Annotated in this window: 57 protein-coding genes (2 of these 57 only partly in view); 21 read left to right on the top strand and 36 right to left on the bottom strand. The window is 56.6% G+C overall.

The genetic code is table 11. The features are described from left to right. From CPJ18_RS15225 to CPJ18_RS15205, 5 genes are all read right to left on the bottom strand, one after another. Positions 1-442, bottom strand: partial view of an RNA polymerase sigma factor gene (locus CPJ18_RS15225; RefSeq protein ID WP_103659242.1) — the 5' portion only. The gene continues 806 nt to the left of window position 1, outside the view; only the first 442 of its 1,248 coding nucleotides appear in the window; its start codon is at positions 440-442; its stop codon lies off the left edge, out of view. Beyond that, complete coding sequence (locus CPJ18_RS15220; protein WP_103659241.1) at positions 439-813, bottom strand: YciI family protein; 375 nt, start codon at positions 811-813, stop codon at positions 439-441. Before CPJ18_RS15220 ends, CPJ18_RS15225 begins: the two co-directional genes overlap by 4 nt. A gap of 161 nt (positions 814-974) precedes the next feature. Continuing rightward, a complete protein-coding gene (locus tag CPJ18_RS15215; protein WP_077100603.1) occupies positions 975-2,285 on the bottom strand; it encodes a homoserine dehydrogenase in 1,311 nt (436 codons plus the stop codon). Positions 2,286-2,348: 63 nt separating this feature from the next. Beyond that, positions 2,349-3,569, bottom strand: a complete 1,221-nt coding sequence (locus CPJ18_RS15210; protein ID WP_077100601.1) for an LL-diaminopimelate aminotransferase — start codon at positions 3,567-3,569, stop codon at positions 2,349-2,351. Positions 3,570-3,815: 246 nt separating this feature from the next. Next, the gene (locus CPJ18_RS15205; RefSeq protein ID WP_103659240.1) at positions 3,816-4,775 is read right to left on the bottom strand and encodes a nucleoside hydrolase; all 960 of its coding nucleotides are present in this window, start codon (positions 4,773-4,775) and stop codon (positions 3,816-3,818) included. Between the two features lie 176 nt (positions 4,776-4,951). Here CPJ18_RS15205 and CPJ18_RS15200 point away from each other — a divergent pair, with 176 nt between their 5' ends. Beyond that, a complete protein-coding gene (locus CPJ18_RS15200) occupies positions 4,952-5,755 on the top strand; it encodes a TSUP family transporter (protein ID WP_103659333.1) in 804 nt (267 codons plus the stop codon). Positions 5,756-5,759: 4 nt separating this feature from the next. On the opposite strand, the gene CPJ18_RS15195 is transcribed toward CPJ18_RS15200, so the two are convergent. The 9 genes from CPJ18_RS15195 to CPJ18_RS15145 form a co-directional block, all read right to left on the bottom strand. After that, a complete protein-coding gene (locus CPJ18_RS15195; RefSeq protein ID WP_167397912.1) occupies positions 5,760-6,473 on the bottom strand; it encodes a PAS domain-containing protein in 714 nt (237 codons plus the stop codon). A 608-nt stretch (positions 6,474-7,081) separates the two neighbouring features. Then, the gene (locus CPJ18_RS15190; protein WP_077120898.1) at positions 7,082-7,774 is read right to left on the bottom strand and encodes a hypothetical protein; all 693 of its coding nucleotides are present in this window, start codon (positions 7,772-7,774) and stop codon (positions 7,082-7,084) included. 242 nt (positions 7,775-8,016) lie between these two features. Continuing rightward, positions 8,017-8,946 carry a lipid A biosynthesis lauroyl acyltransferase gene (locus CPJ18_RS15185; protein WP_077101392.1) on the bottom strand — a complete coding sequence of 310 codons (930 nt, stop codon included), beginning with the start codon at positions 8,944-8,946 and terminating at the stop codon, positions 8,017-8,019. An 11-nt stretch (positions 8,947-8,957) separates the two neighbouring features. Then, complete coding sequence (locus tag CPJ18_RS15180) at positions 8,958-9,986, bottom strand: zinc-binding dehydrogenase (protein ID WP_067642690.1); 1,029 nt, start codon at positions 9,984-9,986, stop codon at positions 8,958-8,960. Positions 9,987-10,040: 54 nt separating this feature from the next. Beyond that, positions 10,041-11,327 carry a beta-ketoacyl-ACP synthase gene (locus CPJ18_RS15175; RefSeq protein ID WP_103659237.1) on the bottom strand — a complete coding sequence of 429 codons (1,287 nt, stop codon included), beginning with the start codon at positions 11,325-11,327 and terminating at the stop codon, positions 10,041-10,043. Between the two features lie 12 nt (positions 11,328-11,339). After that, a complete protein-coding gene (locus CPJ18_RS15170) occupies positions 11,340-12,536 on the bottom strand; it encodes a beta-ketoacyl-ACP synthase (RefSeq protein ID WP_167397918.1) in 1,197 nt (398 codons plus the stop codon). A 396-nt stretch (positions 12,537-12,932) separates the two neighbouring features. Further along, complete coding sequence (locus CPJ18_RS15155; protein ID WP_103659332.1) at positions 12,933-13,412, bottom strand: 3-hydroxyacyl-ACP dehydratase FabZ family protein; 480 nt, start codon at positions 13,410-13,412, stop codon at positions 12,933-12,935. Positions 13,413-13,623: 211 nt separating this feature from the next. Beyond that, complete coding sequence (locus tag CPJ18_RS15150; protein ID WP_103088466.1) at positions 13,624-13,908, bottom strand: acyl carrier protein; 285 nt, start codon at positions 13,906-13,908, stop codon at positions 13,624-13,626. 463 nt (positions 13,909-14,371) lie between these two features. Further along, entirely contained in the window at positions 14,372-14,761 is a 390-nt protein-coding gene (locus CPJ18_RS15145; RefSeq protein WP_245445415.1) for a hypothetical protein, read from the bottom strand. Positions 14,762-14,898: 137 nt separating this feature from the next. On the opposite strand from CPJ18_RS15145, the gene CPJ18_RS15140 reads away from it, so the two are divergent. The 6 genes from CPJ18_RS15140 to CPJ18_RS15115 all read left to right on the top strand — a co-directional run bounded on the left by CPJ18_RS15140 (position 14,899) and on the right by CPJ18_RS15115 (position 21,514). After that, the gene (locus CPJ18_RS15140) at positions 14,899-16,746 is read left to right on the top strand and encodes a PHA/PHB synthase family protein (RefSeq protein ID WP_103659234.1); all 1,848 of its coding nucleotides are present in this window, start codon (positions 14,899-14,901) and stop codon (positions 16,744-16,746) included. 26 nt (positions 16,747-16,772) lie between these two features. Next, a complete protein-coding gene (gene sfsA, locus CPJ18_RS15135; protein WP_103659233.1) occupies positions 16,773-17,492 on the top strand; it encodes a DNA/RNA nuclease SfsA in 720 nt (239 codons plus the stop codon). Positions 17,493-17,523: 31 nt separating this feature from the next. After that, entirely contained in the window at positions 17,524-18,354 is an 831-nt protein-coding gene (gene map / locus CPJ18_RS15130) for a type I methionyl aminopeptidase (protein WP_103659232.1), read from the top strand. Between the two features lie 17 nt (positions 18,355-18,371). Further along, positions 18,372-19,211: a RadC family protein gene (radC, locus tag CPJ18_RS15125; RefSeq protein WP_103659231.1), complete on the top strand. Its 840-nt coding sequence runs from the start codon at positions 18,372-18,374 to the stop codon at positions 19,209-19,211. Positions 19,212-19,359: 148 nt separating this feature from the next. Then, complete coding sequence (locus CPJ18_RS15120) at positions 19,360-19,782, top strand: TadE family protein (protein WP_103659230.1); 423 nt, start codon at positions 19,360-19,362, stop codon at positions 19,780-19,782. 1 nt (position 19,783) lies between these two features. Beyond that, a complete protein-coding gene (locus tag CPJ18_RS15115; RefSeq protein ID WP_103659229.1) occupies positions 19,784-21,514 on the top strand; it encodes a pilus assembly protein TadG-related protein in 1,731 nt (576 codons plus the stop codon). Positions 21,515-21,577: 63 nt separating this feature from the next. On the opposite strand, the gene CPJ18_RS15110 is transcribed toward CPJ18_RS15115, so the two are convergent. After that, on the bottom strand, positions 21,578-22,954 hold the full coding sequence (locus CPJ18_RS15110) for a class II 3-deoxy-7-phosphoheptulonate synthase (protein ID WP_077106741.1): 1,377 nt from the start codon (positions 22,952-22,954) through the stop codon (positions 21,578-21,580). Between the two features lie 75 nt (positions 22,955-23,029). Next, positions 23,030-23,254 (bottom strand): hypothetical protein, encoded by a 225-nt coding sequence (locus CPJ18_RS15105; protein ID WP_146258691.1) that lies wholly within the window; start codon positions 23,252-23,254, stop codon positions 23,030-23,032. A 146-nt stretch (positions 23,255-23,400) separates the two neighbouring features. Here CPJ18_RS15105 and CPJ18_RS15100 point away from each other — a divergent pair, with 146 nt between their 5' ends. Further along, on the top strand, positions 23,401-24,312 hold the full coding sequence (locus tag CPJ18_RS15100; RefSeq protein WP_103659331.1) for a LysR family transcriptional regulator: 912 nt from the start codon (positions 23,401-23,403) through the stop codon (positions 24,310-24,312). On the opposite strand, the gene gor is transcribed toward CPJ18_RS15100, so the two are convergent. The 3 genes from gor to rpiA form a co-directional block, all read right to left on the bottom strand. Then, entirely contained in the window at positions 24,290-25,678 is a 1,389-nt protein-coding gene (gene gor, locus CPJ18_RS15095; protein ID WP_103659227.1) for a glutathione-disulfide reductase, read from the bottom strand. The genes CPJ18_RS15100 and gor overlap by 23 nt on opposite strands. A 106-nt stretch (positions 25,679-25,784) precedes the next feature. After that, positions 25,785-26,387, bottom strand: a complete 603-nt coding sequence (locus CPJ18_RS15090; protein WP_103659226.1) for a DUF2059 domain-containing protein — start codon at positions 26,385-26,387, stop codon at positions 25,785-25,787. 17 nt (positions 26,388-26,404) lie between these two features. Then, the gene (rpiA, locus tag CPJ18_RS15085) at positions 26,405-27,103 is read right to left on the bottom strand and encodes a ribose-5-phosphate isomerase RpiA (RefSeq protein ID WP_103659225.1); all 699 of its coding nucleotides are present in this window, start codon (positions 27,101-27,103) and stop codon (positions 26,405-26,407) included. Positions 27,104-27,294: 191 nt separating this feature from the next. Between rpiA and gph the strand changes: the two genes are divergently transcribed. Continuing rightward, positions 27,295-27,996, top strand: coding sequence for a phosphoglycolate phosphatase (gene gph / locus CPJ18_RS15080; RefSeq protein WP_103659224.1), 702 nt, complete (start codon positions 27,295-27,297; stop codon positions 27,994-27,996). Positions 27,997-28,174: 178 nt separating this feature from the next. Here the strand turns inward: gph and rpsD are convergent, their stop codons facing one another. Next, complete coding sequence (gene rpsD / locus CPJ18_RS15075; RefSeq protein ID WP_067643402.1) at positions 28,175-28,792, bottom strand: 30S ribosomal protein S4; 618 nt, start codon at positions 28,790-28,792, stop codon at positions 28,175-28,177. Positions 28,793-29,242: 450 nt separating this feature from the next. On the opposite strand from rpsD, the gene CPJ18_RS15070 reads away from it, so the two are divergent. Continuing rightward, positions 29,243-30,226, top strand: coding sequence for a TerC family protein (locus CPJ18_RS15070; protein ID WP_103659223.1), 984 nt, complete (start codon positions 29,243-29,245; stop codon positions 30,224-30,226). A gap of 37 nt (positions 30,227-30,263) precedes the next feature. On the opposite strand, the gene CPJ18_RS15065 is transcribed toward CPJ18_RS15070, so the two are convergent. From CPJ18_RS15065 to CPJ18_RS15030, 8 genes are all read right to left on the bottom strand, one after another. Then, entirely contained in the window at positions 30,264-31,784 is a 1,521-nt protein-coding gene (locus CPJ18_RS15065; protein WP_167397917.1) for a helicase HerA domain-containing protein, read from the bottom strand. A 125-nt stretch (positions 31,785-31,909) separates the two neighbouring features. Beyond that, entirely contained in the window at positions 31,910-32,797 is an 888-nt protein-coding gene (locus CPJ18_RS15060; RefSeq protein ID WP_103659222.1) for an EamA family transporter, read from the bottom strand. 43 nt (positions 32,798-32,840) lie between these two features. Continuing rightward, positions 32,841-33,473, bottom strand: coding sequence for a LysE family translocator (locus CPJ18_RS15055; RefSeq protein WP_077106731.1), 633 nt, complete (start codon positions 33,471-33,473; stop codon positions 32,841-32,843). Positions 33,474-33,554: 81 nt separating this feature from the next. Then, the gene (locus CPJ18_RS15050; protein ID WP_103659221.1) at positions 33,555-34,070 is read right to left on the bottom strand and encodes a GNAT family N-acetyltransferase; all 516 of its coding nucleotides are present in this window, start codon (positions 34,068-34,070) and stop codon (positions 33,555-33,557) included. Positions 34,071-34,143: 73 nt separating this feature from the next. Beyond that, positions 34,144-34,380 carry a DUF1127 domain-containing protein gene (locus tag CPJ18_RS15045; protein ID WP_103583959.1) on the bottom strand — a complete coding sequence of 79 codons (237 nt, stop codon included), beginning with the start codon at positions 34,378-34,380 and terminating at the stop codon, positions 34,144-34,146. Positions 34,381-34,748: 368 nt separating this feature from the next. Continuing rightward, on the bottom strand, positions 34,749-35,576 hold the full coding sequence (murI, locus tag CPJ18_RS15040) for a glutamate racemase (protein ID WP_103659220.1): 828 nt from the start codon (positions 35,574-35,576) through the stop codon (positions 34,749-34,751). After that, positions 35,557-36,387 carry an RNA methyltransferase gene (locus CPJ18_RS15035; RefSeq protein WP_103659329.1) on the bottom strand — a complete coding sequence of 277 codons (831 nt, stop codon included), beginning with the start codon at positions 36,385-36,387 and terminating at the stop codon, positions 35,557-35,559. Before CPJ18_RS15035 ends, murI begins: the two co-directional genes overlap by 20 nt. A gap of 76 nt (positions 36,388-36,463) precedes the next feature. Further along, complete coding sequence (locus CPJ18_RS15030; protein WP_167397911.1) at positions 36,464-36,997, bottom strand: hypothetical protein; 534 nt, start codon at positions 36,995-36,997, stop codon at positions 36,464-36,466. A 212-nt stretch (positions 36,998-37,209) separates the two neighbouring features. Here CPJ18_RS15030 and CPJ18_RS15025 point away from each other — a divergent pair, with 212 nt between their 5' ends. After that, a complete protein-coding gene (locus CPJ18_RS15025; protein ID WP_077121094.1) occupies positions 37,210-38,424 on the top strand; it encodes an NADP-dependent isocitrate dehydrogenase in 1,215 nt (404 codons plus the stop codon). A gap of 134 nt (positions 38,425-38,558) precedes the next feature. Then, positions 38,559-39,188: a glutathione S-transferase family protein gene (locus CPJ18_RS15020; RefSeq protein ID WP_103659327.1), complete on the top strand. Its 630-nt coding sequence runs from the start codon at positions 38,559-38,561 to the stop codon at positions 39,186-39,188. Between the two features lie 307 nt (positions 39,189-39,495). On the opposite strand, the gene alaS is transcribed toward CPJ18_RS15020, so the two are convergent. Together alaS and recA are read right to left on the bottom strand one after the other, a co-directional pair. Then, positions 39,496-42,159 (bottom strand): alanine--tRNA ligase, encoded by a 2,664-nt coding sequence (alaS, locus tag CPJ18_RS15015; RefSeq protein ID WP_103659219.1) that lies wholly within the window; start codon positions 42,157-42,159, stop codon positions 39,496-39,498. Between the two features lie 192 nt (positions 42,160-42,351). Beyond that, positions 42,352-43,440: a recombinase RecA gene (recA, locus tag CPJ18_RS15010; RefSeq protein WP_045230325.1), complete on the bottom strand. Its 1,089-nt coding sequence runs from the start codon at positions 43,438-43,440 to the stop codon at positions 42,352-42,354. 246 nt (positions 43,441-43,686) lie between these two features. Between recA and CPJ18_RS15005 the strand changes: the two genes are divergently transcribed. Together CPJ18_RS15005 and CPJ18_RS15000 are read left to right on the top strand one after the other, a co-directional pair. Continuing rightward, positions 43,687-44,625: a carbohydrate kinase family protein gene (locus CPJ18_RS15005; protein ID WP_103659218.1), complete on the top strand. Its 939-nt coding sequence runs from the start codon at positions 43,687-43,689 to the stop codon at positions 44,623-44,625. Between the two features lie 31 nt (positions 44,626-44,656). Continuing rightward, positions 44,657-45,580, top strand: a complete 924-nt coding sequence (locus CPJ18_RS15000) for a pseudouridine-5'-phosphate glycosidase (RefSeq protein WP_103659217.1) — start codon at positions 44,657-44,659, stop codon at positions 45,578-45,580. A gap of 99 nt (positions 45,581-45,679) precedes the next feature. On the opposite strand, the gene CPJ18_RS14995 is transcribed toward CPJ18_RS15000, so the two are convergent. After that, positions 45,680-47,917 (bottom strand): OmpA family protein, encoded by a 2,238-nt coding sequence (locus tag CPJ18_RS14995; protein WP_103659216.1) that lies wholly within the window; start codon positions 47,915-47,917, stop codon positions 45,680-45,682. A gap of 336 nt (positions 47,918-48,253) precedes the next feature. Between CPJ18_RS14995 and CPJ18_RS14990 the strand changes: the two genes are divergently transcribed. From CPJ18_RS14990 to CPJ18_RS14970, 5 genes are all read left to right on the top strand, one after another. After that, entirely contained in the window at positions 48,254-49,027 is a 774-nt protein-coding gene (locus tag CPJ18_RS14990; RefSeq protein ID WP_077120846.1) for an ABC transporter substrate-binding protein, read from the top strand. 114 nt (positions 49,028-49,141) lie between these two features. After that, entirely contained in the window at positions 49,142-49,945 is an 804-nt protein-coding gene (locus CPJ18_RS14985) for an ABC transporter permease (protein ID WP_103583951.1), read from the top strand. Next, positions 49,942-50,772, top strand: a complete 831-nt coding sequence (locus CPJ18_RS14980) for an ABC transporter permease (RefSeq protein ID WP_077120845.1) — start codon at positions 49,942-49,944, stop codon at positions 50,770-50,772. Before CPJ18_RS14985 ends, CPJ18_RS14980 begins: the two co-directional genes overlap by 4 nt. Positions 50,773-50,934: 162 nt before the next feature. Continuing rightward, positions 50,935-51,201: an usg protein gene (locus tag CPJ18_RS14975; protein WP_067643449.1), complete on the top strand. Its 267-nt coding sequence runs from the start codon at positions 50,935-50,937 to the stop codon at positions 51,199-51,201. A 75-nt stretch (positions 51,202-51,276) separates the two neighbouring features. Further along, on the top strand, positions 51,277-52,098 hold the full coding sequence (locus CPJ18_RS14970; protein ID WP_103659215.1) for a class I SAM-dependent methyltransferase: 822 nt from the start codon (positions 51,277-51,279) through the stop codon (positions 52,096-52,098). A gap of 79 nt (positions 52,099-52,177) precedes the next feature. On the opposite strand, the gene CPJ18_RS14965 is transcribed toward CPJ18_RS14970, so the two are convergent. From CPJ18_RS14965 to CPJ18_RS14955, 3 genes are all read right to left on the bottom strand, one after another. Beyond that, positions 52,178-52,669, bottom strand: a complete 492-nt coding sequence (locus tag CPJ18_RS14965; protein WP_067643452.1) for an Lrp/AsnC family transcriptional regulator — start codon at positions 52,667-52,669, stop codon at positions 52,178-52,180. Positions 52,670-52,735: 66 nt separating this feature from the next. After that, the gene (locus tag CPJ18_RS14960; protein ID WP_103659214.1) at positions 52,736-53,377 is read right to left on the bottom strand and encodes a uracil-DNA glycosylase family protein; all 642 of its coding nucleotides are present in this window, start codon (positions 53,375-53,377) and stop codon (positions 52,736-52,738) included. 9 nt (positions 53,378-53,386) lie between these two features. Next, positions 53,387-53,965, bottom strand: a complete 579-nt coding sequence (locus CPJ18_RS14955; RefSeq protein ID WP_103659213.1) for a thermonuclease family protein — start codon at positions 53,963-53,965, stop codon at positions 53,387-53,389. A gap of 107 nt (positions 53,966-54,072) precedes the next feature. On the opposite strand from CPJ18_RS14955, the gene CPJ18_RS14950 reads away from it, so the two are divergent. Then, complete coding sequence (locus tag CPJ18_RS14950; RefSeq protein WP_103659212.1) at positions 54,073-55,608, top strand: sensor histidine kinase; 1,536 nt, start codon at positions 54,073-54,075, stop codon at positions 55,606-55,608. Here the strand turns inward: CPJ18_RS14950 and CPJ18_RS14945 are convergent. Beyond that, positions 55,605-56,024: a diacylglycerol kinase gene (locus CPJ18_RS14945; RefSeq protein ID WP_077120837.1), complete on the bottom strand. Its 420-nt coding sequence runs from the start codon at positions 56,022-56,024 to the stop codon at positions 55,605-55,607. The genes CPJ18_RS14950 and CPJ18_RS14945 overlap by 4 nt on opposite strands. Before the next feature lie 7 nt (positions 56,025-56,031). Next, positions 56,032-57,054 (bottom strand): nicotinate-nucleotide--dimethylbenzimidazole phosphoribosyltransferase, encoded by a 1,023-nt coding sequence (cobT, locus tag CPJ18_RS14940; protein WP_103659326.1) that lies wholly within the window; start codon positions 57,052-57,054, stop codon positions 56,032-56,034. Between the two features lie 136 nt (positions 57,055-57,190). On the opposite strand from cobT, the gene CPJ18_RS14935 reads away from it, so the two are divergent. Then, positions 57,191-57,346: the 5' end (the start) of an adenosylcobinamide-GDP ribazoletransferase gene (locus CPJ18_RS14935; RefSeq protein ID WP_103659211.1), read on the top strand. It continues 627 nt past the right edge of the window; only the first 156 of its 783 coding nucleotides appear in the window; its start codon is at positions 57,191-57,193; the stop codon falls past the right edge of the window.

Raw genomic sequence — 57,346 nt, 5'->3', positions numbered from 1 at the left:
GAAACGCGCGGGCGATCTGCGTGACACTAAGGCCAGCGACGATGCGCAGTGCAAGCGCGATCTGCTGCGTTGCCGGCAAATCCGGATGGCAGCAGACAAACATCAGGCGCAGAATGTCATCGCGGTAATGGGAGTTGTCCAGCCGCTCTGCAATATCGGCTTCCGCATCGGAGAGATCGGATAGGACGTCCTCTTCCGGCAAAGGCACGGATTTCGAATGTTTGCGAATGGCATCCACGCCGCTGTTGCGCCCGACAAAGATCAACCATGCTGCAGGATCACGGGGCGGGCCTTTCTCGGGCCAAGTCCGCACCGCGCGTAGGCAGGCCTCTTGAAAGGCTTCTTCCGCTGTGTCCAGATCGCGGAAATAACGCAGCAATGCGCCCAGCGCCTGTGGTCGCGCGGCCGTCAACGCAAGGTCGATCCATGCGATATCTGTCATGTGGGCGCACCTGTGGGATGGAAGACGTAAAACGGCCGGATTTCGTAGGAGGTAGAGCCCGGATTGGCAGCGGACAGTTGCTTGGCGAAATCGACTGCCTCATCCAGATTTTCCACATCCACGGTGTAAAAACCCAATAGCACTTCCTTCGTTTCGGCAAAGGGGCCATCCAGCACCAACGGTTCCTGCTTGCCCTTGCGAACGGTCGTGGCTGTCGTGGTCGGCATCAGCCGCCCTGTGGGTCCCAGCTTGCCAGCCTTGGCCAGCGGTTCCTGCACCGCATAGAGCTTGCCCATGACAGCCTCCTCTTCTTCCTTTGACCAGGCGAAGACGGCTTCCTCATCGGCGTAACACAGAATCGCGTAATGCATCTCACTCTCCTTCTCCGTTCTAAGACGAAGACGTAACGCGCCTGCCGACAAGGTGCAGCAGTTTTTTTACAGGGTGCTGATGGCAGATACGGAGCAAAAATACAAAAAAGCCACCGACGCTACCGCCGATGGCTTCCATGTCATATCGTGAAATCAGACGATCAGGTCCGTTCGATGCGAATGACCTGCGGTTCGTTCACCAGGTATTTTTCGCTCTTTATGCCTTTGACGGCTTTGCGGATAGCGTCTTCCATCGTTGCGTGGGTAACGAGGATGATCGTCTGCGCACCGCCCTCGACGGGAACGCGAGAATGCTGGACGATGGATTCCAGCGAGATATTGTTTTCCGCCATGCGCGTTGCGATGCTGGCAAAAACGCCGGCCTTGTCCTTCACCGTCAGGCGAATGAAGTAACCGCCTTCGTGGCTCTTCATCTTGGCGCGACGGTATTCGGTCAGCGACTTTGCCGGACGGCCAAGCACCGGTACCTGCTGCACGCCCGGGCGGCTCTTAGCGATGTCTGCGATGTCACCCAGAACAGCGGACGCCGTGGCATTGCCACCTGCGCCGGGTCCAACCATCAGCAGTTCACCGAGAATGTCCGATTCGACAGCAACAGCGTTGGTCACGCCATCCACCTGCGCAATGACTGAATCCAGCGGTACCATGGTCGGGTGTACACGCTGTTCGATGCCTGATTCCGTTACCTGCGCAACGCCCAGCAGCTTGATGCGATAACCGAGATCAGCAGCCGCCTGAATATCCTCGATCGAGATATTGGAGATGCCTTCGAGATAGATGTCATCAGCTGCAATCTTGGAGCCAAAGGCAAGTGTGGTGAGGATTGCCAGTTTGTGAGCGGTATCATTGCCCTCGATATCGAAGGCTGGATCGGCTTCGGCGTAACCAAGCCGCTGCGCTTCCTTGAGGCACGCCTCGAAGGACAAGCCTTCCTTTTCCATCTTGGTCAGGATGTAATTGCAGGTGCCGTTCATGATGCCGTAGATGCGCGACACATGGTTGCCGGTCAGCGACTCACGCAGGGCCTTGATGATGGGAATGCCACCGGCGACAGCTGCTTCGAAGTTCAGCAGCGCGCCTCTCTCTTCCGCGAGAATGGCAAGCTCAACGCCGTGTTTGGCAAGCAACGCCTTGTTAGCTGTCACCACGTGGAGACCGCGTGACAGCGCGGCCCGCACGGCCTTTTCCGCGGTACCGGAGGCACCGCCGACCAGCTCTACAAAAACGTCAATTTCGGCTTTTGCCGCCATCTCTTCAGGCGTGTCAAACCAGGTAATACCCTTGAGATCAAGACCGCGATCACGCGAACGGTCGCGTGCGCTGACTGCAATAATCTCAATTGCGCGTCCGCAGGTAATTGCAAGTTCGTTGCTTCTCTGCTGGAGGATGCGCACGAGCGAAGAGCCGACAGTGCCGAGTCCCGCTATGCCGATTCTCAATGAATCTGCCATTGGTATATTCCTGATTTGCTGACGTGAAGAGGTGGCCGGAAACGGCCACCCGGTTGGATGCCCTTAACGATGGGCGTTGAGCGAAACGACGTTGTGCAACGTATCGTCCGCTGTCGACAGGAAGCGCTTCAAATTGCGCGCTGCCTGGCGAATTCGATGCTCGTTTTCAACAAGCGCAAGGCGAACGTAATCGTCGCCCATTTCGCCAAAGCCGACGCCGGGAGCGACGGCAATATCGGCCTTCTCCACGAGGAGTTTGGAAAACTCCAGAGAGCCGAGGTGGCGGAATTTTTCCGGAATTTTTGCCCATGCGAACATGGTGGCCGCTGGAGGTGGAACCTCGAAACCGGCCTTTCCGAACGTATCGACCATGACATCGCGGCGGCGACGATAGACGCTACGCACTTCAGCGATATCGGAACCATCACCGTTCAATGCGTGGGTGGCCGCAACCTGAATAGGCGTGAATGCGCCGTAATCCAGGTAGGATTTCACACGCGTCAGGGCCGAAATCAGCCGCTCGTTGCCGACTGCAAAGCCCATACGCCAGCCAGGCATCGAGAAGGTCTTGGACATGGAGGTGAATTCCACCGCAACGTCCATCGCACCCGGCACTTCCAGAACGGATGGCGGCGGGTTGGCGTCGTCGAAGTAGATTTCGGAATAGGCAAGGTCCGACAACACGATCAGATCATGCTTCTTGGCGAAAGCAATGATGTCGCGATAGAAATCCAGCGATGCGACGTGCGCCGTTGGGTTCGACGGGTAGTTGATGATCAGCGCAAGCGGCTTGGGAATGGAGTGGCGGACAGCGCGCTCGAGCGGGCCGAAGAAGGTTTCGTCCGGCTCGACATTCATCGAGCGGATAACGCCACCCGCCATCAGAAAGCCAAACGCATGGATCGGATAGGTCGGGTTCGGGCAAAGAATGACATCGCCAGGTGCCGTGATGGCCTGCGCCATATTGGCAAAGCCTTCCTTGGAGCCCAGCGTGGCGACAACCTGCGTATCGGGGTTCAGCTTCACGCCGAAACGGCGGGCGTAATAGCCCGCCTGCGCACGGCGAAGACCGGGAATGCCCTTGGAGGACGAGTAACGGTGTGTGCGTGGATCCTGAACCACTTCGCACAGCTTATCGACAATGGCCTTCGGTGTCGGAAGGTCGGGATTGCCCATGCCAAGGTCGATAATGTCGGCTCCGCCCGCTCGCGCGCTCGCTTTCAAACGGTTGACCTGTTCGAACACGTATTGCGGCAGACGCTTGACCTTGTGAAACTCTTCCATCTTTTCCTCGTGGAAATGAGCCAAATTAGCGGCTCACATAACATTCGTTTTTTGGTTTCAAATACAGCCGACACGAACACATCGGACCCGTATCATTTAAGTGTAACGCATGTGCTGAAAAACACGAATTGGTTTTCCGCAAGCGGTCGCAGCCAGCAAAATGAACGCGGCCTGCAAAACCTGCATAACGCGAGTTTTTTCAAAAATGCAAGGCAAGACGCCGCGTTTGGCAGCGCGCGCGACCAATCAGCCGCGCTCGCCATGCACAATTGTCGAACGGATGACCGAAAGCACACGATCAGGCTGGATATTGGTACAGACGAGCTGGCTTGGATGCCCATCCCATTTCCCAGGCGGAAAACCGACACCGTCCGGCTTCTGGATCGTCTGGCCATCGGCAATACCGCCGCACACGACGCGAATCGCACCGCTGCGGGTGTCGAAAAGTTCGGGGTTGGTCAGGTAGACGCAGGCGCAGCTGTCATGCACCACCATGCCGTCGCCGGTACGCTGATTGTAAAACTCGATGTAGAACTGCGACAAATCCGACAGAAGCTGGACGGGTGCCCCGCCCTCCTTCGCCATCTCGTCCATGAATTTCGATGTCATGACCGTGCGCGTCGTCACATCGAGGCCAACGACCGTCACGCGCCACGGCGCAGTGAAAACCAGGTCTGCGGCTTCAGGATCGCCATGAATATTGGCTTCTGCCGCGGGGCTGACATTGCCGTTGATATCGAAAGCGCCACCCATGATGATGACCTGCTTGACCAAAGTCGCAAAATCCGGGTCTTCACGCAGCGCCAAGGCGAGGTTCGTCATGCGGCCGACGGCGATCAGCGTCACCTCACCCGGGTTTGCTTTGACGGTATCGATAATGAAGTGATGCGCCGGGCGTGGATCCAGCGGCAGATCAATCGTATCGGGAACACCGATATTGCCGAGGCCGTCTTCGCCATGGATAAAAGTCGGCCAATGACCTTCCGGGCGGGATGGATCGAACGTGACGCCTGCACCTCTGGCCACCGGTGCCGTCATGCCCCATTGCTGCTTGAGGAACAACGCATTGCGGGTGGTAATATCGAGCGGAGCATTGCCGAAAACCGTCGTGACACCAACCAGATCGATATCCGGGTGGCGATGCAGAAACAGCAACGCCATTGCGTCGTCGATGCCGGGGTCCGTGTCGAAAATTACCTTATGCATGCCATGTCCTCAAATTCATCTAGAGCAGAATCGCCCACGAACGACGAAACAGCGAATGCACCATAAACGGACGCACAATCCGCGCAATGCCCTCGACGCAAGACACGAAAACCGTTGCAACAAGCATAATTCGGTGAGAGAAGCGGCGTCACCATCACCCTCCTGGAATGCTCCCCGTGCACGATGTCGCTCTTCAGCTTTTTCTCATCCTTTTTCTGGTGGCCATTTTCGCAGGCTTTGTGGATTCGATTGCCGGTGGTGGCGGGTTGATCGTCATCCCTGCCATGCTCATCCTGGGCGTTCCGCCGCTTGAGGTTTTGGGAACGAACAAATTGCAGGCGCAGTTCGGCTCGGCATCAGCCACCATCGCCTACGCGCGTCGAGGCCATGTGGACCTAAAAAAGCAATTCCCCATGGCAATGATGGCACTCTTAGGCGGTGTCTTCGGGGCCTTGACGGCGTCGTTCGTGCCGCCTGATGTTCTGCGAGCCATCATGCCGTTTTTGCTGATCGCGATAGCCCTTTATTTTGCCTTCAAACCCAACCTCAGCGATCTGGATAGTCACCAACGCGTAAGGCCCCTCGTATTCGGCCTGACCGTCGTTCCACTGGTGGGTTTCTACGATGGCATTTTCGGGCCAGGGGCCGGTTCGTTTTACATGCTGGCATTTGTCGGGTTGGCGGGCTTCGGTATGTTGAAGGCAACGGCTCACACCAAGCTTCTCAACCTCGGCTCGAACTTCGGCGGCTTCCTCGTCTTTACACTCAGCGGCGCAATCTTATGGAAGCTGGGACTGGTCATGGGTTTGGGGCAGTTTCTGGGCGCGCAGATGGGTTCGCGACTTGCCATGAACAACGGCGCAAAAATCATTCGGCCTCTGCTGGTGATCTCATGCCTAGCAATGGCGACGAAACTGCTTCTGGACGCCGGTGCCGTCTCTGCGGTGGGCTCATTCTTCGCAAGTCTTACGGGCGGCTAGGCCCTCAATTGCAGTTCAGGGCGACTTCATCAACGCTTTGGAGAACGATGACAGCGCCGACAATCTTATTGTTTCCACCACGCAATGGCGTCATGCGGCAACGGGTTGTGAAACTGCAGGAATCGCGACGTCCCTTGTGGATGTAGTCGACCTTATGACCGTGAAAGCATTTTTCGAACGCTGGCTGGGCCATGGTCCTGAAGCTTTCCTCCCCCACAAACTCCGAAACATGACAGCCAATCATGGATAGCGCGGTGCGGTTCAAATACTGCGCGTTTGCCTGATTGGCATACAGATAGCGATAATCCTTGGTGACGACGCCAATGCGATCCGGCAAACTATCCAGCACAGCCTCATTGAACAGAGGCTGGTTCGGCATCTCGAATACAGCGTTCTCATCAGTCGGCCGTAATGTCGGACGTTGGATGCGATCACCCTTGCCGCTCGAATTGGGGAAATAACGATCGATCAGCATCGACATGTCAGCACTACGGCGCGTAACGCTTGATTTATCTTCGGCCTCGTCGCGGATCAAACTGTTGAGGAACTGCAACTGCATATGCACTTCCTCGCGGGTTTCTGCCCTATATGACAGGATACCCGCGATCATCGGCTGAAGTTCTCGATCCAGCACACGCACAAGATCGTCATGACCACCGGCCACAGCCTGTTTCAACTGCGTGCATTTCAGCGAAAAGGCGTCGAAGAGCCCAATCAATGGAGCCTCCATTTCATCACACAGGTTTCCCATTCTGACACTGTCCAATCATTGTGCCGGACACGATCAGGAAAACCTCCTTCTTTCAAAAACCGTTGCCGAAGCAGGCTCAGATCATTTTAACTTTGGGTCCACGGGCTGCCGTATCGATGAGGCCAAAGAGACATCTATGATCCGAATATGAGCTACCCATGAAACTACATTGTTCTGAGATATGAACACTATCGTTGTCCATTTCGTCAATACACGAGATTTAACCTATCCGTGCGTAGGTCATTAACATTTGTTATATGATTATCACTCTGCCGTTACGCTATTAGACCCGAAGACGCGGTAAATGGCACCCATCAATACTGCAAATAACAAAGATGTAATCGTTTACAATAAGCGTGAATGTATGGCATTATTCATCGGTTTTTCTTTGGTGAATAAAGGTGATCTTGACTAGAGATCAGACTTGGCCAGATAAATACTGCGCTTCTAAACCCCGTCGCGACGTCGAAAAGATCGACATCGAACTCCCACCCTATCTCATTTCTGGCATGTCAAAAGACATGGTACGGTAGCGGACAAAGTGGTCGGTTGGAGACTGGAATACCCAGACTGCCTTATGCCACGGCCCGATGACGACGGTCGGCCAGTTCTTTTACGATTATAATTGCGCCAACGAGCTTATAGGACGGGGAGTAACAAGGCGACATTTCATAAGAGCGCACCACTGTGTGCCCATCAATGTCTTCCGCATAGGTGTATTTTGCGGCCTGCCCCTTAAAGCATGCGTCGAGCTTTTCGCGCAGCGCTTGCTGGAAATGATGTATGCCGATGAATTCGGCGATATGCCGCCCAACGAGATCGTTGGTTTTGGCCTCGTAGCACAGCGCATTGATGGCATTGGTGTAGTTGATCCGATAACCGGGTGAAACCACGAAGACGCGTTCATCCAGATCATCCAACCGATCTTCGTCAAGAATGACGTAAGGGCTCCATGTCGCAGCTTCGCCATCGGGCGTCACGCCATCATATGGCAGACCAGCACCGATGTACCTGTCCACCAACCGGCGCAAGAGTTCGGAATTGCGCTGAACGCAGCCGGTGTCCTCCGCCTCTTCATTAAGGAGATCGATCGCAAAGCGGAACTGCTCAAGAACCTCAGACGTGGTCTTGGTTTTTCTGCTCGTTATGCTTTCAAGCAAGGCATCTAGCTCACGATCAAGGATCGCAATTTTCGGGGCGTCGTTGCGATCCACGGCGCCTTTCAGCTCCGAATATCGTTGCCAGAACAAGTCAATCAAAGCTTTCAACTCGACTCTCCCCCGGATGATCGTGCGCCACTCGCACTTTCAAATACATTCCGGCCAAGCGGCACGAGACTCGTTATAGGGTATCACCGTAAAAAATGACGTAACGAGAAACAGCACCGCCATTACACAAGATAAATTAACACACGCAGGACGGCTTTAACAAATCCCAGAAATTGTGAAGAACATTATACATTCACAATCCTGAGATGTTATCGCTTTCAATGAATCAGAACGATCCTATTCTAGTCCTTGATATGACGTTTGATATGCCAACGGTCGTGATACCACAACCATTGTCCGGGATATTCTCGCACCCAACTCTCGACCTTGTCATTGAGCAGTTGTGCCGTCTTCTGCACATCGACAGAGCCTTTTTCGTTCAACGGTATCTCGACCTTGGGCTCGATTTCCAGCCGGTAACGATTATCCGGCAGACGGATGCAACGCGCCGGAAACACATCGCAGCCGAATTGCCGCACCAGCTTTGCCAGCAAGGGGTTGGTCAAAACGTCGTTGCCGAAGAATTGCGTCGGCAGGCCTTTTCTAAACTTCTGGTCAACCAGAACGCCAATACCGCCCCCTTTTTCCAATTGCCGCGCCAGAGCAAAGGACGAACCGGCGTGAGACGGAACGAGGTTGCCCATACGCTCCTTGCGGAAATCGAAAATGCGTTTCGCGACATAGGGATTGTTCGGCGGGCGAAACAGCACCGTCACATCCAGCCCGAACGCCGAGCCTGCAACCGGAAGCAGCTCGAAGTTACCCGAATGCGCAGTGAACACGATGAAGGGGCGCGGATTGTCTCTCAGTTCGAGAAACGTCTCTGTGCCAACGACTTCGACACGGCCCGGCTTGTCCTGTGCCGGATCGAAATCGAATAGGCGATCGAGGAAAACATATTCCGCAGCCAGGCGTCCCATATTGCCCCAGCTATCCAGCGCAATCTCCATACGCTCCGCTTCCGATTTCTCGGGAAAGGCGCGCTCGAGATTGTAGAGCATCAGCTTGTGGCGTGGCGTTTTAGGGCCGATCTTGCGGGCAAGCCTGTCCGCAAACCGGATGGCAGGATCGGCTGGCAAAAGCTTCAACAGGTTCAGAACACTAAACGCAATCGTCGCATTCAGCCACTGGCGAAAGTTTTCGAACGCCAGGACGATGCGCGTTATCAACATTTTCAAAAGGATCAATCCATCCGCAGGACGATTTTGCCGAAGACCTGACGGCTTTCCATCCGCTCCAGCGCCATCTCGATAGTATCGAAGGTTACTTCGGTATCGATGACCGGATGCACAAGGCCTCGCGCCATTTTCTGCATGGCATTTGCCATGTTTTCCATACGGCAACCGAAGGAACCGAGAAGCTTCAACTGCTGCTGGAACAGCATCATCAGGTTTATTTCCGCCGAAACGCCCGATGTAGAGCCGCAGGTGACGAGGCGTCCGCCACGCTTCAGGCAGAACATCGAACCCGCCCAGGTATCCTTGCCGACATGTTCAAAGACGACATCGACGCCCTTCTTCTTCGTCAGCTTGCGAACCACACCTTCGAAACGGTCGACGCGGTAATTGATGACGTGATCGGCACCCAATGCCTTGGCACGCTCGATCTTATCATCGGAACCGACGGTGGTGATGACCGTGCAGCCCATTTTCTTGGCAAGCTGAATGGCAGCAGAACCGATGCCCGAACCACCCGCATGGATAAGAATCGTTTCGCCGGGCTGAAGCTTCGCATTGTCGAACAGCATATGCTCGACGGTGCCGAAGGTTACAGGGGCAAGAGCAGCAGCCACCGCGTCGATACCCGGCGGTGCGAGAACGAGCTGGCGAGCGGGAATGTTGATCTTTTCCTGCGCAAAACCATCCAGATGGAAACCGTGAACACCGCCCACATTTTCGCACAGGTTATCGCGGCCAGCCACGCAGTGGTGGCAACGACCACAGGTACGCGCGCCGTAGATCGACACGAGCTGACCCGGCAGGACATTGGAGACACCAGGACCGATGGCTTCGACCACACCCGACGCTTCCGCGCCGATGGTCAGCGGCATCTTGCGCTTGGCAAATGCCATGCCGCGCCAGCCCCAGACATCGATGTGGTTCAGCGCGACGGCCTTGACCCGAAGTGTCACTTCACCGGGCGCTGGCGCTTCCGGTTCAGGCAATTCCACTCTCTCAAGCTTACGGTCATCTACGAGTTGCAAGGCGCGCATAATAGTAGTCCTTCGCCCGAAGGCGTTTATTTTGTTGTGATGGAAGAGAACCGATTAAGCCGGTTCCCGCGTCATGACAAGGCTTGCGTTCTGTCCGCCGAAGCCGAAGGAATTGGAAAGCACGGCGGTCACATCCGCATCGCGCTTCACATTCGGCACCACGTCCAGCGCAATCGTCGGATCGGGATTGGTGTAGTTGATAGTCGGCGGCACCGTACCGGTCAGCATGGTTTGCAGCGAAAACACCGCTTCCACCGCACCGGCTGCTGTCAGCGTATGACCGATCATCGACTTGTTGGATGAGACGGGAATGGATTTAAGCCCCTCACCGAACACGGCGAGCATGGAGCCATATTCCATCTTGTCATTTTCAGGCGTCGAAGTGCCGTGGGCATTGATATAGTTGATATCGCCTTCAGCCACGCCCGCATCGGCAAGGGCTGCGCGAATGGTCGCAATCGCAGGACCGCCGTCTGGCGACGAGCGGGTGCGATGGAAACTATCGGCCTTTTCGCCAGCACCCTTTATGATGCCCAGAATTTTTGCGCCACGGGCAACCGCAGCCTCAAGCGATTCCAGCACCAGGGTCGCTGCACCTTCGGCAATCACGAAGCCATCACGATCCTTGCTGAACGGCTTGGACGCCTTTTCCGGCGGTTCGTTCTGCGTGGAGAGTGCAGACAGCAGCGAGAAGCGGATGAGCGCTTCGGCACTAACGGAACCGTCAGTCGCAACCGTCAAGGCGCGGTCCGTGCGCCCCTGACGAATGGCTTCGACACCAAGCTGGATCGCCGTTGCACCTGACGCACAGGCTGTGGACAACGTAACCGGGAGGCCCCGCGTACCGAAACGGTCAGCGAGACGCTCCGAGATCGCGCCGAACAATGCAGCTTCCTGGAAGGCCGGATCTGGACGCTCGCGCAGAGCGGCCATGAAGCGGTCATAGGCATCGCCAGGTTTTGCCGCAGGCGGAGAACGGTCGCCCAGCTCAAAACGGGCGCTCCATTCCGGCTCGATCGGTGGTGCAGCCAAAAACAGCGGGCCGTTGAAATCGCCCGAAATGCCAGCCTGCGCCAAAGCCTCGATCGTGGTTTCGCGGGCAAATGCAAAAGACCGCTCGACGGAGTTTGGCTTTGGAATGTCGATGAAATCCACCGTGCCGCAAATCTTGGTGGAAAGATTGTCGGTAGGGAAACGGGTGATCTTGTGAATACCGGATTTGCCGGAGGTCAACGCCGCCCAATTGTCCTTGAGCCCTTGGCCGAGCGAGGTGAGAATGCCCATGCCGGTAACGGCAACGATGGGGCGACCGAGGTGATCCTTGAATGTGCTGGATGCCATGGTGTCTACTCCTCAAGCGTCATTGGAAAGCACGGCGACACCTTCGCCACGCACATGGCCAACCGTCGTCACAACCACCTGTGAGGCAGCTGACGTCATTGGCTTTTCAGCAGAACTGTCGAATGCCGGAACTTTCGCATTGCCATTCAGCGCAAGTGCCGCCAGCGCAAGGCCCAACGGAAACTGCGCCTCCAGCCCATGGCCGGTCACACCGCTGAAGCCGCGAAGGACGGCCTTCGGCAGCGCCTTTTGAAGCACATCCTTCTCACGAACGGTCACGGCGTCATATCCGCTAGCGCCAGAGAAAATGACCGTTTCAGCCGAATCATTGGCCGGGGCCAGAAGTCGCTCCAGTCTCTGCTCAAACTTGCCGTCTTGACGTGCGCCGCGATCACCCTCGATGGCGTCAATGCGGGCATAAATCTTTGCGCCACGCGCTTCAGCACGCTTGCGGGATTCCAGCACGAGGAATGCGCCGACAGAGCCGGTGACCATGCCACCGCCCTCACCGTCTGCGCGCGACCACAGCGGCTGCCACTCACCCTGCGCATGTGCGCCGATGGCTTCGAACAGCAGCGTCATATCAGGCCGCTCCGCGGCAAACGCACCACCCACGAGCGCATGGCTCGATTCGCCGGAGCGAATACGGTAAAATGCCGTCTCAACCGCGGAAATACCTGCCGCCTCTTCACCCATGAAGGTGCGCGACGAACCGGTCACCTTGTGGACGATTGAAATATTACCAGCCATGAGGTTGGAAAGCTGGGCAAGGAACAGTGTCGGGCGAAGCTCGGTCGTCAGCTTTTCGTTGAGCATGACTTCGCGGTCGTTACGCTTCAGCCCTTCGTCCACGATCAGCGTGTCGACATTGATGTCACGCTCGCCACCACCGGCAGCCACGATCATGTCCATGGTGCCGCAGGCTTCCGCGTCTTCCTTCAGACCGGCATCATCAAGTGCCAGACCCGCAGCGAATACACCAAGGCGCTGCCAGTTTTCCATCTGGCGCTGATCCTTGCGGCCAATCTGGTTCGACCAGTCAATGTCCGGCAGCGGATGGATCGGATAGGGCGCAAACTTTTCCGTCTCGACAATCGCGTCAGGCGCAGAGCTTGCCGACAGCAGCGCAATATGGGCGTCGATACCAACACCATGACAGGTCACGATACCAACCCCGGTAATCACCACATCATTGTCAGACTTCATAATCCGTCATCCTTCGTCGCTTGCCCATGATGAAGCAGGCCAGCTTTTTAAAGCGGTCCAATGACCGTATGTGCCATGCGGAATAATGCTCACGATGCGGCTTTGCAATGGCGAAGGCCCAAACAGCCTGCGGAATGCATGGATTTTCAGAGGTCCATGGGAAAAAACGGGGCTTTTCGCTCATGGTACGATGGTGGGTGTGGCTTACCCCCTCTGCCCTGCCGGACATCTCCCCCACAAGGAGGGAGATTGGCTGGGCGCTTAGCCCCCTCCACCCGCAACCTTAGAGATGCGCGAGAGGTCTCAACGAGTCGATCTCCCCACCTGTGGGGGAGATGTCCGGCAGGACAGAGGGGGGTAAGCCACACCCACCATCACGCACTCATGAATCTCGACGGCTTAAACCGACGTATCCGCAGCAATCGCCGCCATCAGTCCGACTTCTTCGGCCCGCTTCTTGACAATCGGTCCGAGCGGAATTTCCGAAAACGGCATGGTCCGCAGTTTCAACTGCGCATCGCACACCTTCTTGCCATCAGAGGTAATCTTCGCCTTGGTCACGGCAAAGCCAGAACCGTCATGCTCCAAAAATGCTTCGATATCGAGAACGGCATTCGGCTCGACGAATGTCCGCATCTTCGCCCCATCGACGGTCATGAGGAACGGCATGGCTGCAAAATTGGTCATCGCCAGAACCAGCATGCCGGACACCTGCGCCATTGTCTCGATCAGAAGAACACCGGGAACCAGCGGCATGCCGGGAAAATGCCCTTCGAAAACCGGGCTTTTATCCGGCACGACCGAGCGTGCCTTCAAAATGCGAGCGGATCTGTCGATGGACTCGATACGGTCCACCATCTGGAAATATTCTAGAAGCATGTTCCGTCCGTAAATGTTTGGTGCGCGCAATAGGATGGCGATGCCGACAAGGCCGGCTTCCCTCATTCCTGTGCTCGTCACAGGAATCCAGTCGTCGCGCGTCTGCGCGACGGAAGAGTTTTTTCAGCTCAAGGCCTCGGGCTGACTGGATTCCTGTGACAAGCACAGGAATGAAGGCAGCACAGCATGGCCGCCACTCGCTATCGAACAATCAGCCCTTAGCGGCCTTCAGCTCGTCAATCTTGGCGCAAAGGTTCTTGAGAACGAAATATTCCTCGGTCGAAACCTTGCCTTCGTTGACTTCCTGGGTCCACTGTTCCAGCGGAATCTTGATGCCGAATTCCTTGTCGATCGCGAAAACGATATCGAGGAAGTCGAGGCTGTCGATGCCCAGATCGTCGATCGTGTGGCTTTCCGGCGTAATGGTTTCGCGATCGATTTCGCTGGTATCAGCGATAATGTCTGCAACCTTGTCGAATGTAGCTGTCACGCCCATAATCCTTCGTGTGTCTTTAATGTATGAGGCACCACATAGGCAAGTTGGGCAAAAAAGCCAATGCTTTCGTGAAGGATCATTGAATTTTCAGCGCAAAGTGTTGCCTAAACAGCAACCAAATGCCGCCCGCGCCTCTTAGCCTTCGACATCGCCACATCACCGCAGGCGATCTGGACGTGCTGCCGACGTTACGGAAAATGACTGATCAGCGCATGTGGCTGGTGTAGTTGCCCAGCACGGATGGTGCCTTGGCCTGTACGGGTTGGAAAACCGAAACAGCAACGATCAAACAGATAAAGAGACACTTCATTTTACGCCCCCTGGCCTGCGACGTCTTCGGCGTCGCTTGGCTGAGACTATAGCGCTAAACTGCCTATATGGGCTTAAGGAACGCGGTAATCGCCTTGTTTCGGGAATGCGTAAAAATCAAACCCGATAACTCACACTTCTTTAAACAGCAGAATTACTGCGACGCCGCAGGTGTGGCAGTGGGCTTTTGCTGCTCGTAAAGCGCACGCAGTTCGGCAACCTGACGGTTGTATTCTTTTTCAGAAATCTGCCCCCTGCGGCGGGCGTTGCCCAGCCGTGTCATGGTTTCTTCCATGGTCACGGCCTCTTCTTTTTCCATCTGCGGCAAGGCAGCGGTCATGGGCTTGGCAAAGGTCGGATAGGTTCCTGTGTCACGCTTTTGAGAAACGGGAGATGCATCAACCGGCTGCGGTCCAACCACCTGCGCTTTCGGGCGCTGCATGTAAGCAGGCGCGACGATCGGCTCTGGAGACTTGCATGCGGCAAGCAGCGGTAAAAGCATGCCGCAAACCGCCACGACAGTTGCAGCTCTTACGCTTTGCATATGCTCGCCCATTTCAATGTCCCGTCCATAAGGTATTATCAAATATCATACGCCACATCTGCGGCGTTCGCCCTGCTGGAACTTGTATTCGTTTTCATGCAGGATGTGCAAACCAAAAATGCGCTGGAGAATAATGGATGGCAGGCAGGCAAGGCGAAGTGAAAGACGAGGAGGAGAAGCCTGATGGTTTCGATCCCAAATCAGCCGACGCCTACATTCTGCGTGATCCGCAAGCCTTCGCCATGAATGTCGCCAAGGCGCTGGAAAACCTCGGCAAAGCGGCATCCGAATGGATTGCCCCGCGAGAGCGAGGTGAAATTCCGCACAACAGCGCCAGCCCCATGAGCGACCTGTTTCAGACGCTGTCCGATGTCGCAGAGTACTGGATGGCGGAACCGAAGCGCTCCGTGGAGGCGCAGACCCATCTGCTGTCCAGCTATTTCGATATCTGGCAGAAATCGATGGCGCAATATTCCGGCGAGGCTGAAAAGACAGCGGAACAACCCGAAACGAGGCGCAAGGACAAGCGCTTTGCCGATGCCGACTGGCAGGAAAATCCGTTCTTCGATTTTCTGCAGAAAGTCTATTTCGCCACCGCTGGCTGGGCAGACCGCATGGTTACGGAAGCGGACGGGCTGGACGAAAAGACGCGCCAGAAAGCCCGGTTTTATATGCGCCAGGTCACAGAGGCCATTTCGCCCGCCAACTTCGCCTTCACCAACCCGCAGGTCTTTCGCGAGACCGTAGCAACCAGCGGTGCCAATCTGGTCAAGGGCATGGCGCAACTGGCCGAGGACATGGCGGCGGGCAACGGCAATATCAAACTGCGCCAGACGGATTATAGCTCATTCGTCATCGGCCAGAACATTGCCGTGACCCCCGGCAAGGTCATTGCCCGCAGCGACCTGTGCGAGATCATTCAATATGCGCCTTCTACGGAAAAGGTGTTGAAGAGGCCGCTTTTGATCATCCCGCCGTGGATCAACAAGTTCTACATTCTCGATCTCAATGCCCGCAAATCCTTCGTCAAATGGTGTGTCGATCAGGGCCACAGCGTTTTCATGATCTCATGGATCAACCCCGATGCGCGCCACGCCGAAAAAGGTTGGGAGAATTATACGCGAGAGGGAATCGATTTCGCACTCGATGCCATCGAACAGGCAACCGGCGAAGGCAATGTGAATGCCATCGGCTACTGCATCGGCGGTACGCTGCTGGCCTCCACGCTCGCTTTGCATGCGCAGGAGAAAAACCGCCGCATCCGTTCCGCCACGCTGCTTGCCGCACAGACAGATTTCACTCATGCGGGCGACCTGAAGGTTTTCATAGACGAACAGCAATTGGCGGCACTGGACAGGCATATGAAGGCGGTGGGGTATCTGGATGGCGCGGTCATGGCCAGCGTCTTCAACATGCTGCGTGCCTCCGATCTCATCTGGCCCTATGTGGTGGATAATTATTTGCGCGGCGCCCAACCGCCGCCTTTCGACCTGCTCTACTGGAACTCCGATTCGACGCGGGTTGCCGCCGCCAACCATTCGTTTTATCTGAGCAATTGTTATCTGGAGAACAATCTGTCCGAGGGACGCATGAAAGTCGCCGGAAAGGTCCTGAACCTGAAGGACATCGACATTCCCGTCTACGATCTCGCCACCCGCGAAGACCATATCGCGCCCGCAAAATCCGTCTTCACCGGGGCTTCCTGTTTCGGCGGCCCGGTGGAATTCGTGCTCAGCGCGTCCGGCCACATCGCAGGCGTCGTCAACCCGCCAGAGATGGAGAAATACAAGTATTGGACGGGCGCGTCGCCGGGTGGTGACTTTGAAAATTGGCAAAAAACAGCGACGGAGCATAAGGGCTCGTGGTGGCCGCACTGGCAGAAGTGGATCAAAGGCATCGACAAGCGCAAGGTCGCCGCCCGCATTCCCGGTGACGGCGCTCTGACACCGCTTTGCGACGCACCGGGAACCTACGTGCTTGAATAAGATCGCGGCGAACATGACACTGCGCCATGCAGTTTGATTCGCCCCTTATTCCCGCCACGCTGATTTCCCGATACAAGCGTTTCCTGTTCGATGCGACGTTGGAAGATGGCACTGAAATCACCGGCTCCTGCCCCAACACCGGCTCCATGCGTGGGTTGACCACGCCGGGTTCCCGCATCTGGCTTTCGCAACACGACACCCCTACCCGCAAATATCGCCACATGCTTGAAATGGTAGAGGCAGATGGGACCGTCGTCGGCATCAATACCGGGATGCCGAACAAGCTCGCGGAAGAAGCGATTCGCGCTGGCCGTGTTCCATCCTTAGCCGGCTACACGACTATCACACGAGAGCAGAAGTACGGTATCAATTCCCGAATCGATTTTCTGCTGTCTGCCCCCGGCAGGCCCAATGCCTACGTAGAGGTCAAGAACGTCCACTTCATGCGGCAAAAGGGTCTGGCGGAATTTCCAGATACCGCCACCAAGCGCGGCACCAAACATCTCGAAGAACTGGGCGATGCGGCCCAATCCGGCTACCGCGCGGTCATGCTCTACCTCATCCAACGGAGCGATTGTGACCGCTTTCGCATCTGCGCCGATCTCGATCCGGTGTATTTCGCAGCGTTTCAGCGCGCCATGACGCGTGGCGTGGAGGCATATGCGATAAAATGCAGTGTCTCATCACGGGAAATCGTCGCAAACGAGATGGTTGCAATAGACGACTGGCACCCTGCTGCTTTATGAACGAAAGCATAAAAGGACAGAAAGCGATACAATGGTTACTTACGTCGACGCGGCAACGGCACCCTCGAAAAATACGGGCGTCATTCGCCTCTATAATGCGCAGGACTTCAAGGGCATGCGCAAGGCCAGCCAGTTGACGGCGCGGTGCCTGGATGAGCTCGCCGACATCGTCAAGCCGGGCGTTACCACCAACACTATCGACCGCTTCGTCTTCGAATTCGGGATGGACAACAACGCCCTGCCCGCAACGCTCAATTATCGCGGCTATACCAAATCCGTCTGCACCTCCATCAACCATGTCGTCTGCCACGGCATTCCCGATGACAAGCCGTTGCGCGAAGGCGATATCGTCAACATCGACGTCACCTATCTCTTGGATGGCTGGTACGGTGATTCCAGCCGCATGTATCCGGTGGGGCAGATCAAGCGCGCCTCGGAGCGTCTGCTGGAAGTGACCTATGAATGCCTGATGCGCGGCATTGCCGCCGTCAGGCCCGGCGCCCGCACGGGTGCCATCGGTGCCGCCATTCAGGCCTATGCAGAAGCGGAGCGCTGCTCGGTCGTCACGGATTTCTGCGGCCACGGCGTCGGTCGGCTGTTTCATGATACGCCGAACATTCTCCATTATGGCAAGGTCACGGACGGGCCTGAAATTCGCGAAGGCATGATCTTCACCATCGAGCCGATGATCAATCTCGGCAAGGCGAATGTGAAGGTACTCTCGGATGGCTGGACAGCCGTGACACGTGACCGCTCGCTGTCGGCTCAGTACGAACATGCCGTGGGTGTGACTGCGACAGGGTGCGAAGTCTTCACCCTATCGCCCGGTGGCCTGCACCGCCCCGGCCTGCCACCGCTCTAAACGAGAGACGACACCCAATGGCCAAACGCCCCGCCGACCAGAAGACGATGTTCAGCACGAAAAACGGCGCTGACGACAAGATGGACGGCATGGCGGAAACCATGGACGAGCGCGGCTTCTTTGCCGAGCCGATGCAGGCCTCGAAAAAACTGAAGGCGCAGCCAACGCCGTCACCAGATGGTGATGTTGCGCACTATCACGGCCATCGCGAGCGGCTGCGCGCCAAATTTCGCGACAATGGCGACGCTGCTCTGGCAGATTACGAATTGCTGGAGCTCTTGATGTTCCGCCTCATTCCACGGCGCGATACCAAGCCCATCGCCAAGGCATTGATTACCCGGTTCGGTACATTGGGCGGCGTCTTGGGCGCGCCTGCTGGTCTGCTTCAGGAGGTCAAGGGTGTAGGCGAAGCGGTGGCGCTGGACCTCAAGCTCATCGCGTCGGTTTCCCAACGCATGCTGAAAAGCGAAATTCGCAACAAGCAGGTGCTCGGTTCCTGGTCATCGGTCATTGATTATTGCCATGCAGTCATGGCCCACGAAGCCCGAGAACAGTTCCGCATTCTGTTTCTGGACAAGCGCAATGTGTTGATTGCCGATGAAGTTCAGGGGCAAGGCACGGTGGACCACACGCCCGTCTATCCGCGTGAAGTGGTGCGCCGCGCGTTGGAGCTCTCATCCACCGCGATCATCCTCGTCCACAACCACCCAAGCGGCGACCCGACCCCTTCCCGCGCTGATATCGACATGACCAAGACGATCATCGATACCGCCAAGCCACTCGGCATCGCCGTGCATGATCACATCATCATCGGCAAGGATGGGCATGTCAGCTTCAAGGGTTTGAGACTGATCTGACGTATAAAGCCCTGTATTTTTACAATAAATACGCGCTTTACATGCCTTTTCCAGAAACGGCACAACCATAAATTTCCCCATTAACAAAAAATCAATATCTCTAAATTAGTCTTTTCGAAAATAATAAGTTTTCGGATCGGGGGGTGCCATGATGAATATGGCAGGTATAGTCCGCAATCGTTCCGGCTCGGCGGCAGTTGAGTTCGCCATCGTCGCGCCAGTCTTCATTCTCGTTCTTTTGACAATGATCGCCTACGGCATCTATCTTACTGCGGCCTATGCCGTGCAGCAGGTGGCCGCGGATGCAGCGCGCACGGCGGTGGCGGGTATCAACAAAACCGAGCGGGAAACCCTAGCGAAAAATTTCGTCGACAAAAGCGCTTTGAATTACGCCTTTCTGGACAAGAGACGCGTGAACGTCAGCGTCGGTAGCGACCCCGTGAATGTCAATCAGTTCACAGTCACCATTGAATATGACGCGACCGAACTGCCGATCTGGAGCCTCTACAGCTTCGCGCTTCCAGACAAGACCATTCGTCGTTTTTCGACAATCCGGATCGGGGGAATCTGACATGCGCAGAACCGTCTCAGTTCTAAAACGTCTCTACCGTAACCGCTCTGGCAACGTTGCCATTATGGCTGGCATCACCGCCCCACTGATGATGGGTGTATTGGCGCTAGGCGTCGATTACGGCTCGCTGACACTGCAAAAACGGCAATTGCAACAGACGGCTGATCTTGCTGCCATCTCGGCTGCCTCCGCCACGGATACGGACCGCGCCGTTTTTCAGTACTTCCAACTCAACAACAAGAACATCGGCGTCAAGACGGCATCCGGCATATTGACTGAGACCGGCACGACGCCATTCGATCCGCTGACGGCCTTTTCCAGCCGTGACGGATATGCGGAGATCATCAAAGGGCGTTATGTGCCTGATGCCAACGTGGCGATTGGCCAACGTTTTGTTGAAAATGCTACTCCGACGAATGCGGTAAAGGTCAACATCTTTGAAAAAGGCCGCATCTATTTCGCCGGAAGCTTCACGACAGCGCCAACCATTTCCGCAGTCGGAACAGCGGCTGCACAACGTATTGCCGCCTTCTCCGTCGGCTCACGTGTTGCGAGCCTCAACAGCGGACTTTTGAACAACCTGCTGAGTGGTCTGCTCGGAACGACGATTACGCTGAACCTTGTGGACTACCAGGCGCTCGTTGCTGCCGATGTCAATGCGCTTACGATCATCGACGCCTTGGCCACAGACCTCAACATCACAGCCGGCACTTATCGCGACGTCCTAAAAACCGAAATCACCTATGGCAAATTCATAACCGCACTCACCAAAGCCACAGGTACCAGACCAGTGGTTACGGCAGCGCTGAAGACATTGGAAAAGACACTCAACAAGACCACCGTCAAACTTCGGCTGGAACAGGTGCTGGCGCTCGAGCCTATTCTCGACAAGCAGATCGGCAACTCTGAGAACCTCAACGTCCAAGCCGGCGTGTTCGACCTCATCACCGCCGCAGCGACGGCGGCCAACGGCGGCAAGCAGGTTGCGGTGGATGCCGGTGTCACCGTTCCGGGACTTGCCTCCACAAAAATCACGCTTGCTATTGGCGAGCCACCCGTTGGCACGCCGTCGCTTGCAGTCGGATCGACCGGCACCATCGTCAGAACCTCACAGACGCGTCTTTCCATCGAAACAAAGGTCGATGGGCTGAAAGCGCTGCTCGGCCTTTCGGTCAACCTGCCGCTCTATGTCGAGGTCGCCAATGCGGAAGCGAAGTTGTCCGACATTCGCTGCAACGCCAATGGCACCGGCACCGTGGATGTGGAGGTCGTTCCCGGCATCGCCGAAATTTCCCTTGGCAATGTCGACACGACAGCTTTCAACAATTTCGGCAGGGATCCGCGGGTTACCAAGGCTGCAATCGTGGATGCGCTGGCGCTGAAAATCAATGGCATGGCCCATGTCGATGCTGCCAACATGACAAAAACGAAACTGACCTTCCAGCAAACCGACATCACGCAGGCAACGGTCAAAACCGTATCCACCAAGGATATCTCGACCTCCCTCATCAAGTCGCTGCTAAAAAATCTCGACGTCGATATCAACGTCCTCTTCATCACCATCGGCACGCCCACACTCGTTCAGGCTGCGCTGGCGGAAACCCTCTCCGTCGCAACCGCACCAATCGACGGTCTGCTTTACAACACGCTGATGCTGCTCGGCATCAAGGTCGGCGAAGCGGATGTGCGGGTCACGGATCTCCGCTGCATGAGTCCGGCACTGGTGCAGTAACGGGAAACAAATAAAAAAGCCGCCGGATCACTCCGGCGGCTTTTGTTTGTCTCTCAAATCCTATCAGCCGTTGACGACAGCCAAGCGCTTCTCGTCGCGGCCGCTCTTCATGCGCTCAGACAGCAGGAACGCCAGCTCCAGCGCCTGATCGGCGTTGAGGCGTGGGTCGCAGTGGGTGTGGTAACGGTCGGACAGCGAATCAGCGGTCACCGTGCGTGCACCACCGGTGCATTCGGTCACGTCCTTGCCGGTCATCTCGATGTGGATACCACCCGGATGTGTGCCTTCGGCGCGGTGAATCTGGAAGAAGCTTTCGACTTCCGACAGAATGCGCTCGAATGGACGCGTCTTGTAGTGATTGAGCGTGATGGTGTTGCCATGCATCGGATCGCACGACCAGACGACCTTGCGGCCTTCCTTCTGGACGGCCCGGATGAGCTTTGGCAGGCCTTCGGCAACCTTGTCGTGGCCGAAGCGGCAGATCAGCGTCAGACGGCCCGCTTCGTTGGACGGGTTCAGCGCGTCGATCAGCTCGATCAGATTGTCGGGCTGCAAGGATGGGCCGCACTTCAAACCGATCGGGTTCTTTATGCCGCGGAAATATTCCACATGCGCATGGTCCAGCTGGCGGGTACGGTCGCCGATCCACAGCATGTGGCCTGACGTTGCGTACCAATCTCCAGATGTCGAGTCGATACGGGTTAACGCCTCTTCGTAACCAAGTAACAAAGCTTCATGGCTGGTGAAGAAATCGGTCTCGCGCAGGCTCGGCTGGTTTTCAGCCGTGATACCGATGGCCTTCATGAAGTCCATGGTTTCGGAGATACGGTTAGCCAGCTTGCGGTAACGGTCAGCCTGTGGGCTGTCCTTTACGAAACCCAGCATCCACTGGTGCACGTTTTCGAGGTTGGCATAGCCACCCATGGCGAAGGCGCGCAGAAGGTTCAGCGTCGCAGCCGACTGACGGTAAGCGTCAAGCTGACGTTCCGGGTTCGGAACGCGCGAGGTTTCGTTGAATTCGATGCCGTTGATGATATCACCACGGTAGGATGGCAGACTGACACCATCCAGCGTTTCGATATTGGACGAACGCGGCTTGGCGAACTGACCGGCGATGCGGCCAACCTTGACGACAGGAAGCTGCGCGCCATAGGTCAGAACGACGGCCATTTGCAGAAACGCACGGAAGAAGTCGCGGATGTTATCTGCGCCATGTTCCAGAAAGCTTTCCGCGCAATCGCCACCCTGCAACAAAAACGCTTCACCATCTGCAACGCTGGCAAGCTGCTTTTTCAAGCGACGTGCTTCACCGGCAAACACCAGCGGTGGATAGGTTGCAAGCGTTGCCTCCGTTGCAGCAACTGCAGTCGCATTCGGGTATTCCGGAACCTGCTGGATTGGCTTGTGCCTCCAGCTGCTCGGTGTCCAATTCTGTGCCATTGTGTTCTCGCTTGTGACGCCGCTTTAGACCAGAGGCAGCAACTCTCCCTGTTAATCGCGCGCTTATAAACACTTTCACACCCGCTTGCAAAGGCGAAGTTCGCCAGCACCTGCCTCACCCGAAACGGCATCAGGGCGGGGAAATTCCTCCCAACCATTCACCCACCTCGAAAACCACAAGGCGGCGCGCTCCAGCCGTGTCGATGGCCAATCCTCAAGCGGACCTGCAAGCTTTGCGTTATTCTTTACCGCCTGCATATGCCGCACACGTTCTATTACAAACATCGTTTCCGGTAGCATAGTAGCCTCCCTGTTTTGATATCAGGGAGGTATGGCCAGATGCACGCACTTCATAGACGCACCACTGAAACGGGTATTTCAGTCTTGCACGGTGCACCGGCGGCTGCCTTTGCGTATAATGTCCGTCATCAGCGGGGATGATTGTCATGAAAGACGTGAATTGGGACGATCTCAAGCTCTTCCATATCGTGGCCTCGCAGGGTGGCCTGGCCGGTGCCGCAAGCTTGACCGGCATCAGCGCGCCGACAATCGGGCGCAGGATGCTGCTTCTCGAGCGATCGATGGGCCGGACGCTTTTTATACGGAGTCCACAAGGCTACCGGCTTGCGCCGGATGGTGTCACCTTGTTCGAGCGCGTGCAATCCATGCAGAAAACCGCTTTGGATATCAGCCAATGGCACGGCGACGCTTTTTCACTGCCCATCGTCTCCGTGGCGAGCAATATCTGGCTGATGGGTTTTGTGGCGGATAACGCCGCCGACTTGCGTGGACCGCAAGACGCGTTTCGTTTGTGTTGCAAACGCATCGGTGACGATGATGACCTAACATTTCGCCGCGGCATGGTGGCGATTTTCGACAAGGCACCCAAAAACGGAAATTTCGCCGTCCGCAAATCAGTGACGATGACGTATCATGCGTACCGCGCCACCTACCTTTCCGCCCGCGATAACATGCCTTGGATATCAATCGGGACTGAAGTGGCCGTCTCAGATGCGGAAAAATGGGTGTTCCGCAATCATGAGGCCATGATCCACACCTGGACCAATGCGCCCGAGTTGCTGCCGAAGCTCATTGCCAGCGGCGCTGGACTCGGCATCTTGCCGTCATTTCTGGGAGACGCGACGCCGGGTCTAGTCCGCGATGGCGAGGCAATAGAGGAACTGTCTCGTCCGCTGTGGCTCGCCGTCAACGACGATGACCGTCACGCCCCGGAAATGAGGCTTCTGATAGACCGCCTCGCTGCGCTGTTGAAGCGCAACGAGGCTCTTTTTGGTGGCACGTCAGACGTCCGGGAAGACCGAAGCGAAAGCTCGGTTATACCCTTTCACCGTTCTTGATCCGGTAGCTCGGCGTATACATCGTCACCAACTCTTCCGATGCCGTTGGATGCACGGCCATGGTGGCATCGAAGTCGTCCTTGGTGCAGCCGGCTTTCAGCGTAATGCCCAGAAGCTGCGCCATCTCGCCAGCATCATGCCCCAGAATATGCGCACCCACGACCTTGCGGTCTGCGGCATTGACGATGAGCTTCATGATCGTCTTTTCCGTACGACCGGAAAGCGTCGCCTTCATCGGGCGGAACTGCGCGCGGTAGACTTCGATCTCCTCGAACTTGGCAGCCGCCTCTTCCTCGGAAATACCGACCGTGCCGATTTCCGGTTGAGAGAACACCGCCGTCGCAATGAGATGGTGGTCCGGCTTTGTCGGGTTGTTCTTGAACTCGGTTTCGATGAAGCACATCGCTTCGTGGATGGCGACCGGCGTCAGCTGTACCCGGTCGGTGACGTCACCCAGTGCGAAGATGCCGGGAACATTGGTGCGCGAATAATCGTCCACGATGATTGCGCCCCGTTCATTGACGGCGACACCAGCGTTTTCAAGACCAAGCCCCTGGGTGTTCGGGTCACGTCCCAGTGCCAGCATCACCAGACCGACGTTGAGGGAATGGCCCTGCTTGGTGCGTGCAACGAAACCGTCGGCTCCGTCCTTGCTGACCTCCTGAATAACGTCTTCAAGAAGAATGCGGATACCCTTGGCCGCCATGGCCTCGTGCAGGCCTTCACGCATGTCTCTGTCGAAGCGCGACAGGATTTCCTTGCCGCGATAGATCAGTGTGGTTTCGACACCAAGACCGTGGAAAATATTGGCGAACTCCACCGCGATGTAACCGCCGCCTGCAATCAGTATCGACTTCGGCAGCTCATCCAGATGGAAAGCTTCATTGGACGAAATCGTCAGTTCATAGCCGGGCAAGGCGACATGCGGATTTGGTGTGCCGCCGACGGCAATCACGATGCGCTCTGCCGTAACCGTCTGGCCGGTTTTCGTCAGCTTGACGGTGTGAGCATCCACTAGTTCGGCGCGGCTATCGAAGATGTCGGCCTTGGCGTTTTCAAGACCCTTGCGATAGAGGCCTTCCAGACGCTCGATTTCCTTGTCCTTGGCGGCAATCAGCTTCTTCCAGTCGAATGTGCTTTTGCCGACCGTCCAGCCATAGCCCGCAGCGTCTTCGAAATGTTCGGGATATTGTGAGGCGTAGACAAACAGCTTCTTAGGCACGCAGCCTCTTATGACGCAGGTTCCGCCATAGCGGTATTCTTCTGCAATACCGACGCGTTTGCCGAGCGAAGCCGCCACACGGGCGCTACGAACGCCGCCGGAGCCGCCGCCGATAACGAAAAGGTCATAGTCATAAGTTGTCATGGATCAGCCTCTGATGGTGTCGCACCCATATAGGTGTTGCGCCGCATAAATGAAAAGCCCGGAGTTTAATCCGGGCTTTGAATAATTCTGAAGCTAGATCAAAAGATCAGGGCTTGGGCTTTGCAGCAGGTGCAGGTGCAGGCGCTGCGGATGCACCCGGTGCACCACCGACGTTGGAATTGTTGGCTGGAAGCGGCTGAAGATCAGCACCGGCAACCTTCTGAAGCTCGGCCATGCTGGACGTGTTGAGATCGCGGTTGATGCCAGCGGCCCAGATATCGGCAGCCTTCATCAGTTCGCGGGTCGCAATCGGGCCATCCTTCAGCAACTTCTTGCCTGCTTCGCTGCCGTAGAAAGCGGAGATCGCCTTCAACTCGTCCAGCGAGAAAGCGCGCGCATAGGTCAGGGCAGCTTCACGCTCCAGATCGGCGCGGCGTGGAGCAAGTTCCAGCGCCTTCGTATCGACGGTCGCGGTGATCGCGTCCTGAACGTTCGGCGAAGCCTGAATAAGTTCGGCCTTCAAACGTTCTGCGAGACCCGGCAGAATGTCATCGAAACGGTCAGTCACACCCAGCGTACCGATAGCCTGCTTTGCAGCAGCGATATGCTCTTCCGAGATTTCCTGTGCGCGAACGGCAGTGCCGAATACGATACCGGAAATGAGGATCGAAGCAGCGGCAGCTTTGCCTAGTCCCGCAAGTTTGATCATGAAATCTCTCGCTCCTGTTATATTTTCGCCTGCATTACGCGGGCGCCATCAGGCCCGGCGATAATGGCAAGCGATGCCAGATTAATGAAAAGTCCGTGCTCGACAACACCGGGTATGGTGTTCAGCTCGCGTGCCAGTGCTTCTGCATCAGGAATACGGCCAAAAGATGCGTCGAAAATGAGGTGTCCACCGTCCGTTTTGAAGGGACCGTCTTCCAGAGAACGCAGCTTCAAATCGCCCGAAAGGCCCAGCTTTGCTGCCAGTTTTTCGATTGCGATGCAGGTTGCGACCTGGCCGAAAATGTTGATCTCGATAGGCAGAGGGAACGCGCCAAGCGTTTCCACGACCTTGGTCTGATCCGCGATCACAATGACGCGAGACGAAGCAGCCGCGACTATTTTTTCGCGCAACAAAGCACCGCCGCCGCCTTTGATGAGACGCAGGCCGTGGTCGACCTCGTCTGCACCATCGATGGTCAAATCAAGTTCCGGCAACTCGTCCAGCGACTTCAGTGGAACGCCCAGCTCAACGCACAGACGTGCGGTGCGCTCTGACGTCGGAACGCCCTGAACTCTGAGACCAGCCGATACTTTTTCCGCGAGAAGCCTGACGAATTCCTCTGCTGTGGAACCCGTACCAATACCGAGACGCATTCCGTCTTCGACATAGGACAACGCCGCTTCTGCGGCCTTGATCTTCATTTGGCGGGCATCCATTCGGCTGCAAACTCCGGTGTGCTAACTCGATAAGCGCGTCGATCCGGCTTTCGGACCCCATGCTGGCGTGCTGTTTACACGGGTCGAATAGCAAACGGAAGCCCTTTCGAATAGCGACAAGCAACCGTCCAAAGGTTTCGTTGCAAAAGCCCGCGCCTTTGCTTAGCCTTGACGGACATAGTCAGTTCATCATGAGGCATTCCTTGACATCTCCCCTCGTCATATTCGATCTCGACGGCACACTGGTCGACACCGCCCCCGATCTCATCGACAGCCTGAATTACGCCATTGCCGCAGCCGATCTTGCACCGACGACCTATGCAGACCTCAAGCATCTGGTCGGTCATGGCGCGCGCGTAATGATCAAGCGGGCTTTCGCCTTGCGCAACAAGGAGCTTTCCGACGCCGATCTGGAGCCGCTGTACGAGCGCTTTCTCGCCCATTACCTCGAACAGATGCCTGGGCAGAGCATACCCTACCCCGGCATCATATCGGCGCTCGACAGATTGACCGCAGCCGGTTTCACACTGGCTGTCTGCACCAACAAGACAACGGTTCTGGCAATTCCACTGCTGGAGAAACTCGGCCTCAGCCACCATTTCGCAGCGGTTACCTGTGGCGATACGTTCGAGTGGCGCAAACCCGATGCCCGCCACATTACCGGCACAATCGAGAAGGCAGGCGGCGACATCGCCAAAAGCGTGATGGTCGGCGACAGCCTGAACGACATCGCTTCCGCCAAGAATGCCGACATTCCATCCGTTGGCGTCACGTTCGGTTATACGGATGTGCCCATGGCTGAGCTTGGACCTGATGTGGTGATCGACAGCTATGACAAGCTGGATGCCGCGCTGATCGATCGGTTGATAGCCAAGCGGGTGGCTGCGGGTTGACAGAGCGCAACCTCTATTTCGTCATCCTAGGGCTTGTCCATAGGATCTAACGAACCCCAACATTCAACGTGTTTAGATCCTAGGGACAAGCCCTAGGATGACGTTGAGTAAAACGCGAAATCTACAAACAAAAAAGCCGCCCCGAAAGGCGGCTTTTTCAATGGATGCTACAGGCAGATTAACGCGAGTAGAACTCGACCACGAGGTGTGGTTCCATGACGACGGCGTATGGCACGTCAGCAAGAGCAGGAACGCGAACAAATGTCGCGACCATCTTGTTGTGGTCAACTTCGACGTAGTCAGGAACGTCACGCTCTGCGAGAGCAACGGCTTCGAGAACGGTTACGAGCTGCTTGGACTTCTGACGAACTTCAACAACGTCGCCTGGCTTGCAGCGGTAAGAACCGATGTTGACGCGAACGCCGTTAACCGTGACGTGGCCATGGTTGACGAACTGGCGAGCAGCGAAAACGGTCGGAACGAACTTTGCGCGGTATACGATCGCGTCCAGACGGGACTCGAGCAGACCGATCAGGTTCTCGGAAGTGTCACCCTTGCGACGGTTTGCTTCGTCGTAGGTTGCGCGGAACTGCTTTTCACGGACTTCACCGTAATAGCCCTTGAGCTTCTGCTTGGCGCGCAGCTGCGTGCCGAAGTCGCTCATTTTGCCCTTGCGGCGCTGACCGTGCTGGCCTGGGCCGTATTCGCGGCGGTTTACTGGGGACTTAGGACGACCCCAGATATTTTCGCCCATGCGGCGGTCAATTTTATACTTAGACGATTCGCGCTTGCTCATCGTATTTCCTTTCAGAACGTTACACCGGTTTGTTGCCAAACCGGATCAAGGAAACACGCCCTCCTCTGAGATCCCGTTTTAGGACCTCTGACAGGTTTCTCACATTTGCGTACGGAGAAGCCACGGGACATGTCGGTGATGTCGATTGCCGAACGTCGTTCAAGAACCACAGGGCAACCAACTAAATACACCGAGCATTGCTGCCCGGTGTTGAGCGGCTTCTAGACACATCTCACAAATTTGTCAAACACGCCTATCTCATTTTTTATCGCTATCACCCTTGAAATGCAGTTGCGCCACATTATTTCCCGTCCGTGATCAGAACTCGGGCCCCTCTGGCGTATTACCGGACAATACGCGATGTCGAGTTTTTAAAGGTTGGGGCCACGTTTATTTCTGTCATGCGTTCCCCATCCGTAAAGCCAACCTCGTCCGGCCAAAGGTTGACTCATGGAATTCCTCTTTTCGGATTTTCTCGGCACGCCCACATGGATGTGGGCCGTCTTCATTTCCCTCGTACTGGGTCTTCTGGCCCTCGACTTGGGTGTTCTCCATAAAAACTCCAAGGAAATCGGCATTCGCGAAAGCATGCTGATGTCCACATTCTATATCGGTATCGGCTTGGCCTTCGGTGGCTGGATTTGGTACCAGTCCGGCCAGCAATCGGCGATGGAATACGTCACCGGCTTCGTGGTCGAAAAAAGCCTGGCGATGGACAACATCTTCATCATCGCCATGATCTTCTCCTATTTCGCCATTCCCCGCCAGTACCAGCACCGTGTGCTGCTCTGGGGTATTCTGGGCGTGATCATTCTGCGTGGCATCATGATCGCAGCAGGAGCAGCGATCGTCGAAAACTTCCACTGGGTACTTTATATCTTTGCAGCGTTTCTGGTCTTCACCGGCCTCAAGATGCTGTTTTCGTCGGACCATGATGAAAACGATATCGGCAACAACAAAATATTGAAGTTCCTGCGCCGTCACCTGCCAGTGACCAATGCGCTGCATGGCGAAAAATTCATCGTCAAGGAAGTCGACGAGAAAACTGGTAAACTGAAGACCTTCGTCACGCCGCTCTTCCTGGCGCTGATCATGGTGGAAATTGCCGACCTTATCTTCGCGGTCGATTCGATCCCGGCGATCTTTGCGATCACCACGGACCCGTTCATCGTCTACACGTCGAACATCTTCGCGATCCTTGGCCTGCGTGCGCTCTACTTTGCACTGGCTGCCCTGATCCACCGCTTTGCGTATCTGAAATATGCGCTGGCTGCGGTTCTGGTCTTCGTCGGCTCGAAAATCTTTCTGGCGGATATGCTGGGCATCGCGAAAATACCGCCTGCCGTCTCACTGGGTGTTACGGTTGCCATCTTGGTGACGGGTGTTGTGGGTTCGCTGGTTGCCACGCGTAAGGAACCGAAAGCGATAGAGTAAGGTCATATGTGGAGGCGGCGAAAGCCGCCTTCATGCATTACTCAGCCGCCAGCTTAGCAACATCATCAGCCGCATCCGCATCGCCGGGTGCGGTTTTGGCGTCCAGATCAGGAAACGCTACGATGCGCTTGCCGGAGAAATCTGCGTGGACGACCACGAGTTCTTTCTCCTCGAAGTAGCCAAGCAACATGCGCGCGCGACGGGCGGAATGCGTGCCATAAGCGCGAGCGATACGCGCGTCAGACGGGCAAGGTTCCTCTTTAAGCGCGGATTTGACCAGTAGAAGGAAAACACCCTGCAAATCGTCGGAGACGTTCTTTGAAAGCTCCAGTGCTTTCTGCCAGTCCTCGCTTGCCGCCACTTCCACATCCACGCCCGAGCGGGTGATCGCCACCTGACGCCGGAATTCAGAAAGCGCCATCGGCGTACCGGGAATGCGGCGCATGCGGGCGCGCACCAGAAACTCCTGATAGAGCACGGCATCGGTGCGATAGGCCGATTGCGGGTCATCCATGATTTCTGAAAGTACGGCCGAAATCTTCTCGGTCCGCTCTTCCGGTGACATATCCGGCTGGCTGCTGCGCTGCGGCTGTTGTTGCGGCTCCGGCCCACCGATAGCCGGCGTGGAGCGCGAAAGCTCCGCCAGAATATCCGTGGTTGGACGCGGTGCAGGCGGCGTGCGGCGCACGGGGCCACGGGTAAACTCTTCAGGGTCGGGCGTGAAGATCAGGTCTTCCACGTCCTGCGGCGAATCGGGCAGCGGCATCAGCTTCGGCGAAGACGAGCGTGCCGATGTTTCCACCGCACCGATGATAATCGGTAACGGGCGGCGAGACAGCGCCGGTCCAAGTGCCACGAAGTTGCCGCGCTGAAGATCGCGGAACATTTCCGCCTGACGGCGGTCCATGCCCAAGAGATCTGCCGCGCGCGCCATATCGATGTCGAGGAAAGTGCGGCCCATCAGAAAGTTGGATGCTTCAGCGGCGACGTTCTTGGCAAGCTTTGCCAGACGCTGCGTGGCGATGACGCCAGCCAGACCGCGCTTTCGGCCACGGCACATCAGGTTGGTCATGGCACCCAGCGACATCTTGCGGGCGTCTTCCGTCACCTCGCCCGCCACGGATGGCGCAAACATCTGCGCTTCGTCCACGACGACGAGAACCGGATACCAGAACTCTCTGTCAGCATCGAACAGGCCGTTGAGGAAAGCGGCGGCGGCGCGCATCTGCTGCTCCACATCGAGACCCTCAAGCGTCAGAACGCATGAGACCCGATGCTGCCTGATACGGTTGGCGATGCCCGCGAGTTCACCTTCGGTGCGCTCTCCATCGACAACCACGTGGCCGAATTTATCGGCCAGCGTAACGAAATCGCCTTCGGGATCGATGATGACCTGTTGGACCCACGGTGCGGATTGTTCCAGCAAGCGACGCAGCAGATGTGATTTACCAGAACCGGAATTGCCCTGCACCAGCAGACGCGTGGCAAGCAATTCCTCTATATCGAGCTTGGCCGCCTGCCCGCCCGATAGAGTTCCCATGTCGATACCGACCTGCAATGTCAAAGCTTCCCTGCACTGTGAATGGATATGGCCGATTCTCCGAGAAGACGGCGAACACGTCCTTTAGCAAAATTTTCGGTCATTTCCCTGCCTGATAAAGACAATGCACAGGGAATTGAACATTACGAACGCGCAGACCGGAAACCCGCAAAGGAAATGCGCCTGCCAAAGACGTTGAGCGCCAGACCTGCAACGACAAGGCTGCTGCCAATGACTTCAAACAGCGTTATTTCCTCATTGAAAGCGAAGTAAGCGCCCAAAAACCCGACGATCGGCACCAGCAGCGAAAAAGGTGCGACCGTTCCCGCCGGATAGCGGGACAGCAGATAGCTCCAGATGCCAGCGCCGACGATGGTTGCGCCGTAGGCCATGTAGATCACCACCATCACTGTCATCGGCGACGCAAGGGTAAGCCCGTCTGCGATGGCTTGAGGGTCTTCTAGCACCAACGACAGGATGACAAGCGGCAGCACCGGCACGAGGCTAGTCCAAGCGATGAAGGACACGGCATTGACGCGCCCGACCTTGCGATTGACTATATTGCCGATGGCCCAGCTGAACGCTGCGCCCACGCACATCAGAAGCGGCACCATAGCGGTAATGTTCAAGCGCTCAAGACCAATGACGGCCAGGCCGCCGAAGGCAACGGCGGCACCTGCAATATGAGATTTCAGCGGGATTTCACCCAGCAGCGTTACCGCCAGTGCCATGGTGAAAAACGCTTGCGACTGCATGACCAGCGACGCCAACCCGGCGGGCAACCCCCACTTGATGGCAGTGTACAAAAGCCCGAACTGCGCGCAGCCCATGACCATGCCGTAGACGATCATGTGTTTCCACGGCACCTTGGGACGCGGCAGAAAGAAGATCAGTGGAACAGCGGCAAAGAAGTACCGCAACGCCGTCAGAAACAAGGGCGGCATATCCATGACGCCAACCTTGATGACAACGAAATTGAAGCCCCACAAAAACACAGTAATGAGGGCGAGAAAGATGTGCGGCACTGCCATTTTGTTTTTATCCAATAGGATGCCACACAGGTTTGCGGCGGTCTTAACCGGCGGCGCGCTTCCAACCCATGGTCAACAGGCCAGCCCCGATCAACAGACTGCCGCCTGTACGGTTGACGATGCGCTGGACTTTTGGCTTGCGAATGGAATTGCGGGCCGCACTTGCCAGCAACCCATAAAGGGCCGCGTTGCAGGTGGCAAGCACAAGGAACGTCACTTCGAAGATCATCACCTGCGGCCAGAATGGCAGCGATGGCGTCAAAAACTGCGGCAGGAAGGCCACGAAGAAGATGATGCTCTTGGGGTTCAAGGCCGTGACGATATAGGTGTGCAGGAAGATTTTAAGCGGCCGTTCCTTGGCCGTAGCATTTTCTGGAGCTCCCTCGCCGCCCGCCGGCGCACGCCACAACTTGATACCGAGATAAATCAGATAGGCGGCACCAACCCATTTGAGCACCGTGAACAGAGCCGCCGATGTTGCCAGTAGCGCGCCCAGCCCCAGCATGGACGCCGTCATCGCGGTAAAATCGCCCAGCGCCACACCAGCAACCGTCGCCGAACTCGCCTTGCGGCCATGGCCGAGCGCATAGGAGATAACCAGCAGGATCGTCGGCCCGGGAATGGCGAGCATAACAGCGGATGCGGCCACGAAGGCCAGCCAGTTTTCAATCGGCATGATGATATCCCCTTGTGATGATAATGCGGAGCAAGCCACCAAGTCGAAAGCATGTCAATCGATGCGGTCAACCTTAGGCCGTCACTGCCCGGTGGGCGGATTGAGAACCACCGCCATCAGCACCTCATCGTAATAGGTTTGCCCGATTTTCAACGCCCGCCGTTCAAATCCATACTGCTCGAACCCCATCTTGATATAGAGTTTGTGGGCGGCAATATTCGATGCTCCGACGATGATGGTCACCTCTTCAACAAGCGGCTTGGCATAGTCCAGTGCGTGTTTGATGAGAGCAGCACCGATGCCCGAGCCGCGCGTCTCTGGTCGCACATACATGCCCCAGATCGCACCTTTATGTCTGGTCTTCGAGGCCGTCGAGATGCGAAGGCCCACGGCTCCCACCAAAGCATTCGTATCGGTGCGGCGAGCGCCAAAAACGTTTCCCTGGTCGAGGCGTTGAGCGAAATCATTGACCGACAACACGGCCTCATCTTCAAACGAAGCTCCGAAGGCTTCCGGATGAGCAACCAAGCCTTCCAGACGAAGGTCGCGATAGTCGTTAGCGTCTGAGGCAGACAATTTGTGTATGGAAATCTGCATAGATAATCTCAAAACTTCGGCTTCATCACTTGAAAGCCTCCCCGGCAGAATGACTGCCGAGGAGGCGATCCCCTCAAAAGCGTGGGACCCAGGGGGGTATCAACGGCTTTTCAGACCGATATTTGCTGACTGGAAGGCCGATGTCACGCAACATGTGATCCGACAGGTGCGAGACATGCACTCTTGCCTGCCGGTGTTTCCAGGCAACGACCAGCATGGCTTTGAATGTCGTCCATACACCGAAGTGCTGGAACAGATCATCAACTGCTTTCGAAACATCATTTACACGCAAAGATTGTTCATGAGACATAGGAAATCCGTCCTGGCGCGATCAAGCGACCAGGTCCTTTCGTGATGGAAAAGACGCGCAAAAGCGACGGACGCGCAGATATGCGACGACAGAGGCGTTTGCGACGAGTTAGTGTGTGAAATGCCTATAGGCAGAGAAAAGGCCGGATTGACAGACCTTTATCGGTAGGATGGTACAATAATTCCGGTAAGGACCGGTACCATCTTACGTGCTGCGCCAGAAAGGCGTGTATGCATAAATGTAGTCATTAGACGCCTCCTGATGTTTGAGTTGCGAGCTTGAGTTTTGTGCCACAGCTTTTTTCGCAAAACAAGAGGTTCAATCTCGAATTGCAACCGATATTCAAGAATAATGCAGAAATACAACACTCACGGTGCTGGAGCGGCGATTCTCAAACCGAAGCCTTGCATCAGGCGTCGCGTGTTGAAATCCGGCTGGCCGGATGTGAAAATCGCGATGTCGAAACCATCCGGGTGCTCCACACCCTCGACCAACTCGACCTTTCGCCGCGCCTGCCGGGCAATCGCCTCTGCCGGGTCCAGCCAATCCACCGGCCATGGCGCAAGGCGGCGGAAGACATTTGCCATGAAGGGATAGTGCGTACAGGCCAGCACGACGATATCCGTGCGCCGGCCCGCCTCCTCGATAAAGCAGGGCGAAATTTCCGCCAGAACGGCCTCATCGGAAATCGGCTCGCCTCTGATCCACGCTTCCGCCATGCGCGCAAGGTTCTCAGACCCCACAAGGCGCACATGGCATTGCGAGGCGAAGGACTGGATGAGATCACGCGTATAGGCACGCTTGACAGTGCCGGGCGTGGCCAGAACCGAGACGAGGCCGGAACGGGTGCGCTCCGCCGCCGGCTTGATGGCGGGAACGGTGCCCACAAACGTCATATCTGGAAACTCTGCCCGCAAAGCCGCACCTGCCAGCGTAAAGGCCGTATTGCAGGCAACAATGCAGATTTCTGGATTATGGGTCTCGATCAACCGTGCGAACAGCGAAAGAAGCCGCTCCGTCAGCGCGCTTTCTTCCCACCCGCCATAGGGAAAGCCAGCATCATCGGCGACGTAGATAAAGCTCCGCTCGGGCATCAGTACCCTCGCCTCACGCAGAACGGTCAAACCACCGATGCCGCTATCGAGAAGAAGCACCGGTTTGAGTGTGTCTACGGAATCACGCGTTATCGCCGTCATCTTCCTTCGTGCTCCCCTCGGCATAAGGACCATTACTGCCACGCGGCGTCTGCCGACCGTATTTGTCGAAGGTACCGAACACGCCGCGCAATACACTGATTTCCTGCGACGTCAGCGCTCGGCGCGACAGAACGGCTCGCAGGTTCTCGATCATGCGCTGCTTCTTGCCTTCTGGGCGGAAGTAGCCCCGCGCGTCCAACGCCTCTTCCAACTGGTCGAACAGCCCATAAAGCTGTTCCTTCGTTGCCTGTTGCTGCTCCAGAGGCTCAAACAAGGTTTCGCTCAAATCCTCGATGCTGGACTTCATCCACTCATAGGACATCAGCAGCACGGCTTGCGCAATATTGAGCGAGGCAAAGGCCGGGTTGACCGGAAAGGTTACGATCTCGTCAGCCAGCGCCACCTCTTCATTGGTCAGGCCCCAACGTTCGCGACCAAAGAGGATGCCGGTCTTTTCGCCGGATTTGAATTTTGTCCGCAGGGTTTCGGCTGCAACGACAGGCGCACGCACCGGCTTGAAACCGTAACGTTCTCGCGCCGTCGTCGCATAGGTAAATTGCAGATCGGCGGTCGCTTCTTCGATCGTGTCAAAAACCCGCGTGCGATCGATGACATGATCGGCCTTCGATGCGGCAGAGCGCGCCTTCTCGCTTGGCCAGCCATCCCGCGGGTTGACCAGCCGAAGCTCGGCCAGGCCGAAATTGGCCATGGCACGCGCCACCATGCCGATGTTTTCACCGAGTTGAGGTTCGACCAAAATGATCGCCGGGCCTTCCGCCAAAAGCTGAAGCTCGCTGTTCGTGCCTGCCATATTCGCCTTCCGATTTTTAGGCTTCACTGGCATAGATTTCAGGACAAATCAAAGGCACGCGCAGCGGATGACCGCATTATTCGCCCTTGATGATGTTTGCCATTTCCTGAAGCAGCGAATCCCTGCCCTCGTCACCCACACGGTGGATGTCGTTGATGACAGGCTTGCCGTCTTCTTCAACAACGTCGAAATTCACCTGATCGACCGTCGCCTTCATTTCGGCCTCATCCATGCAGGCCCAAAGTTTGAACTTCACGGTGACGTCAGTCACGCCGTCCTTAGGCGGTGCAGGTGCGATGGTAACGTCCTGCAACGGGCAGCCATCCTGCGAATTGGTGACCACATCATAGCCGAAGGGATCGCCCTTATCGCTGTTTTCAACATCAGAGGCCGGTTTCTTGGAAGCTTCCCGGTACTGCGTCACAAACTGCTTGCTGAATAACGTCGTCAGCAAATCCTCATCGAAAATGTACTTCCAGTCATCCGCCTCGCCCGACCAGTTCTTGACGGTGATATCCATCACCTTCTTGACCGGTTCTGTCGGGTCTGCCGCAAAGGCGTTGCAGGAAAAAAGAAGAGTAGCGGCGGTGGCGAGCAGAAATTTCCGCATGATGATGTCCCGAAGCAGAGCTGACCGATTGAAGCGATTCGCCAGACTTTAGTTCGCCGTTGGGTTTTGGCAATGCGCTTCCAGTTGTTTTAGAAAGACCAAAAAAGCATGTGCATGGCTTTGCGTTGCGCGCTCACGATGCTATAGCGCCACGGGATATTTTCTGCATATCGCGCCCTCCCGGCGCAATCGTTCTCGAAGGTGAGGAATTCATGACAAAGATCAAGGTAGCCAATCCGGTCGTCGATCTCGACGGCGACGAAATGACCCGTATCATCTGGCAGCTCATCAAGGACAAGCTGATCCTGCCATACCTCGATCTCGATATCGAATATTACGATCTTTCCGTTGAAAACCGCGATGCTACCAACGACCAGGTAACGGTCGATGCGGCTCACGCCATCAAGAAGCATGGCGTCGGTATCAAGTGCGCGACGATCACGCCAGACGAAGATCGCGTCAAGGAATTCAACCTCAAGCAGATGTGGAAGAGCCCGAACGGCACAATCCGCAACATTCTCGGCGGCGTTATTTTCCGCGAGCCAATCATCTGCAAGAACGTGCCGCGCCTCGTTCCAGGCTGGACAAAGCCCATCGTTGTCGGTCGTCACGCTTTCGGTGACCAGTACAAGGCAACCGATTTCAAGTTCCCAGGCAAGGGCAAGCTGACGATCAAGTTCGTTGGTGAAGACGGCCAGGTCATCGAGAAGGACGTGTTCGACGCGCCCGGCGCTGGCGTTGCCATGGCCATGTACAACCTTGATGAGTCGATCCGCGAATTCGCCCGCGCATCCATGAACTACGGCCTGATGCGCAAGTGGCCGGTTTACCTGTCCACCAAGAACACCATCCTCAAGGCTTACGACGGTCGCTTCAAGGACATCTTCGAAGAAATCTATCAGGCTGAATTCAAGGCGAAGTTCGACGAAGTCGGCATCACCTATGAGCACCGCCTGATCGACGACATGGTTGCCTCTGCGCTGAAGTGGTCCGGTGGTTACGTCTGGGCGTGCAAGAACTACGATGGCGACGTGCAGTCCGATACGGTTGCGCAGGGCTTCGGCTCGCTCGGTCTGATGACCTCGGTTCTTCTGTCGCCAGATGGCCGCACGGTTGAAGCCGAAGCTGCGCACGGCACGGTGACACGTCACTACCGCCAGCACCAGAAGGGTCAGGAAACCTCGACCAACTCCATCGCATCGATCTTCGCCTGGAGCCGTGGCCTCGCCCACCGCGCCAAGCTGGACGACAATGCGGAACTGGCACGCTTCGCCTCTACGCTGGAAACCGTCTGCGTCGACACCGTCGAAGCCGGTTACATGACCAAGGATCTGGCGCTGCTCATCGGCCCGGACCAGCCTTGGCTCTCCACAACGGCGTTCCTCGACAAGATCGATGAAAACCTCAAGAAGGCCATGGCTGCCTAATCTGCGACCTTCACAACTGACCACAGAAACCCGGCCTTCGTGCCGGGTTTTCTTTTGGCCTAATGGCCTCTGTCTTGATTACGTCGCAGACGCAATGCAATTTCGAAATCAGAAAATCAGAGGGAGAAGGCATCATGAGCGAACTGACATTCTACACCAACCCCATGTCGCGCGGACGCATCGTGCGCTGGATGCTGGAGGAAGTGGGCGCGACCTACGAAACGCACTATCTTGGCTACGACAGCGCTGGCATGAAGTCAGAATTCTACAAGGCTATTAACCCGATGGGCAAAGTACCGGCCATCAAACACGGTGATACAGTGGTGACGGAATGCGCAGCCATCTGCGCCTACCTTGCAGACGCATTCCCGCAGGCCAATCTCGCCCCGCCGATCACGGATCGCGGCACCTATTACCGCTGGTTTTTCTATGCCGCTGGACCGCTGGAAATGGCCGTGACCACCAAAGCCATGGGCTTTGAAATCGGCCCGGACAAACAGCGCATGGCAGGCTGCGGCGCGTATAGCGATGTCATGGACACGCTGGAACACGCACTCAACGCCAACCGTTATATTGCGGGAGACCAGTTTACGGCAGCTGACGTCTACATCGGCTCACAAATCAGCTTTGGTCTACGTTTCGGCTCAATCGAAAAACGCCAGCGTTTCGTGGATTATCTCGCCGATGTCCAAGATCGTCCAGCCTGCAAGCGCGCAACGCAGCTGGATGACGACGCTGTGAAGGCACAGCAGGCGGTGGTTTAAGTCACCACGATCGGAATGTGCAACACTTTGGTTATGACTGAAGTCGATACCTATCCAACGTCACCCTGGGGCTTGTCCCAACGACTGTCTGACGAGACGCTTCCTCTTCTCGTCGCCCCGGACTTGATCCGGGGTCCAGTAGACGCGCGTCTGCGCGGCTAAAAGAGGTCTTTCAGACCAAGGACTTGGTCTGACTGGATTCCGGCTCAAGGCCGGAATGACGGAGGGAGGTGTGATGCTGGCTCATCTCCATCGTCATTGCGGCACTTTGCATGACATGAAGTGCTTTCCCAGCACTCCCGTCAACTCAACCGGCCAACGCAGCTGCAACCGCCTCAATAGCCGCATCGGCCTTATCACCATCCGGGCCACCGGCCTGCGCCATGTCAGGGCGACCGCCGCCGCCCTTGCCGCCGAGAGCAGCGGATGCGGTGCGGACGAGATCGACGGCGCTGAAGCGAGCCGTCAGGTCTTCGGTTACGGCAGAGACGGCACTGGCCTTGCCATCGTCGGACACGGCGATCAGTAGGACCACGCCGGAACCGAGGCTGGTCTTGGCTTCGTCGGCAAGGCCCTTGAGGTCTTTCGCATCGATACCCGACATGGATCTGGCGAGGAACTTCACGCCGCCAATGTCTTTCACATCGCCAGCAGAGCCATCTGACGAACCGCCACCCATGGCGAGCTTGCGGCGGGCGTCTGCCAGTTCGCGTTCCAGCTTCTTGCGTTCATCCATCAGGCTTTCAACGCGGGTCAGGACCTCGGAGGGCTGAACCTTGAGCGAAGATGCCAGCGCCTTGACGCGTTCGTCCTGCTCGGCAAGGTAAGCAAGTGCGCCCGGACCGGTAACGGCTTCGATACGTCGCACGCCCGCGCTCACGGCGCTATCGCCGAGAACCCGCACGAGACCGATCTGACCAGTGGCCGCAACATGCGTGCCGCCGCAAAGCTCGACAGAGTAAGGCCGGTTGGCTTTGGCACCGTGAATGCCTGTGCCCATCGATACAACACGAACTTCATCACCGTATTTTTCGCCAAACAGCGCCATCGCACCTTCGGCAATGGCGTCATCGACGCTCATCAGGCGAGTGACGACAGGCGAGTTCTGGAGGATAATTTCGTTGGCCATGTCTTCGACAATCTTCAACTCCTCAGCCGACATGGGCTTGGGGTGAGAAACGTCGAAACGCAGGCGCTCTGGAGCCACCAGCGAACCCTTCTGCGCAACGTGTGTGCCGAGAACTTCACGCAGCGCTTCATGCAGCAGGTGCGTGGCTGAGTGATTGGCGCGCAGGCGCGAGCGTCTGTTGTGATCGACAGTGAGTTGCACTTCGTCGCCGACCTTGATGCCACCCTTGGAGACGGAGCCGATATGCGCAAACAGGCCCTCGCCCTTCTTGTGCGTATCAGTCACCGTAAAGGTGCCCTCGTCGGACGCGATGATACCGGTATCGCCCATCTGGCCACCGGATTCGCCGTAGAACGGTGTCTGGTTGACGACGAGCTGGACGGTTTCGCCGTCAGCAGCGCTCTCCACCGACTTGCCGTCCTTGACGATGGCCAGAACCATGCCTTCGGCGGTCTCGGTATCGTAGCCCAGAAACTCGGTTGCGCCGTGCTTTTCCTTGAGTTCGAACCAAACGGTTTCGGTTGCCTTGTCGCCGGAGCCGGTCCAATGCGAACGGGCCTCGGCCTTCTGGCGCTCCATCGCGTCGGTGAAGCCTGCAACATCCACGCCGATTTCGCGGGCGCGCAGCGCGTCCTGCGTCAGATCGAGCGGGAAGCCGTAGGTGTCGTGGAGCTTGAATGCCGTTTCGCCATCCAGCATATCGCCCTTGTGGAGCGTGGATGTCGCATCCGAAAGCAGCGTCAAACCACGGGCCAGCGTCTTGCGGAAACGGGTTTCTTCCAGCTTCAGCGTTTCGGAAATCAACGCTTCGGCACGCACGAGTTCCGGATAGGCACGACCCATCTGCTGAACGAGTGCCGGCAGCAGCTTCCAGATCAACGGCTCGCGTGAACCCAGCAATTCGGCATGGCGCATGGCACGGCGCATGATGCGGCGCAGAACGTAGCCGCGACCTTCATTGGACGGCAAAACGCCATCGGCAATGAGGAAGGCAGAAGAGCGCAGATGGTCGGCGATGATGCGATGGCTTGCGCGGTTCGCACCTTCCGCCGGAACGCCGGTGGCTTCGACGGATGCGGAAATCAGCGCGCGGAACAGGTCGGTGTCGTAATTGTCGTGCTTGCCCTGAAGCAGCGCGGAAATACGCTCCAGTCCCATGCCCGTATCGATGGAAGGGCGCGGCAGATCTACGCGCTGCTCCTTCGTCACCTGCTCATACTGCATGAAGACGAGGTTCCAGATTTCGATGAAGCGGTCACCATCTTCATCAGCAGAGCCCGGAGGTCCGCCCCATATGTGATCACCGTGGTCGTAAAAGATTTCCGAACAGGGGCCGCAAGGACCGGTATCGCCCATCGCCCAGAAATTGTCGCTGGTCGGAATGCGGATGATACGATCATCGGAGAAACCGGCGATCTTCTTCCACAGGTTAAAGGCTTCGTCGTCGGTGTGGTACACAGTCACCAGCAGCCGGTTCTTGTCGATACCGAACTCCTTGGTGATCAGGTTCCAGGCGTGGGTGATCGCCTCTTCCTTGAAGTAGTCACCGAAGGAGAAGTTACCAAGCATTTCGAAGAAGGTGTGGTGACGGGCGGTGTAGCCGACATTGTCGAGGTCGTTATGCTTGCCGCCGGCGCGGACGCATTTCTGCGAAGACGCAGCCGTGGAATAAGGACGGCTTTCGAGCCCGGTAAAAACGTTCTTGAACTGAACCATGCCAGCATTGGTGAACATCAGCGTCGGGTCGTTGCGTGGCACGAGCGGGCTGGATGGCACGATCTCGTGACCGTTCTTCTTGAAGTAGTCGAGGAAGGTCGACCGGATCTCGTTTACACCGCTCATAAGAAGTCCTTCATTTCCACGCGATCACGCGGCCATAGCATAAAAAACACTGGCTTTTATCGTCCGACACCCTGCCTGTCCAGCCAAAGAGGGCAGGGTTACAACACAAATAAAGGCCGCGCGATACAATCGCACGACCTTTGATCTTCAAACGCTCAAATATTGCCTGACTTTACGTTCGGCAAAGACAGATCATGCGTCGGGATCAACACCATCAGCGTCCGCTTCAGGTCCACCATTCTGGAGGAACTTTTCAGCAATCAGTCCGGCGTTCTGGCGCAGCGCCAGTTCGATCTCTTCCGCCACAGCCGGGTTTTCCTTGAGGAAGGTTTTCGCGTTTTCACGCCCCTGCCCCAGACGCTGGCTCTTGTAGGAGAACCACGCACCGGCCTTTTCGACCAGACCGGCCTTCACGCCCAGATCCACCAACTCGCCGGTTTTGGAAACGCCTTCGCCATACATGATGTCGAATTCGACCTGCTTGAAGGGAGGTGCCATCTTGTTCTTGACGACCTTGACGCGTGTCTGGTTACCGACGACTTCTTCGCGATCCTTGACCGCCCCGATACGGCGGATGTCGAGGCGAACAGAAGCGTAGAACTTCAGCGCGTTGCCGCCTGTCGTCACTTCCGGCGAACCGTAGGAGATGCCGATCTTCATACGGATCTGGTTGATGAAGATCACCATGGTCTTCGACTTGGAAATCGATGCCGTCAGCTTGCGCAGCGCCTGGCTCATCAAGCGAGCCTGAAGACCCGGAAGGCTGTCGCCCATCTCGCCTTCAATTTCCGCACGTGGCGTCAGGGCCGCGACGGAGTCGATGACGAGAACATCAACGGCACCGGAACGCACCAGCGTATCGGTGATTTCAAGCGCCTGTTCACCCGTGTCCGGCTGCGAAATCAGCAGGTTATGGAGATCCACGCCGAGCTTGCGGGCATAGACCGGATCGAGCGCATGTTCGGCATCCACGAAGGCGCAAATGCCGCCCTTTTTCTGCGCTTCCGCAATCGTCTGCAAAGCGAGCGTTGTCTTACCGGAGCTTTCAGGTCCATAAATTTCAATGATACGGCCCTTGGGCAGACCGCCAATACCAAGTGCGACATCGAGGCTGAGCGACCCCGTAGAAATGGTCTCGACCTCAACGATACTTTCATTGGAACCGAGCTTCATGATCGATCCCTTGCCGAACGAACGTTCGATCTGGGAAAGCGCCGCTTCCAGTGCCTTGCTTTTATCCACTGCTTTGTCCTCTACAAGACGCAAAGAATTTTGTGCCATCTGGAAACCACCTTTAGGTTATTGAAGCCGCACAGGCAATGAAGCTCTCTATGACCGTTTTGTACTTTATTTGTTCTCATGTCACAAGCCGGTATCATCACATTGAAAACAAATATGGATAAGTCCTTTGTTCTACTTTTGTTTTTCTTTCCAACTCGTGAGAAAAATGGCTGATACGATACCATTTCCAAGTCTTGAAATGTACGAATCGGAACGACTGTCACCGATCCGAAGAGGAAGTCTGCAGTGAAAAAAATACTCGTTCTGGGCGGCGCGCACATTGATCGGCGAGGCATGATCGAAACGGACACCGTTGCCGGTGCCAGCAATCCCGGCTCGTGGATGGAAGAGGCTGGCGGCGGTGGGTTCAATGCGGCACGCAACCTCTCTCGCCTGGGCTTTAAAGTGAGGATCATAGCACCGCGCGGTGGCGATTCCAATGGCGAGACGGTCGCCGCTGCCGCGCGCGAGGCGGGCGTGGAAGATACACCCTTTACGTTTCTGGATCGCAGCACACCCAGCTACACGGCGATTTTGGAGCGAGATGGAAATCTCGTCATCGCCATAGCCGATATGGACCTCTACAAGCTGTTCAGCCCGCGCCGCTTGCGAGTGCGCGCCGTTCGTGAAGCCATCATGGCGTGCGATATCATCGTCTGTGACGCAAACCTGCCCGAGGAGACGCTGAGCGCCATCGGCATCGCCGCGCGCGTCTGCGAGAAAACGCTGGCGGCCATAGCTATCTCCCCGGCCAAAGCCATCCGGCTGAAAGCTGCGCTGCCTGATATCCACATGCTGTTCATGAACGAGGCGGAAGCCCGTGCATTGACCGGTGCCGATGTGGAGGATGTGCGTGATTGGCCGGACCATTTGAGATCACTGGGTCTGCGCGGCGGCGTCATTACCAGTGGGGCGCGGCGCGTTGTTGCCTTTTCCGAAAGGGAGACAGCCATTCTGCACCCACCGCTGATCGAAGATGTGCGCGATGTAACGGGCGCGGGTGACGCGATGGCATCAGGCTATCTGGCTGCAATCGCAGACGGTCAATCGGTTTGCGAAGCATTACGGCGAGGTGCCGCAGTCGCGGCGCTCACCGTGCAATCCCCTTATGCCACATCGCCAGACCTTACCGCGCAGACCATGGAAACCATGCTGGCCCTTGTGCCAGCAGCTGAAATGTTGTGAAGAGATCGTTTGGATAAACCCGGATAAAACAATGACAAAACCCCAGTCTCCTCTCCTGTCCATCGCTTACTCGCAGGAAGTTGCCGCAGCTAAACAGCGCGGTGCGCCGATCGTCGCACTCGAATCCACCATCATCACGCACGGCATGCCCTACCCTGGAAATATCCAGATGGCGGAATCCGTGGAGCAGATCATCCGTGATCAGGGTGCCGTCCCGGCAACCATCGCCGTCATCCACGGCACATTGCATATCGGGCTAGAAAAGCATGAACTCGAAGCACTGGCGCAGACGACCGATGCAATGAAGGTCTCTCGTGCCGACATCGCTTTCGCCATTGCCGAGCGCCGCACGGGCGCGACAACAGTTGCCGCCACGATGATCGCCGCAGACCATGCCGGCATCAAGGTTTTCGCAACAGGCGGTATTGGCGGCGTGCACCGCGGCGCAGAGGAAACCTTTGATATCTCCGCCGATTTGACCGAGCTTGCCAGAACCGGCGTGATCGTTGTCTGCGCGGGCGCAAAAGCCATCCTCGATGTCCCAAAGACGCTTGAGGTTCTTGAAACGCAGGGCGTTCCCGTCGTCACCTTCGGCTCAACCGAGTTTCCCGCTTTCTGGTCACGCGCCTCTGGCCTGAAAAGCCCACTTTCGCTCAACAGCCCTGCCGCCATCGCAAACTTCCAGACCACCCGCGAACAGCTGGGCATCGAAGGCGGTATGCTGATTGCCAACCCTGTGCCGGAAGAAGACGAGATTTCCAGCGAAGAGATGGAAATCTACATCCAGCGCGCGCTATCTCATGCGGAAGAAGACGAAATCAGCGGCAAGTCCGTCACACCGTATCTGCTGTCCAAAATCTTCGAGATTACCGAAGGTCGCAGCCTTGAGACGAATATAGCGCTGGTGCGCAACAACGCTCGCCTCGCCGCAGAGATCGCAGTCGCACTCGGCTGAGATAGCAACGGCGACCGAGTACAGCACTGCTGACACTGCATCACAAACAAAAACCCGGAAGTCTTTCGACTTCCGGGTTTTTTATTACGTCGATTCAGGTCAGTTCTGCGCGACCGGTTTCACCAGCGAGGTGATACGACGGATGGTCACGCGGCGGTTTTCCTGAGATGGTGCGAGCGTCTGAACTTTCAGGAAGCGCTCACCATAACCCTGCGTCGTCAGGTTTTCCGGAGGAATGCCGTAAACATCGGTCATGACATTGGCGACGGATGCAGCGCGCTCGTCAGAGAGAACAAGGTTGCTCTCATCATTGCCCACGGCATCGGTATGACCTTCGATGAGGAAGGTTTCAGCAGGGTTGTTCTTCAGCACCTTGCTGATAGCGTCTGCCACTTTGCGCAGCGATTGTGCCTGGCTCATAGGGATTTCGGCGCTACCGGTTGCGAAGGTAATCGTGTCGAGGTCGATACGGCGGACCTTGTCACGAATACGGGCGGAGTAACGCACTTCATCCATCGTGTAGACACGCTCTACAGGCTCGACCGGCGGCTGTTCCAGGAAGCGATAATAATCGCGGTCTGGGTCGCTCGACGTGTCGATGATGTAGTCCTGAACCGGAATGCGCAGGCGCATCGGCGGCAGGTCTAGACCCGGGTCGCGATAGACATATTCACGATCCGGCTCATCGACGAGTTCCGGCGCGTAGAACAACACATATTCACGACCACGATTATCGATGCGCGAACGCTGGATGACATCGCCATAGCGGTTGCGAACAGTCACGACCTGCGTGCCATCGGGCCGCTCGACAGTCTCGCGGTAACGATCATCCGGCAGGCGTTCGTAATACGGCTTGGCACCATCACGAATGAAGCGGTCATCGTCATTTCCACGCACGACGACACGGTCGCCGAACTGGAGGAAGACCCGGTCGCCCATATCGCGGTCCCGTGGGCCGCCGCGCGGCATGTCACGGGGCTGCCATTCACGCACACCATCCGGGCGGTCGTATTCAGGACGACGGTTGATTCGCTCACCTTGAATATTGGTGATGGCCTGAATATTGATCTGTGGGGCGGGCTTGTCACCGCGCGCCGCGGACTGCGCTTCTGCATCCGATGTTGGCACCTTGTAGTCCCGAACGGCTTCACGCTCCTGGCGACGCTGATCGCGTGACTGCTGGTTGCCGGACCGTTCTGCTTCCTTGTCACTGTCAAGAACGGCAGCGCCCTTGTCGACCGGAAGAATGACCGTATCGGCGGATTTGGATGGGTCCTTGGCCACTGCACGGGCCTTGTCCAGCTCCTGCTTTGTGGTTGGCGGCGCTTCCTGCTGAGGTGTTACGACCTGCTGGGGCACGGGTTCGCCTGCTGGTGCCTGGCCGGTAGCTGAACCATTCTCAAGTTTAGGCTCAGTCGGCAAAGGCGGCTGCTCGCCGTTCTGCGCGCGTGGTGGGCGCGGCTGTTCGGAAGGCTGCTGGCCCGGCGCAGGGTTTGGCTGCTCTTTCGGCTCGGGTGCTTTACCTGGTGTCGGAGGCTCGGTCGGTACAGGTGCAGTCTTGGCATCCGGCTCTGGCGCTGCGGGCTTTTTGCCCGGAGTTGCAGGCTTTTCAGGCGCAGCTTCGCTAGCGGCTGGTGGTTTTGCCTGTGGATCGCGCGGACGCTCTCCCTCTACTGCTGGCTTCTGCTGTCCTTCGGCGGCTGCCGGCTGATCAGGCTTTGGACGACGCGGGCGCTCCTGCTGCTGCTCGGGCTGAGCGGCGTCTGGGGCTGCGGCGTCAGGCTTGGCATCGCGGCGTGGACGCTCAGGTTTCTGCTCGCCCTCTGCCGCTGGCTGCTGGTCGGGCTTGGGCCGACGTGGACGTTCTTGCTGCTGTTCGGGCGCAGCCTGCGCAGGTGCGGCATCTGGCTGCGATTCACGGCGTGGGCGCTGCTGCGGCTCCTTTTGCGGCTCGGCTGCACCTTCAGGCGCGGTTTCACGGCGAGGGCGTGGCTGTTCAGGCTCTGCCTTTGGCTCTGGCTGTCTCCTGGGTTCAGGAGCGGCCTCGGGTGCTGCCTCGCGACGTGGACGGGGTGCCTCTTCCTTTGGCTGCTCCGCCTTAGGCTGCTCTGGCTCAGTCTGTTTTTCCTGCTGGCGTTTCTTTGGCAGTTCTTCCGGAGGTGGCTCGGCCTGCGCCAGCAGCATCTCGGTATTGCTGGTATGTGTTACCGCTTGCTGCGTCGTGTATTGAGGCGCGCCTGCGCTTGCAACGGACGCTGCAAATGCAGGATCTACTGCAATCGCAAAAGACATCAGGGGGAAAACCACCCCGGTCAGCAGCTTGTTCTTCTTCAGCATTATAGTTCCTCACCTAGTGATCGTCTTTTATCGCTTGTATTGCAGCGTGCGAAACAGTCTGCACATGCAGGCGGTGAAAAACGCCTGAACCGCAACGTTGTTCCCATCATGACCAACCCGGTCTGTACCGGAAATGAACAGATCTAGGTCTTTTCGTGGAGCGATTGTGGCGTTTCTCGCAGTGCGAAACGATTAGGGTTGCATTTTAAAGACAAGGATAAGACTATCCGGCAAGCGCAGCCTCCCCCGCTCCCGGTCAAGCGGCCGCGCGAAACATTTACCGCCCAGAAAACATAAACAAGCTGTGCGGAAGACACGCCGAAAGAGAGGATCGAAATGCGTATTTCCACCCGTCTGCTCGCTGCTGCATCGATTGCCGCGATGTCACTTTTCTCCGGTGCCGCATTGGCGCAGGATAAACTGGTCATCGGCACGGAAGGCGCCTACCCACCCTTCAACGTTCTTGAAGCAAACGGCACCCTGACCGGCTTCGATATCGACATTGCCAAGGCACTGTGTGTAGAAATGAAGACAGAGTGCACCTTCGTCACCAACGACTGGGACGGCATCATCCCTGCCCTTCAGGCCAAGAAGTTCGATGCTATCGTCGCCTCCATGTCGATCACGCCGGAGCGCCTCGAGAAAGTCGATTTCTCCAAGAAGTACTACAACACGCCTCCGGCAATTGCCGTACCAAAGGACAGCCCGGTCAAATCTGTTGAAGACCTCAAGGGCAAGACCATTGGCGCGCAGGGCTCCACGACCCATGCCAACTACGCTGAAAAGCACCTCGCGGATTCGGAACTGAAGCTCTACCCAACAGCTGACGAATACAAGCTCGACATCACCAACGGACGCATCGATGGCGTTATCGACGATATCGTTGTGCTGTCGCAGTGGGTCAAGTCGGACGCAGGCGCTTGCTGCAAAATCCTGACGCCAATGCCGGTTGACGAAGAGATCAACGGTCAGGGCGCAGGCATTGCCGTTCGCAAGGGTGACACCGCTCTTGCCGACAAGTTCACGGCTGCAATCGCTGCGATCCGCGCAAGCGGCGAGTACAAGAAGATCAACGACAAGTACTTCGACTTCGACGTTTACGGCAAGTAAGCGATTGCTTGTTGAAATAATGTGGCGGGAGGCTTGCCCTTCCGCCATTTTTGTTTGAGAACAAGGTCATAAAACAATACGAGACAAGCGGCGAAGACCGCAGGGGAAATTGGCATGAGCGGAGCATTTTCCGCCATAGGTTCGTTCTGGACCTATCTCACTTATCTCTTCGATCCATTTTGCGGACCAGCTGGCATTTTCTCTCTTCTGGGCAACGGAACACTCGTTGCCTGTGGAGATGCTGGCTGGGGTGACGAAATCGCCTTCGGCGTCAAGATCACCATTTCCGTTGCGCTGGCGACCTTGCCGATTGGTCTCACCATCGGCTTCCTTATCGCTCTCGCTGCCCAGTCGGAGGAAAAATCCCTGCGGCTGGCTGCCGGTATCTACACCACCATTTTCCGCGGTCTGCCGGAATTGCTAACGCTGTTCATTGTCTATTACGGCATCCAGATGCTGCTGCAGTCGGTGGGAAGTTATGTGGGCATCACCGGCCCGATCGAGATCAACGCATTTGTGGCCGGCATGATTGCTCTGTCAGTCGTGTTTTCGTCCTATGCCTCGGAAGTGCTGCTTTCGGCGTTTCGCGCCATCCCCAAAGGACAATATGAAGCGGGTGATGCGCTGGGAATTCCACGCAGCCGAACCATGGTCCTCGTTATTATTCCGCAACTGGTGCGCATCGCCCTGCCGGGTATGACGAACCTTTGGATGATCCTGCTCAAGGATACGTCCTATGTCTCCATTATCGGCCTGTCGGATATTCTGCGCCAGACCGGCATCGCTGCACGTGTCAGCAAGGAAGCCTTCTTCTTTTACGGCATTGCCTGCCTGCTCTATCTTATCCTCGCGCTCATCTCATCCTTCGGTCTTGGCTTCATCGATCGCTGGTCGCGCCGATCGGAGGCAAAGCGATGAGCCACGCCGAGCAATTGATCCCGCCCCGCCCTGCTCCGCCACCGGTGACGAAACCCCTGTCGGTCTCAAAGATCGCGGGTTACACCGTCACTGGCCTATGGCTGCTGCTGGGCCTTGGCCTCGTATATTCCATGATCGTCGGCTGGGATCTGGACAAATTCACACGCTACGGACCGCGTTATATCGATGGCCTGATCACCACGATAACACTGGTCGGAACGTCCATCATTCTCGGCGCTGTTTTATCGCTACCACTCGCCTTTGCCCGTATGTCCACAAATCAGATTATCGGCGGGCTGGCTTATGCCTATGTCTACCTGTTTCGAAGCACGCCGTTGCTGGCACAGTTGTTCCTCATTTATTATGGCCTCGGTAGCTTCCGGCCAGAACTGCAAGAGGTTGGATTGTGGTGGTTCTTCCGGGAAGCCTGGTATTGTGGGCTTCTTTCGTTGACGCTCAACACCGCAGCCTATCAGGCTGAAATTCTGCGCGGCGCAATTCAGAGTGTTCCGAAGGGTCAGCATGAAGGCGCGGCCTCGCTTGGTATTTCCAAGGCAGTCACATTCTGGAAAGTCGTGCTTCCGCAAGCCATGATCGTGGCGCTACGCCCCTATGGCAACGAGATCATTCTGATGATCAAAGGATCGGCCGTCGTGTCCATCGTCACGGTTTTCGACCTGATGGGCCAGACCCGTTACGCCTTCTCGCGCACCTTCGACTATCAGTCCTATCTGTGGGCCGCGATTTTCTATCTTTCCATCGTGGAGATACTGCGTCACGTCTGGGCAGCGCTAGAAGCGCGGTTGACCCGCCACCTCAAGCGATAACAGCCTTTGGCAGCACTCCTCCGATAGGAATGCTAACATACTGAAAATATGACATATTTTTGACAGCTCGCCAAATTGTTAAGCTTCGGTTAACCATGTCATGTTCCCATGGTCTCGGGTCGTTTTGTGATGCCCGCGACCAACAACAAGGGAGCAGCCAGCATGAACCAGGACATGGAAATGATGCTTAAGGGCTATGGCATGACCACGGCCGAAATCTTGTACCGCATGCCGGACCACCCCGTTGTTCTTCAAACCTACCTCTGGCAGAACTACGATCTGGCACCGGATTTCCCTGAAATGCGCGGCTTCCTCAAATTCTGGCAGGAAAAGCTGGACGGGCCGCTGCACTCCGTTCGCTATGTCCACCGCAAGCTGATTTCGGCGCAGGAGTGGCGCTCGCTCAAGGGTGAGTTCATTCTGCACTGACAAAACAAGGATTGCACGTCACGGCGTTGCGGCTTAAGCAGGCTTCGAATTTTCATGAAAGCCCGGATGCCAGCTATGACGAACCAGAAGATCGATGAAGAAGCCCTAGCAGAAGCCTATAACCGTGCCTTGGCGCTGGAAAAGGCAGGCGACATCGACGCTGCCGTGAAGGCCTATGAAGAGGTTTTAGCCATCGACCCGGAAGATCATGGCGGCGCTGCCGTGCGCATCGCGTCCATGGGACGTGGCGATACGCCATCCAAGGCACCGGACGCCTATGTCGAAACCCTGTTCGACCAGCAGGCCGAAGCGTTTGAAGATATCTTGGTCGAGCAACTGGGTTATGCCGTGCCGATGATCGTTCGGCAGCGCCTGCAAGCACTGGAACTCGGACCCTTCAAACGCGTGCTGGATCTCGGCTGCGGCACTGGCCTGACGGGTGAGGCCTTGCGCGACATGGCGGACGATATCACCGGCATCGACATTTCCGAAAACATGGTCGAGATCGCCCATGAAAAAGAGCTTTACGAGACGCTCTACGTGGCGGAAGTCGAAGACTTTCTCGAAGACAATGACGACGAGCCCTTCGACCTGATCACCGCGACGGACGTCTTGCCCTATCTCGGCGCACTGGAGCCGATCTTCTTTGGTGCTGCGGAAAACATGGTCGCCGGCGGTCTGTTCATTTTCTCGTCGGAAACTCTACCGCAGGAGGTCTTGGCGGACCGCCCCTACATGGTCGGCCCACATCAGCGCTTCGCGCACTCGGAAACCTATGTGCGCGAGCGGCTAGCGGCGACCGGTTTCGAGATCATCGAAGTCACACATATCAATGTGCGCATGCAGGATGGACATCCGACGCCGGGCCATCTGGTAATTGCGAAGTTCAAGGGGTGAAAAAGACGCCGTCATGCCGGGCCTGCCTCGGCATGACGGTCGTTAAGAGTGCGCCAGACTTGAAGAGGCGCAAACGCCCTTACGAATCGTCGCCGGACTTCGCGTTGTCCAGCTGCATATAATCGAGCGGCAGTTCCGTCGTGTATTTGATCTGCTCCATGGCGAAGACAGACGATACGTCACGAATTTCGATCTTGGCGATCATGCGCTTGTAGAAGGCATCGTAAGCAGCGATATCCGGTACGACCACGCGCAAGAGATAATCCACATCACCGCTCATGCGATAGAACTCGACCACTTCCGGAAACTCGGAAACGACCTCGGAAAAACGCTTCAGCCACTCGATGGAATGCGACGCAGTGCGGATGGACACGAACACCGTGACCTTCGTGTTGACCTTGCCCGGATCGAGAAGAGCGACGCGACGACGGATGACACCGTCTTCTTCCATTTTCTGGATACGGCGCCAGCATGGGGTCGTGGACAAGCCGACCTTCTTGGCCAGGTCAGCAACGGCCAAAGTGGAATCTTCTTGCAGAATGCGCAGTATTTTACGGTCGAGACGGTCCAATCTTCTCTCCTCCGGAATTATTTTCCTTTGTTTACACGAAATAAAAGAGAAAAAAAGAAATTTGTTTCAGGATGTGAGTCTTTCCACATCTTGACGCAGCACAGGCAGCAGATTTTCCTCGAACCACGGGTTTTTCTTCAGCCACGCACTGTTGCGCCAGCTAGGGTGCGGCAAAGGCAGGACAGAAATGCCATGATTGGTGTAGCGATGGCTGCGCCAGTTCTGCACCGTCTCGGTCATCGTTTTCATGCGCCGTACACCCAGATGCCAGCTCTGCGCATACTGACCGATCGCCAAAACCAGCTCGATCTGCGGCATGACCTGCATAACGCTTTCGCGCCAACGCGGCGCGCATTCTGCACGTGGAGGCAAGTCGCTGCCCTTGGCATCATAGCCCGGGAAACAGAAGCCCATCGGCACGATGGCAAACTTGTCGGCATCATAAAACGTCTCGCGGTCGACGTTGAGCCAGTCGCGCAAACGGTTGCCCGATGCATCGTTGAAGGGCAAGCCACTCTCATGAACCCGCAGCCCGGGTGCCTGTCCCGCGATCAGGATTTTTGCCGCGCCGGAAATAACAGCGACCGGACGCGGCTCATGCGGCAGGCAATCCGCCTCACCCTTGCGCGGTGCATCACGACAGATGCGACATCGTGCAATGTCCCGCCGCAGAGTTTCAATCTTCTGTAGGTCTGCTTTTAGCAACATTGCGAGACCCTACCAGCCGAGAACATGGCGGACCAGACTGATCACACCCGCAAGTGGAACATCCATGTCTGCCGCCTTGTGCTCGCGCCGCCAGTCTCTCGGGTTTTCAAATGTGCCTGCCCATATCCCTGCCCGTCTGGCTTGAGCCAAAGCCTGCTCACTGGAAAACAGGAAATACTCCGTCGTCACGGCAAAACCACCTGAGACCATTTCGCCGGCGATGTCTTTGTCGCCGATGGAACAGCGCACCAACAGGCGCTTATACCGGTCCCGGTCGTTGCCGGAACATTCGACTGCGCCGGTTTGAAGCAGCATCTTCAAATAGTCTTTGGCTCGCGCCCCACATGGCCACTCTGCGCCATTGCTCATGCAGTTCTGGCTCATCTCCGGCGCATCTATCCCGATAAGGCGAAGCCGTTTGCCATCATAGGCAAGGGTATCGCCATCCACCGCGCTGAAGCGACCAGCAAACCGCTCTTGGTTCATACCATCGAGCTTTGCGGCAATCAGCGTACCCATCACCAGAATGAGAGCGGCGATGATGCCATCTTTCAGAAAATGGAAGGGCTTACGTGAGCTCTTTCTCATGTACAAATAAACCCTTTTCAGAAATGGCAAACAAATCCTTTAGCGGCAGCATCTTCTTAAGAATTTGCCATTAGGCTGCAAGTCTTTAGATCACCAGCGTTGTGTCAATGAGTAAAAGCGCTAGCACCACTGCCGACAAGAACATCGTTGACCGGTCACGGACGCGACGCAATAAGGCTGTCTTCGACACGGTCAAATTGACACGTGAGCGTTTGCAATACGGCCCTGTCGGCACGAATGTCTTCGAACGCGACATGCTGCAAATGCACATCGCAGAGACATTGCAGAGCGCAACGATCATGCCTCTGTTTATCGTTCTGGCAACGGGCGTTGGCATCTATATCAGCCGCGATCCGCAAATCCTGGGCTGGGCCGTGCTGGCTTTGACTGCGCATGCCTTGGCCCTGATTTTTGCGCGCAAGGCATCACGTCATGAGATAACCGCCTCCAACATCTCTACATGGCACAATATATTTCTCGCCACCCAGATCGTCATCGGCCTCGTCTGGGTCTTGTTTGCCCTTCAGAAAATAGAGCCGGGCGACGCATCGCTCATTACATTCTACAAGGGCGCGACTCTGCTAATTGCATTGTCGATTACGGCGACATCGAATTTCCTGCTGCGGCGCGCGACGTTGATGACGTTCCTGCCCGTGCTGGTCGCCCTCAGCGTGACGGCCGTCCTGTCACGAAATCCGATGGAAATCGGCCTCGCTTTGATGTTTTCAATGGCGATGCTGTTCTGCCACCATGTCACAAAGCGGCTTTATCTCTCCAGCATCAAGCTTCTGTCCTTCCAGTCGGAAAAAGACGACCTGATTGCCGAGCTTGAAGTGGCAAAATCCATGTCGGATGAGGCGCGGCGGCGCGCCGAGGAAGCCAACATGGCCAAATCGCGTTTTCTTGCGTCCATGTCCCATGAATTGCGCACACCGCTGAACGCAATCCTCGGCTTTTCCGAGGTTATGGCATCAGAGGTTCTGGGGCCACTCAACAATCCTCTTTATAAAGAGTATTCGGGCGATATTCACAGGTCCGGCCAGCATCTGCTCGACCTGATCAACGAAATCCTCGATCTTTCCCGCATTGAGGCCGGTCGTTATGACCTGCACGAGGAAGCCGTGGCGCTTCTGGAAATCGCCGATGATTGTGTGGGCATGATCCAGCTTCGCGCGCGTGGCAAGAACATCCGCATCTCGCAGCAATTCGAAACCACCCTGCCCCACGTCTGGGCGGATGAAAAAGCGATCCGTCAGGTCATTCTCAACCTTCTGTCGAACGCCGTGAAATTCACGCCTCAAGGTGGGGAAATCTTCATCAAGGCGGGCTGGACAGCAGGTGGTGGTCAATATGTGTCGATCAAGGATAACGGCCCCGGTATCCCCGAAGAGGAAATCCCGGTTGTTCTGTCGGCCTTCGGCCAGGGATCGATTGCCATCAAGAGTGCCGAACAGGGCACGGGCCTTGGGCTTCCCATCGTGCAAGCCATTCTCGCCAAGCACGATGGTCAGTTCGTGCTGAAATCCAGACTGCGGGAAGGCACGGAAGTCATCGCCATTTTGCCGGCAAAACGCGTGCTGCAAAGCATTCCCGCGGTGGAAGACGTGCAGGTGGTCCAGCCGCGCAAGCGATCCTTCGCTTAAATCATCACGAATGAGAAGAACAGCGTGCTGACCAGCGAGTAAAGCACGAAACCACCATTCGCAAGCAGCAGGCAGAATACGGCAAAGGAGCCGAGATCCTTGGCGTTACGCGCAGCCGAGGAGAACTCAGGTGAGACGCGGTCGACGATTTCCTCGATGGCCGTATTCAGAGATTCCACGGAAAACAGCAAAAGCATCAGCACTGCGAATATCAGATAATGCGTCACAGGTGCGCCGATCACGCCCAGCAGCACCAGCCCGGCACCAAATGCCAGCACCTCATGGCGAAAGGCCGCCTCTTTCCACAGACGCGAAAGTCCTTGCGCCGAATAACGCGCTGCGGCGAAGAGATGCCGAAACCCGGTCTCCTTGTGGAAAACGGGCTCAGGCGATGGCGTGGTGTGCGGGTTATCCATGGTGATCTCAGTGGTCTTTGCGAGTATCGACACCCGCTGCTGCAAAGGTCGCCATACCGGAATGGCAGGCCGCTGCGGATTTGACGATACCGGCCGCAAGTGCCGCACCCGTTCCCTCACCCAACCGCATACCCAGTGCCAGAAGCGGTGTCTTGCCAAGCTGTTCAACGGCGGCCAGATGCCCCGGCTCGCCGGATACGTGTCCGATGAGGCAATGGTCGAGCGCAGCCGGATTGGCAGCTTTCAAAAGCGCAGCCGCAGCCGTTGCCACGTAGCCGTCGATCAACACTGGAATTTTCTCAATGCGCGCGGCAAGAATGGCACCCGCCATCGCCGCGATTTCGCGACCACCGAGGCGGCGCATGATTTCCAGCGGATCGGACAGATGGTCCTTGTGGAACGCTACGGCAGCCTTCACGGCAGCAATCTTGCGGGCCATGACATCGCCTTCAGAACCCGTGCCGGGCCCCGTCCACTCTTCCGCCGTGCCGCCATACAGTGCGAGGTTGATTGCCGCGGCAATCGTGGTGTTGCCGATACCCATTTCACCGATGCAGAGAAGATCGGTGCCACCGGCAATCGCTTCCATGCCAAATGCCATGGTGGCGGCGCAATCGCGCTCGGACAGCGCCGGCTCCGTGGTGATGTCGCCGGTGGGGTAGTCCAGTGCCAGATCGAAAATCTTCAGGCCCAGATCATGCGTAACGCAGATCTGGTTGATGGCGGCACCGCCAGCGGCAAAGGTTTCCACCATCTGCTGCGTGACTGACGAAGGATAAGGCGTAACGCCATGGCGTGTGACGCCATGGTTTCCCGCAAAAATCGCCACCAATGGACGATTGACTGCAGGCGCACGACCAGACCAAGCGGCAAGCCACATGGCGATCTCTTCCAGACGCCCCAGCGAACCGGCCGGCTTGGTCAATTGCGCGTTGCGTTCTTTGGCAGCAACGAGCGCGAAGGTGTCCGGGCCTGGAAGGTCACGCAACAGCGTGCGAAAATCATCAAAAGGCAATCCGCTCATGCTCATGATATCGGTCTTTCTCATCACGCCGGACGCTTGTGTTTTCCGGCAAATCGGTCTTTGTTGCGCTTCTCATAATAGGGGATGCGCAGAGGAACAACCTCAAATGCAATAAGCGCCTTCTCAACTAAAGGAGAGACGATTGCGTGTCGGGGATTTTCTGACGGATATGATGCGCTCGCTGAGCTTTCTCAGCCGCATTCCCGTAAACGACATCTTCTTCGAAGACGACCAGCGCCCCTTGGGCCAGATGGTGCGCGCCTTTCCCGTCGCAGGCCTGCTGATCGCCCTTCCCTCG

The sequence above is a fragment of the Agrobacterium rosae genome (genome assembly GCF_002915175.1).
GTDB lineage: Bacteria > Pseudomonadota > Alphaproteobacteria > Rhizobiales > Rhizobiaceae > Agrobacterium > Agrobacterium rosae.
Note: the sequence above shows the minus strand (reverse complement) of the source record. Positions and strands in the feature narration are given on the sequence as shown.

Excerpts from the sequence above, each read along its gene's own strand:
- radC (WP_103659231.1), top strand. The coding sequence starts at position 18,372 with ATGGCCAAACGCCCCGCCGACCAGAAGACGATGTTCAGCACGAAAAAC.
- gor (WP_103659227.1), bottom strand. The coding sequence starts at position 25,678 with ATGACAACTTATGACTATGACCTTTTCGTTATCGGCGGCGGCTCCGGC.
- CPJ18_RS15055 (WP_077106731.1), bottom strand. The coding sequence starts at position 33,473 with ATGCCGATTGAAAACTGGCTGGCCTTCGTGGCCGCATCCGCTGTTATG.
- CPJ18_RS15000 (WP_103659217.1), top strand. The coding sequence starts at position 44,657 with ATGACAAAACCCCAGTCTCCTCTCCTGTCCATCGCTTACTCGCAGGAA.
- CPJ18_RS15025 (WP_077121094.1), top strand. The coding sequence starts at position 37,210 with ATGACAAAGATCAAGGTAGCCAATCCGGTCGTCGATCTCGACGGCGAC.
- CPJ18_RS15180 (WP_067642690.1), bottom strand. The coding sequence starts at position 9,986 with ATGCGCGCCTTGCAACTCGTAGATGACCGTAAGCTTGAGAGAGTGGAA.
- CPJ18_RS15105 (WP_146258691.1), bottom strand. The coding sequence starts at position 23,254 with ATGCTACCGGAAACGATGTTTGTAATAGAACGTGTGCGGCATATGCAG.
- CPJ18_RS15050 (WP_103659221.1), bottom strand. The coding sequence starts at position 34,070 with ATGCAGATTTCCATACACAAATTGTCTGCCTCAGACGCTAACGACTAT.
- CPJ18_RS15210 (WP_077100601.1), bottom strand. The coding sequence starts at position 3,569 with ATGGAAGAGTTTCACAAGGTCAAGCGTCTGCCGCAATACGTGTTCGAA.
- CPJ18_RS15205 (WP_103659240.1), bottom strand. The coding sequence starts at position 4,775 with ATGCATAAGGTAATTTTCGACACGGACCCCGGCATCGACGACGCAATG.
- CPJ18_RS15140 (WP_103659234.1), top strand. The coding sequence starts at position 14,899 with ATGGCAGGCAGGCAAGGCGAAGTGAAAGACGAGGAGGAGAAGCCTGAT.
- rpiA (WP_103659225.1), bottom strand. The coding sequence starts at position 27,103 with ATGGATGCCCGCCAAATGAAGATCAAGGCCGCAGAAGCGGCGTTGTCC.
- murI (WP_103659220.1), bottom strand. The coding sequence starts at position 35,576 with ATGACGGCGATAACGCGTGATTCCGTAGACACACTCAAACCGGTGCTT.
- rpsD (WP_067643402.1), bottom strand. The coding sequence starts at position 28,792 with ATGAGCAAGCGCGAATCGTCTAAGTATAAAATTGACCGCCGCATGGGC.
- CPJ18_RS14985 (WP_103583951.1), top strand. The coding sequence starts at position 49,142 with ATGAGCGGAGCATTTTCCGCCATAGGTTCGTTCTGGACCTATCTCACT.
- CPJ18_RS15215 (WP_077100603.1), bottom strand. The coding sequence starts at position 2,285 with ATGGCAGATTCATTGAGAATCGGCATAGCGGGACTCGGCACTGTCGGC.
- CPJ18_RS14950 (WP_103659212.1), top strand. The coding sequence starts at position 54,073 with ATGAGTAAAAGCGCTAGCACCACTGCCGACAAGAACATCGTTGACCGG.
- CPJ18_RS14960 (WP_103659214.1), bottom strand. The coding sequence starts at position 53,377 with ATGTTGCTAAAAGCAGACCTACAGAAGATTGAAACTCTGCGGCGGGAC.
- cobT (WP_103659326.1), bottom strand. The coding sequence starts at position 57,054 with ATGAGCATGAGCGGATTGCCTTTTGATGATTTTCGCACGCTGTTGCGT.
- CPJ18_RS15145 (WP_245445415.1), bottom strand. The coding sequence starts at position 14,761 with ATGCAAAGCGTAAGAGCTGCAACTGTCGTGGCGGTTTGCGGCATGCTT.
- CPJ18_RS15150 (WP_103088466.1), bottom strand. The coding sequence starts at position 13,908 with ATGGGCGTGACAGCTACATTCGACAAGGTTGCAGACATTATCGCTGAT.
- recA (WP_045230325.1), bottom strand. The coding sequence starts at position 43,440 with ATGGCACAAAATTCTTTGCGTCTTGTAGAGGACAAAGCAGTGGATAAA.
- CPJ18_RS15060 (WP_103659222.1), bottom strand. The coding sequence starts at position 32,797 with ATGGCAGTGCCGCACATCTTTCTCGCCCTCATTACTGTGTTTTTGTGG.
- CPJ18_RS14970 (WP_103659215.1), top strand. The coding sequence starts at position 51,277 with ATGACGAACCAGAAGATCGATGAAGAAGCCCTAGCAGAAGCCTATAAC.
- CPJ18_RS14980 (WP_077120845.1), top strand. The coding sequence starts at position 49,942 with ATGAGCCACGCCGAGCAATTGATCCCGCCCCGCCCTGCTCCGCCACCG.
- CPJ18_RS14945 (WP_077120837.1), bottom strand. The coding sequence starts at position 56,024 with ATGGATAACCCGCACACCACGCCATCGCCTGAGCCCGTTTTCCACAAG.
- CPJ18_RS14990 (WP_077120846.1), top strand. The coding sequence starts at position 48,254 with ATGCGTATTTCCACCCGTCTGCTCGCTGCTGCATCGATTGCCGCGATG.
- CPJ18_RS15100 (WP_103659331.1), top strand. The coding sequence starts at position 23,401 with ATGAAAGACGTGAATTGGGACGATCTCAAGCTCTTCCATATCGTGGCC.
- CPJ18_RS15120 (WP_103659230.1), top strand. The coding sequence starts at position 19,360 with ATGATGAATATGGCAGGTATAGTCCGCAATCGTTCCGGCTCGGCGGCA.
- CPJ18_RS15045 (WP_103583959.1), bottom strand. The coding sequence starts at position 34,380 with ATGTCTCATGAACAATCTTTGCGTGTAAATGATGTTTCGAAAGCAGTT.
- map (WP_103659232.1), top strand. The coding sequence starts at position 17,524 with ATGGTTACTTACGTCGACGCGGCAACGGCACCCTCGAAAAATACGGGC.
- CPJ18_RS15220 (WP_103659241.1), bottom strand. The coding sequence starts at position 813 with ATGCATTACGCGATTCTGTGTTACGCCGATGAGGAAGCCGTCTTCGCC.
- gph (WP_103659224.1), top strand. The coding sequence starts at position 27,295 with ATGAGGCATTCCTTGACATCTCCCCTCGTCATATTCGATCTCGACGGC.
- CPJ18_RS15110 (WP_077106741.1), bottom strand. The coding sequence starts at position 22,954 with ATGGCACAGAATTGGACACCGAGCAGCTGGAGGCACAAGCCAATCCAG.
- CPJ18_RS15155 (WP_103659332.1), bottom strand. The coding sequence starts at position 13,412 with ATGCTTCTAGAATATTTCCAGATGGTGGACCGTATCGAGTCCATCGAC.
- CPJ18_RS15030 (WP_167397911.1), bottom strand. The coding sequence starts at position 36,997 with ATGCGGAAATTTCTGCTCGCCACCGCCGCTACTCTTCTTTTTTCCTGC.
- CPJ18_RS15070 (WP_103659223.1), top strand. The coding sequence starts at position 29,243 with ATGGAATTCCTCTTTTCGGATTTTCTCGGCACGCCCACATGGATGTGG.
- CPJ18_RS14955 (WP_103659213.1), bottom strand. The coding sequence starts at position 53,965 with ATGAGAAAGAGCTCACGTAAGCCCTTCCATTTTCTGAAAGATGGCATC.
- CPJ18_RS15115 (WP_103659229.1), top strand. The coding sequence starts at position 19,784 with ATGCGCAGAACCGTCTCAGTTCTAAAACGTCTCTACCGTAACCGCTCT.
- CPJ18_RS14975 (WP_067643449.1), top strand. The coding sequence starts at position 50,935 with ATGAACCAGGACATGGAAATGATGCTTAAGGGCTATGGCATGACCACG.
- alaS (WP_103659219.1), bottom strand. The coding sequence starts at position 42,159 with ATGAGCGGTGTAAACGAGATCCGGTCGACCTTCCTCGACTACTTCAAG.
- CPJ18_RS15175 (WP_103659237.1), bottom strand. The coding sequence starts at position 11,327 with ATGGCATCCAGCACATTCAAGGATCACCTCGGTCGCCCCATCGTTGCC.
- CPJ18_RS15035 (WP_103659329.1), bottom strand. The coding sequence starts at position 36,387 with ATGGCAGGCACGAACAGCGAGCTTCAGCTTTTGGCGGAAGGCCCGGCG.
- CPJ18_RS14995 (WP_103659216.1), bottom strand. The coding sequence starts at position 47,917 with ATGCTGAAGAAGAACAAGCTGCTGACCGGGGTGGTTTTCCCCCTGATG.
- CPJ18_RS15185 (WP_077101392.1), bottom strand. The coding sequence starts at position 8,946 with ATGTTGATAACGCGCATCGTCCTGGCGTTCGAAAACTTTCGCCAGTGG.
- CPJ18_RS15090 (WP_103659226.1), bottom strand. The coding sequence starts at position 26,387 with ATGATCAAACTTGCGGGACTAGGCAAAGCTGCCGCTGCTTCGATCCTC.
- CPJ18_RS15020 (WP_103659327.1), top strand. The coding sequence starts at position 38,559 with ATGAGCGAACTGACATTCTACACCAACCCCATGTCGCGCGGACGCATC.
- sfsA (WP_103659233.1), top strand. The coding sequence starts at position 16,773 with ATGCAGTTTGATTCGCCCCTTATTCCCGCCACGCTGATTTCCCGATAC.